The organism is Burkholderia sp. WAC0059 (assembly GCF_002870125.1).
Classification (GTDB): Bacteria; Pseudomonadota; Gammaproteobacteria; order Burkholderiales; family Burkholderiaceae; genus Paraburkholderia.
Genome location: NZ_PNEO01000002.1, coordinates 1 through 57,237, shown reverse-complemented (window position 1 = coordinate 57,237; position 57,237 = coordinate 1). Strand labels below are relative to the sequence as shown.

The 57,237-nt window shown below is 67.6% G+C and carries 49 protein-coding genes (1 of these 49 only partly in view); 25 read left to right on the top strand and 24 right to left on the bottom strand.

The features are described 5' to 3' along the window. A protein-coding gene (locus tag CY652_RS02250; RefSeq protein ID WP_102129069.1) for an adenosylcobalamin-dependent ribonucleoside-diphosphate reductase crosses the window boundary here: on the top strand, positions 1 to 1,126 show its 3' end. The gene continues 1,430 nt to the left of window position 1, outside the view; only the last 1,126 of its 2,556 coding nucleotides appear in the window; the start codon falls outside the window, past its left edge; its stop codon occupies positions 1,124 to 1,126. Positions 1,127 to 1,255: 129 nt separating this feature from the next. Here CY652_RS02250 and CY652_RS02245 read toward each other — a convergent pair whose 3' ends face one another. Both CY652_RS02245 and CY652_RS02240 read right to left on the bottom strand, forming a co-directional pair. Next, entirely contained in the window at positions 1,256 to 1,537 is a 282-nt protein-coding gene (locus tag CY652_RS02245; protein ID WP_102129068.1) for a helix-turn-helix domain-containing protein, read from the bottom strand. Next, on the bottom strand, positions 1,534 to 1,887 hold the full coding sequence (locus CY652_RS02240) for a type II toxin-antitoxin system RelE/ParE family toxin (protein WP_219723701.1): 354 nt from the start codon (positions 1,885 to 1,887) through the stop codon (positions 1,534 to 1,536). Before CY652_RS02240 ends, CY652_RS02245 begins: the two co-directional genes overlap by 4 nt. Positions 1,888 to 2,391: 504 nt before the next feature. Here CY652_RS02240 and CY652_RS02235 point away from each other — a divergent pair. Further along, a complete protein-coding gene (locus CY652_RS02235) occupies positions 2,392 to 3,252 on the top strand; it encodes a hypothetical protein (RefSeq protein ID WP_102129066.1) in 861 nt (286 codons plus the stop codon). A gap of 447 nt (positions 3,253 to 3,699) precedes the next feature. Continuing rightward, entirely contained in the window at positions 3,700 to 4,485 is a 786-nt protein-coding gene (locus tag CY652_RS02230) for an aldolase (protein WP_102129065.1), read from the top strand. A gap of 53 nt (positions 4,486 to 4,538) precedes the next feature. Here the strand turns inward: CY652_RS02230 and scpA are convergent, their stop codons facing one another. From scpA to CY652_RS02185, 9 genes are all read right to left on the bottom strand, one after another. Further along, positions 4,539 to 6,677 (bottom strand): methylmalonyl-CoA mutase, encoded by a 2,139-nt coding sequence (gene scpA, locus CY652_RS02225; RefSeq protein WP_102129330.1) that lies wholly within the window; start codon positions 6,675 to 6,677, stop codon positions 4,539 to 4,541. 50 nt (positions 6,678 to 6,727) lie between these two features. Then, positions 6,728 to 7,594: a Pnap_2097 family protein gene (locus tag CY652_RS02220; RefSeq protein ID WP_102129329.1), complete on the bottom strand. Its 867-nt coding sequence runs from the start codon at positions 7,592 to 7,594 to the stop codon at positions 6,728 to 6,730. Beyond that, positions 7,587 to 8,885: an MSMEG_0569 family flavin-dependent oxidoreductase gene (locus CY652_RS02215; protein WP_102129064.1), complete on the bottom strand. Its 1,299-nt coding sequence runs from the start codon at positions 8,883 to 8,885 to the stop codon at positions 7,587 to 7,589. Before CY652_RS02215 ends, CY652_RS02220 begins: the two co-directional genes overlap by 8 nt. A gap of 62 nt (positions 8,886 to 8,947) precedes the next feature. After that, positions 8,948 to 9,232 carry an MSMEG_0570 family nitrogen starvation response protein gene (locus tag CY652_RS02210; RefSeq protein WP_102129063.1) on the bottom strand — a complete coding sequence of 95 codons (285 nt, stop codon included), beginning with the start codon at positions 9,230 to 9,232 and terminating at the stop codon, positions 8,948 to 8,950. A 50-nt stretch (positions 9,233 to 9,282) separates the two neighbouring features. Continuing rightward, a complete protein-coding gene (locus tag CY652_RS02205; RefSeq protein ID WP_102129062.1) occupies positions 9,283 to 10,269 on the bottom strand; it encodes a sll0787 family AIR synthase-like protein in 987 nt (328 codons plus the stop codon). Beyond that, positions 10,266 to 10,838 carry an MSMEG_0567/Sll0786 family nitrogen starvation N-acetyltransferase gene (locus CY652_RS02200; protein WP_102129328.1) on the bottom strand — a complete coding sequence of 191 codons (573 nt, stop codon included), beginning with the start codon at positions 10,836 to 10,838 and terminating at the stop codon, positions 10,266 to 10,268. The genes CY652_RS02205 and CY652_RS02200 overlap by 4 nt, the downstream gene beginning before the upstream one ends. Before the next feature lie 2 nt (positions 10,839 to 10,840). Further along, positions 10,841 to 11,911: an MSMEG_0568 family radical SAM protein gene (locus CY652_RS02195; RefSeq protein ID WP_102129327.1), complete on the bottom strand. Its 1,071-nt coding sequence runs from the start codon at positions 11,909 to 11,911 to the stop codon at positions 10,841 to 10,843. After that, the gene (locus tag CY652_RS02190; protein ID WP_102129061.1) at positions 11,904 to 12,938 is read right to left on the bottom strand and encodes a Nit6803 family nitrilase; all 1,035 of its coding nucleotides are present in this window, start codon (positions 12,936 to 12,938) and stop codon (positions 11,904 to 11,906) included. The genes CY652_RS02195 and CY652_RS02190 overlap by 8 nt, the downstream gene beginning before the upstream one ends. A 22-nt stretch (positions 12,939 to 12,960) precedes the next feature. After that, complete coding sequence (locus tag CY652_RS02185) at positions 12,961 to 13,443, bottom strand: MSMEG_0572/Sll0783 family nitrogen starvation response protein (protein WP_102129326.1); 483 nt, start codon at positions 13,441 to 13,443, stop codon at positions 12,961 to 12,963. Between the two features lie 391 nt (positions 13,444 to 13,834). On the opposite strand from CY652_RS02185, the gene CY652_RS02180 reads away from it, so the two are divergent. Beyond that, on the top strand, positions 13,835 to 15,223 hold the full coding sequence (locus CY652_RS02180; protein ID WP_102129325.1) for an aminotransferase-like domain-containing protein: 1,389 nt from the start codon (positions 13,835 to 13,837) through the stop codon (positions 15,221 to 15,223). A 20-nt stretch (positions 15,224 to 15,243) separates the two neighbouring features. Here CY652_RS02180 and CY652_RS02175 read toward each other — a convergent pair whose 3' ends face one another. Both CY652_RS02175 and CY652_RS02170 read right to left on the bottom strand, forming a co-directional pair. After that, positions 15,244 to 15,741, bottom strand: coding sequence for an OsmC family protein (locus tag CY652_RS02175; protein ID WP_102129060.1), 498 nt, complete (start codon positions 15,739 to 15,741; stop codon positions 15,244 to 15,246). An 82-nt stretch (positions 15,742 to 15,823) separates the two neighbouring features. Next, positions 15,824 to 16,768: a 2-hydroxyacid dehydrogenase gene (locus CY652_RS02170; protein ID WP_102129059.1), complete on the bottom strand. Its 945-nt coding sequence runs from the start codon at positions 16,766 to 16,768 to the stop codon at positions 15,824 to 15,826. Positions 16,769 to 17,472: 704 nt separating this feature from the next. On the opposite strand from CY652_RS02170, the gene CY652_RS02165 reads away from it, so the two are divergent. Beyond that, the gene (locus CY652_RS02165) at positions 17,473 to 18,327 is read left to right on the top strand and encodes a helix-turn-helix domain-containing protein (RefSeq protein ID WP_102129058.1); all 855 of its coding nucleotides are present in this window, start codon (positions 17,473 to 17,475) and stop codon (positions 18,325 to 18,327) included. 7 nt (positions 18,328 to 18,334) lie between these two features. Here CY652_RS02165 and CY652_RS02160 read toward each other — a convergent pair whose 3' ends face one another. After that, positions 18,335 to 20,164 (bottom strand): ATP-binding response regulator, encoded by a 1,830-nt coding sequence (locus CY652_RS02160; protein WP_258002159.1) that lies wholly within the window; start codon positions 20,162 to 20,164, stop codon positions 18,335 to 18,337. A 265-nt stretch (positions 20,165 to 20,429) separates the two neighbouring features. On the opposite strand from CY652_RS02160, the gene CY652_RS02155 reads away from it, so the two are divergent. Continuing rightward, positions 20,430 to 21,377, top strand: a complete 948-nt coding sequence (locus tag CY652_RS02155) for a phosphoribosyltransferase (protein ID WP_102129324.1) — start codon at positions 20,430 to 20,432, stop codon at positions 21,375 to 21,377. A gap of 23 nt (positions 21,378 to 21,400) precedes the next feature. Here the strand turns inward: CY652_RS02155 and CY652_RS02150 are convergent, their stop codons facing one another. Continuing rightward, positions 21,401 to 23,080 (bottom strand): ATP-binding domain-containing protein, encoded by a 1,680-nt coding sequence (locus tag CY652_RS02150; protein ID WP_102129056.1) that lies wholly within the window; start codon positions 23,078 to 23,080, stop codon positions 21,401 to 21,403. Positions 23,081 to 23,233: 153 nt separating this feature from the next. Between CY652_RS02150 and CY652_RS02145 the strand changes: the two genes are divergently transcribed. The 4 genes from CY652_RS02145 (at position 23,234) to CY652_RS02130 (ending at position 26,894) form a co-directional block, all read left to right on the top strand. Then, on the top strand, positions 23,234 to 23,860 hold the full coding sequence (locus CY652_RS02145; RefSeq protein ID WP_102129055.1) for a glutathione S-transferase family protein: 627 nt from the start codon (positions 23,234 to 23,236) through the stop codon (positions 23,858 to 23,860). A gap of 43 nt (positions 23,861 to 23,903) precedes the next feature. Beyond that, a complete protein-coding gene (locus CY652_RS02140) occupies positions 23,904 to 24,530 on the top strand; it encodes a glutathione S-transferase family protein (protein WP_102129054.1) in 627 nt (208 codons plus the stop codon). Between the two features lie 110 nt (positions 24,531 to 24,640). Next, on the top strand, positions 24,641 to 26,227 hold the full coding sequence (locus tag CY652_RS02135; RefSeq protein ID WP_102129053.1) for a tetratricopeptide repeat protein: 1,587 nt from the start codon (positions 24,641 to 24,643) through the stop codon (positions 26,225 to 26,227). Between the two features lie 76 nt (positions 26,228 to 26,303). Next, entirely contained in the window at positions 26,304 to 26,894 is a 591-nt protein-coding gene (locus CY652_RS02130; RefSeq protein ID WP_102129052.1) for a Fur family transcriptional regulator, read from the top strand. Positions 26,895 to 26,946: 52 nt separating this feature from the next. Here CY652_RS02130 and CY652_RS02125 read toward each other — a convergent pair whose 3' ends face one another. Beyond that, the gene (locus tag CY652_RS02125) at positions 26,947 to 27,357 is read right to left on the bottom strand and encodes a response regulator (protein ID WP_258002158.1); all 411 of its coding nucleotides are present in this window, start codon (positions 27,355 to 27,357) and stop codon (positions 26,947 to 26,949) included. A 520-nt stretch (positions 27,358 to 27,877) separates the two neighbouring features. On the opposite strand from CY652_RS02125, the gene ddpX reads away from it, so the two are divergent. The 12 genes from ddpX (at position 27,878) to CY652_RS02070 (ending at position 41,621) form a co-directional block, all read left to right on the top strand. After that, a complete protein-coding gene (gene ddpX, locus CY652_RS02120) occupies positions 27,878 to 28,444 on the top strand; it encodes a D-alanyl-D-alanine dipeptidase (protein ID WP_102129050.1) in 567 nt (188 codons plus the stop codon). Positions 28,445 to 28,535: 91 nt separating this feature from the next. After that, positions 28,536 to 29,081 carry a GNAT family N-acetyltransferase gene (locus CY652_RS02115; RefSeq protein WP_102129049.1) on the top strand — a complete coding sequence of 182 codons (546 nt, stop codon included), beginning with the start codon at positions 28,536 to 28,538 and terminating at the stop codon, positions 29,079 to 29,081. A gap of 177 nt (positions 29,082 to 29,258) precedes the next feature. Then, positions 29,259 to 30,257, top strand: coding sequence for an aliphatic sulfonate ABC transporter substrate-binding protein (locus tag CY652_RS02110; protein ID WP_102129048.1), 999 nt, complete (start codon positions 29,259 to 29,261; stop codon positions 30,255 to 30,257). 426 nt (positions 30,258 to 30,683) lie between these two features. Beyond that, on the top strand, positions 30,684 to 32,093 hold the full coding sequence (locus tag CY652_RS02105) for a cytochrome ubiquinol oxidase subunit I (protein ID WP_102129047.1): 1,410 nt from the start codon (positions 30,684 to 30,686) through the stop codon (positions 32,091 to 32,093). Positions 32,094 to 32,130: 37 nt separating this feature from the next. Next, a complete protein-coding gene (gene cydB / locus CY652_RS02100) occupies positions 32,131 to 33,135 on the top strand; it encodes a cytochrome d ubiquinol oxidase subunit II (RefSeq protein ID WP_102129046.1) in 1,005 nt (334 codons plus the stop codon). A 16-nt stretch (positions 33,136 to 33,151) separates the two neighbouring features. Next, positions 33,152 to 33,280, top strand: coding sequence for a hypothetical protein (locus CY652_RS24725; protein ID WP_258002182.1), 129 nt, complete (start codon positions 33,152 to 33,154; stop codon positions 33,278 to 33,280). A 444-nt stretch (positions 33,281 to 33,724) separates the two neighbouring features. Further along, a complete protein-coding gene (locus tag CY652_RS02095; RefSeq protein WP_102129045.1) occupies positions 33,725 to 35,245 on the top strand; it encodes a carbohydrate porin in 1,521 nt (506 codons plus the stop codon). Positions 35,246 to 35,346: 101 nt separating this feature from the next. Continuing rightward, on the top strand, positions 35,347 to 36,498 hold the full coding sequence (locus CY652_RS02090) for a hypothetical protein (protein ID WP_102129044.1): 1,152 nt from the start codon (positions 35,347 to 35,349) through the stop codon (positions 36,496 to 36,498). Between the two features lie 2 nt (positions 36,499 to 36,500). Next, positions 36,501 to 37,796, top strand: coding sequence for an iron uptake transporter deferrochelatase/peroxidase subunit (gene efeB, locus CY652_RS02085; protein ID WP_102129043.1), 1,296 nt, complete (start codon positions 36,501 to 36,503; stop codon positions 37,794 to 37,796). A 57-nt stretch (positions 37,797 to 37,853) separates the two neighbouring features. Continuing rightward, a complete protein-coding gene (locus CY652_RS02080; protein WP_102129042.1) occupies positions 37,854 to 38,873 on the top strand; it encodes an iron ABC transporter substrate-binding protein in 1,020 nt (339 codons plus the stop codon). After that, entirely contained in the window at positions 38,874 to 40,508 is a 1,635-nt protein-coding gene (locus CY652_RS02075; RefSeq protein WP_102129041.1) for an ABC transporter permease, read from the top strand. A gap of 36 nt (positions 40,509 to 40,544) precedes the next feature. After that, positions 40,545 to 41,621, top strand: a complete 1,077-nt coding sequence (locus tag CY652_RS02070; RefSeq protein WP_102129040.1) for an ABC transporter ATP-binding protein — start codon at positions 40,545 to 40,547, stop codon at positions 41,619 to 41,621. Between the two features lie 179 nt (positions 41,622 to 41,800). On the opposite strand, the gene CY652_RS02065 is transcribed toward CY652_RS02070, so the two are convergent. After that, positions 41,801 to 42,394, bottom strand: coding sequence for an alpha-ketoglutarate-dependent dioxygenase AlkB family protein (locus CY652_RS02065; RefSeq protein WP_102129039.1), 594 nt, complete (start codon positions 42,392 to 42,394; stop codon positions 41,801 to 41,803). A 269-nt stretch (positions 42,395 to 42,663) separates the two neighbouring features. Between CY652_RS02065 and CY652_RS02060 the strand changes: the two genes are divergently transcribed. After that, positions 42,664 to 43,821, top strand: a complete 1,158-nt coding sequence (locus CY652_RS02060; RefSeq protein WP_102129038.1) for a metallophosphoesterase — start codon at positions 42,664 to 42,666, stop codon at positions 43,819 to 43,821. A gap of 227 nt (positions 43,822 to 44,048) precedes the next feature. Then, on the top strand, positions 44,049 to 45,113 hold the full coding sequence (locus tag CY652_RS02055) for an AI-2E family transporter (RefSeq protein ID WP_102129037.1): 1,065 nt from the start codon (positions 44,049 to 44,051) through the stop codon (positions 45,111 to 45,113). Between the two features lie 45 nt (positions 45,114 to 45,158). On the opposite strand, the gene CY652_RS02050 is transcribed toward CY652_RS02055, so the two are convergent. From CY652_RS02050 to CY652_RS02025, 6 genes are all read right to left on the bottom strand, one after another. Beyond that, entirely contained in the window at positions 45,159 to 46,607 is a 1,449-nt protein-coding gene (locus CY652_RS02050; protein ID WP_102129036.1) for a heavy metal sensor histidine kinase, read from the bottom strand. Then, entirely contained in the window at positions 46,604 to 47,290 is a 687-nt protein-coding gene (locus CY652_RS02045) for a heavy metal response regulator transcription factor (RefSeq protein WP_102129323.1), read from the bottom strand. Before CY652_RS02045 ends, CY652_RS02050 begins: the two co-directional genes overlap by 4 nt. Positions 47,291 to 47,432: 142 nt before the next feature. Further along, positions 47,433 to 48,926, bottom strand: coding sequence for an efflux transporter outer membrane subunit (locus CY652_RS02040; protein WP_102129322.1), 1,494 nt, complete (start codon positions 48,924 to 48,926; stop codon positions 47,433 to 47,435). Positions 48,927 to 48,949: 23 nt separating this feature from the next. Beyond that, positions 48,950 to 50,197, bottom strand: a complete 1,248-nt coding sequence (locus tag CY652_RS02035; protein ID WP_102129035.1) for an efflux RND transporter periplasmic adaptor subunit — start codon at positions 50,195 to 50,197, stop codon at positions 48,950 to 48,952. A gap of 35 nt (positions 50,198 to 50,232) precedes the next feature. After that, positions 50,233 to 53,391, bottom strand: a complete 3,159-nt coding sequence (locus CY652_RS02030) for an efflux RND transporter permease subunit (protein ID WP_102129034.1) — start codon at positions 53,389 to 53,391, stop codon at positions 50,233 to 50,235. A 251-nt stretch (positions 53,392 to 53,642) separates the two neighbouring features. After that, positions 53,643 to 54,644: a LysR family transcriptional regulator gene (locus CY652_RS02025; RefSeq protein WP_102129321.1), complete on the bottom strand. Its 1,002-nt coding sequence runs from the start codon at positions 54,642 to 54,644 to the stop codon at positions 53,643 to 53,645. 361 nt (positions 54,645 to 55,005) lie between these two features. Here CY652_RS02025 and CY652_RS02020 point away from each other — a divergent pair, with 361 nt between their 5' ends. After that, the gene (locus CY652_RS02020) at positions 55,006 to 55,257 is read left to right on the top strand and encodes a GlsB/YeaQ/YmgE family stress response membrane protein (RefSeq protein ID WP_102129033.1); all 252 of its coding nucleotides are present in this window, start codon (positions 55,006 to 55,008) and stop codon (positions 55,255 to 55,257) included. 107 nt (positions 55,258 to 55,364) lie between these two features. On the opposite strand, the gene CY652_RS02015 is transcribed toward CY652_RS02020, so the two are convergent. Next, positions 55,365 to 56,873 (bottom strand): acetyl-CoA hydrolase/transferase family protein, encoded by a 1,509-nt coding sequence (locus CY652_RS02015; protein ID WP_102129032.1) that lies wholly within the window; start codon positions 56,871 to 56,873, stop codon positions 55,365 to 55,367. Between the last annotated feature and the right edge of the window lie 364 nt (positions 56,874 to 57,237).

Below are 57,237 nucleotides of genomic sequence, written 5' to 3'. Positions count from 1 at the left end.
TTCGAACGGCATCGAGCCCGCGTTCTCGTGGACCTACCAGCGCACGAAGATCATGGCCGACGGCAGCCGTCAGCGCTTCGCCGTCGAGGACCACGCCTGGCGGCTGTATCGCGAAATGGGCGGCGACGTGAATGCGCTGCCCGACTACTTCGTGAGCGCGCTCGACATGACCGCACAGGATCACGTCGCGATGATGGCGGCGGTGCAACCGTACATCGACACGTCGATCTCGAAGACCGTCAACGTGCCGGCCGACTATCCGTTCGAAGCGTTCGAAGACCTCTATCTCGACGCATGGCGGCGCGGGCTCAAGGGCCTCGCGACCTATCGCCCGAACGAGACACTCGGCGCGGTGCTGCAGATCGCGGCCGAGGACGCGCTCGCCGAAGGCGGTCTCGATCCGCTGCGCGTCGCGATCGACCACCGGCCAAAGGGCGAGTTGCCCGCGATCATCGAAAAGGTCGAGTATCTGACGCAAATGGGCAAGAAATCGCTTTATGTCGCGGTGTCGTTCATGGAGGTGTCAGGACACGTCGGCGGCGAGCCCGTCACGATCGAGCGGCCCATCGAGTTCTTCATCCCGGTCGGTCAGCGCGACGAATCGCAGCAATGGATCACGGCGACCATGCGCTCGCTTTCGCTCGCCGCGCGCGGCGGCTTCGTCGCCCGCAATCTTCAGGATTTGCGCAAGGTGTCGTGGGACCGGGGCCAGGTGCGACTCGGCGTCACGCAGCGTCTCGACGGGCACCAAGCCCCGCTCTGGCACGATTCGGAAGTCGCGGCCATCGCCTACGCGATCCAGCAAATCCTGCACCGGCGCGGCTTTCTGGATGCCGAAGGCAACCAGGTGCCTTCACGGTTGCTGTCCCGGCGGCGAGGCGAGCAGACGGGCGGCCTTGCGCCCGTTAGCGCGGACGAGGTGGGCACGACGTCGGGTGCTCATACCCGAACGCCCGCGGCCGAAGATTCTCCCGGCATTCCGTCTGTCGCCGACGACGACACAACGCCCTCTGGGCTACGTACGATACTCGGCCGCAAATGCGGTTCGTGCGGCGCCAACGCCGTCATACGCAGGGACGGCTGCGACTTTTGCACCGCGTGCGGAGAAATCGGCTCGTGCGGTTGACGACGGAGGAGCATTCGCGAGAAAGCGGCCGGATCGAGCGTCGCCGTATCGGCCGGCGCTCGGGCAAAACGCCGGTCGTGAAGCCGGCGCCGCCATGACGCACCGGGGTTCACGGGGTTCAGACCACATTCAGGCCGCAGCCAGAACGCGCATTTCCACGTGCATGCCAGCGGCTGCCGCCATCGTCACCAGCGTGTCCAGACCGAACAGATTGATCTTGCCGCGCATGAGGTCGGAAATGCGCGGCTGCGTGACGCCGAAAAGCTTCGCGGCCTCGGATTGACTCATTTCGGCCTGCGTAATGTGACGCCTGAGCGCCATCATCAACTCCGCGCGAAGCTTCATGTTCTCGGCTTCGACCGACGTTTCTTCGATGGCGTCCCATACGCTGGCGTACCGTTCCTTGCTCATTGCCCCAACTCCTTTACCAATTCGCGATAGCGTGCCCCGGCCAGGTCGACGTCCGTCCCGCTCGTCTTCCCCGTCTTCTTCTGGAAGCAGTGAAGGACGTACACGGCGTCGGCGAACTTTGCCACGTAGATGACCCGAAACGCCCCGCTCGCCTCGCGAATGCGAATTTCGCGCACGCCCGGGCCCACGGTGCCCATCGGCTTCCAGTCGTCAGGCTCATGGCCGTGCTGCACCTGATCGAGCTGATAACCCGCCTCACGCCGCGCGGCCTCAGGAAAAGCCTTGAGCGCCTCGAGCGAGTTACCGCGAAATTCGAGCGGCCTAGGATCACCCACCGGCTCATTATACAAAATTTTATATGAAAAACAAGTCATTCCTCGTGCCATCCCGCGAGCGGCGCCCGCCTCGTTCTGGAGTCGAAACTTTATGGACTTTTGACCGCCCGGGGCACTCGGCCATCCGGAATACCGATCGGCATCGCCATTCATGCCGTACGGCAATTCGCAGATCGATCACCGGCTTCGCATTCGCATGCGCCGCGCGCCGCCGGTCGTCGGAGAATCGGGACACATCCACACTCACTGATTGTCCGGCGACCCGGCATGCCACGCATCGACCGCCCCGAGCCCTCTACGCCGGCAGACAACGCCCCGGCGCACGGCCATGCCGACGACTCCGCGAATCCGCCTGCGTCGGCACCGCGCGCTTCGCCTTCCGTCCAGCCCTCCCACCCGGTTTTCGAAAGAATCAGCCAGCCGCGCCGTAGCGGTAACGAAACGCCCCGGTACACGAAGCCGGCCACCCCGCCACCCGAAAGCACGGGGTCCAGGCCCGCCACCCGGGGCGTCGCGGGCATGCCGGTCGGCATCACGAGCGCACAGCTCTGCGAAAAACTGTGGGGAGTGGTCGAGTCGCTCCAGCGATCAGGCAAGCGCGGCGCGGAACCCATGGGAGTCGCGCCTCCCCGCGACAAATCGCTGTCGGCGCTCAGGCGAGCCGTCGAATCGCTGCCCGCGGATCAGGCGGCCATCCTTGCTCAAGTCCTGCGGAAGGTCGAGGAATTCGATGCGACCGAGAAAAGCGCGCAGTTGCCGCGGACGCTCGCGCCGCCCGGGCCTGACGGGCAAGCCGTCGAAGCCGATGGCGCAATCATGCAGGCGCCCGGAATCAAGGGCCCCGAAGCCGTTTTGATACGCCAGGCCATGGCGTCCCCGGACGACGACTCGTCTGCCTTCGCTTTCGCCTTGCAGCACGGTCAAACGAACGCGATACAGGCGTTCGGCAAGGTGCTGACGTCCATGGAGCAATCGGGGCATCTCACGAACGACCAGGCCGTTTCGCTGCTCAAGGCTCAAACCCCGAGCGGCCCCGGACTTGCCCTTGCCGTGCTCGCAGGCAAGGCCGGCAGCGTGCGCGAGTGGGGGGCCATCGCGAAGAGGCTGCACTTCGAAGGCGAGCGGGCAACCTCCTTTCTCGGAGCCGTCGATGCGCAATCCGGCCGGTCCATGCTCTCGCTTGCCGTGGCGCGTGGTCACGCCGATACCGTACTCGCATGCGGCGAGGTCATGAAACTGCTGGACGTCGACAACGGTTCGGCGAAAAACCTCCTGCGACGCGCGCGCGAAGAAGCGGAATCGAAACCTGACGACGAGGTACAAAGGATGCTCGACAAAGTCGCCCGTCTCTTCGTCGACCTGCCGTCGGAGATGCGCTAAACCCGGATCGCCTCGGCCGGGACTCGACGAGGGCGCGTCCCGGCGCATCGAGCGCGCCGCCCGGGGTCGCGAGCGCAGGCTCGGTGAGCGACAGCGCCGGCAGACCACGAGCACCGCCGCGGTCGGCCACACGGTCATGCGGCCGTCTCGAGCCGGCAGGCACGCCGATCGCGTCATCACGGCGCAACAGGCCGGCCCGCGCGACAATTGTTCGACTATGCTCATGCGCAGTTCGGGGTTTCGCGCCACGACGTCGCGCACCTCTGCGCGAGTCCGCATCTGGACCACGCGGCGGCGCGCGACGACGGCTTTCGCTGCGTCCGGATCGATCGCGGAACGGGGCGTGCGCCGCTACCCGACTTACGCTCCGATGCGACGCTGCCGACGCTCGCCCCATGCCAGCGCGGTTCGCCTCGCCCAGCCAGTCACTCCCGAGGAACGAAGATCATGGCTCACACGCTTCCGGCCGACCGCCCCGCGCCGGCACGACACGTCCGGCTCGATTCCGACGCCGTCATGCAGGCCCGCGCCGAACTCGCGGCCTGCTTTCAGCTCGCCGCCCGGCACTGCTTCGAGGAAGGGGTCTGCAATCACTTCTCCGCGACCGTGCCCGGACACGACGACCTCTTTCTCGTGAACCCGTACGGCTACGCGTTTTCGGAGATCACCGCGTCGCGGCTGCTGATCTGCGACTTCGACGGCAACGTGGTGGAAGGCGAGGGTCAGCCCGAGGCGACGGCGTTCTACATTCACGCGCGGCTGCACCGGCAGGTGCCGCGCGTGAAGGCGGCCTTCCACACCCACATGCCGAACGCGACGGCGCTCTGCCTGATCGAGGGGCCGCCGCTGCTGTGGCTCGGTCAGACGGCCCTGAAGTTCTACGGTCGCACCGCGGTGGACGCACATTACAACGGCCTCGCGCTCGACGATTCGGAAGGCAGCCGCATTGCCGACGCGCTCGGCAATGCCGACATCCTGTTCCTCAAGCATCACGGCGTCATGGTGGCGGGCGCGAGTATCGCCGAGGCGTGGGACGACCTTTATTACCTCGAGCGCGTAGCCGAGGTGCAGCTCAAGGCGATGGCCAGCAACCGGCCGCTCGCGCCCGTGCCGCACGACGTCGCGCAACGCACCTACGAGCAGATGCGCGCCGGCGACAAGGAGAGCGCCCGTGCCCATCTCGACAGCGGCATGCGGCAGCTACACGCGCTCGGCGTCGCGTTCGACCGATGACGCCTGACCGATAACGCCCGACGGAACGGTCGCCGCTTTACCGCTCAATCAGATCAGGTCGCCAGCCCGGCCGCCGGCATGGCGCGTGCCGCGATCCGCGTCTCCAGCGCGTCGGAAAGACGAACCGCGATCGTCTCGACCGGCGTACCCGGCCCGAACACGTCGAGCACGCCGTCGCGCTTCAACGCACGGGCATGGGCCGCGGGCACGATGCCGCCCACCACGACGGCGGGCGCGTCGTCGCGATCGTCCAGCAGACGCAGCACCTCGCCGGCCAGATCGAGATGCGCTCCGGCCATCGACGAGATGCCGATCACGTCGGCACCCAGACGATGCGCTGCCTCGACCGCCTCGGCCGGCGCGCTGAAGAGCGGCCCGAGCTCGACCTCGAAACCGGCATCGGCCAGCGCCGCCGCGATGGTCCTGGCGCCCCGGTCGTGGCCGTCCTGCCCGAGCTTCGCGATCAGCACGCGCGGCGCGCGCCCCAGCCGGGCGCAAAGCCCGGCCACGCGTTCGCGCGCGTGCCGCCAAGCCTCGCTGCCCTCGCGCTCGCGCCCGTAGACGCCCTCGCGAAACCGCGTCGCCCGCCGCGCGGCGGCCTCGTCGCGCGGCCACACGGCTTCGAGCGCGCGCGTGCATTCGCCGAGCGTCGCCCGGACGCGCACGCATTCGATCGTCAGCGCAAGCAGATTGCCCTCGCCGCTCGCCGCCGCCGCGGTCAGCGCGGCGAGTGCCGCCTCGACCTTCGCGCCGTCGCGCCGCGCCTTCAGTTCGGCCAGCCGCCGCAGTTGCCGGGCGCGCACGTGCCGGCCGTCGATCTCGCGGCACGCCACGGGCTCGTCGCCGTCCGCCGCGCCGCGAAAACAGTTCATGCCGACGATCGCCTGCCGGCCGTCGTCGATACGCGCCCCGGCGGCAAGCGCCGCCTCATGAATCCACTCGTGCACGGCACCCGAGTTCAGTACCGCCAGCACGCCGCCCAGCGCCTCGATGCGTTCGAGCCGTTCGCGCACGCGCGCGGCCAGATCCGCCGTCAACGACTCCATCATGTACGAGCCCGCCCATGGGTCGATCGTGTCGCACAAACCGGTTTCGTGCTGGAGGATCAGTTGCGTGTCGCGCGCGAGCCGTGCCGCGTCGGCGCCGGGCAACGCAATCGCCTCGTCCCAGGCGTTCGTGTGCAGCGACTGCGTGCCGCCGAACACGGCGGCCATCGCCTCCACGGTCGTGCGAACGATGTTGTTCCGCGGCTGCTGCGCGGCCAGCGTCAGGCCCGAAGTCTGGCAGTGCATGCGCAGCGCGGTCGCCTTCGGCGTCGTCGCGCCGAGCTCGCGCGCGATCCCGGCCCAGAGCAGACGCGCCGCGCGCAACTTGGCGACCTCGACGTAGAAATCGCGGCCGACGCCGAAGAAAAACGACAGCCGCGCGCAGCACGCATCGGCACTCATCCCGCGCGCCAGCAATTCGCGCACGTAGGCGCGCGCGTTCGCAAGCGTCAGCGCGAGTTCGAGCACCGCGTCGGCGCCGGCCTCCTGCAAGTGATAGCCCGACACCGACATCGCGTTAAAGCGCGGAACGCGCGCGGCCAGATATTCGACCACGTCGCCCGCGATCCGCAGCGACGGCTGCGGCGCGAAGATCCACGTGTTGCGGACCATGTACTCCTTGAGAATGTCGTTCTGGATCGTGCCGCCCAGCGCGCCGGCCGGCACGCCGCTTTCCTCCGCCGCGACGATGAAGGCAGCCAGCACGGGCAGCACGGCGCCGCTCATCGTCATCGACACCGACACGCGATCGAGCGCGATGCCCTCGCAAAGCCGCGCCATGTCCTCGACGCTGTCGATGGCGACGCCGGCCATGCCGACGTCGGCCAGCGCGCGCGGATGGTCGGAGTCGTAGCCGCGGTGCGTCGGCAGATCGAACGCGACGGACAACCCTTGCGCGCCGGCCGCGAGCGCTTCGCGAAACGCCAGATTCGAATCGGCCGCGTCGGCATAACCCGCGTATTGCCGGATCGTCCATGGCCGCTGCGTGTACATCGACGGATAGGGCCCGCGCACGAACGGCGCTTCGCCGGGCAGGCCGTCGAGCTGCGCCGAACCGGCGAGGCCCGCGAGATCGGCGGCCGTGTAGAGCGGCTTGAGGGGCACGGCGCGCTCGAGCGGACGGCGGGCTGGCCCCGCGTCGTCCATTGCGCCAGTCCTGCCCGCAGGCCCCGCGCTCGCGCCGTCGCGTTCGTCGCTCATCGCGGTCTCCATTGCTTGAGCGTCACCACGTCGGCGATCTTTTCACCGTCGCTGCCGCGGCGCACTTCGCACCAGTGCGCGAGCCCCTCGCGGTCCGCGCGCTGGGCGACGGGCCTCACCGCGAGCGTGTCGCCGACGTTCAGATTGCCGTGAAAGAACAGGTCGCGCCGCACGACCGAAGGCGGCGCGTCGAAGCGGTGCCGCTGCCATTCGGCCCGATCGACGAAGGCCTGGAAGCTCGCGAAGTAGAGAAACTCCGCGCCGTTGAAATCGTTGTTCGGACAAGGCAGAAAATTCACGGCGGCACCGCTCACCCGGTCGGGACGGGCGATATCCAGTTCGTCGCTCCACTGTCCCGCGCGAAACTGCTTGCCGAGCCGCGCGAGTTCGGCGGCGGCGGGCGCGATCGTCGGCATGGCCGGCCCCGGCACCTCGAGCGCCGCGAAACGCGCGCGCACGACCGACTGATTGTTGCCGGCCTCGCGCCGGCGCACGAACGCGGACGACATCGCCACGTTCGCCCGCACCTCGCCGCGGCAATGCAGGCGATGCGTGCTGAAATGCCGGGCCGGACCGCTGCGGGACAACGCGGTCTCGATCTCGAACGCGTCGTGCTCGCGCAGCGCGTCGAGCTTCGCATCGCTCACCCGCACCGCGGTGAATGCCGCGTAGGCGCGGCAGCCATCGTCGTCGACGAACTCCGGCACGGCCCGCCCCGTGGCCGCGGCAAGCGCCTCCCAATGGCGGTGTCCGCACTCCCTGAGCAGCCAGTTTTCCGAAAGCCCCGTACGCGCCAGATGCGGCATGCCGGCCCGATAGCAATGCTGCGCGCGATGCAGCACGGCAGGCGTCGTCTCAGGCATGTTCGGCCGCATGCGCCGGGACGCCCGGACGTTGCGCGTCGCGGATCGCCTGCACGATCCAGGCGGCGTCGCGCGCGACGCCCGAAAAGCGCCCCGAACCCCACGTATGCAGCCACGGCAGGCCGACGAAATAAAGCCCCGCCACCGGCGTGATGCCGCGCGCGTGCGCAGGATAACCCCGGCCGTTGAACACGGGCGCATCGAGCCAGCTAAAGTCCGGCGTGAAGCCGATACACCAGATCACCGAGCCGATGCCGCTTCCGGCAAGATCCAGCGTCGTGCGCTCGGCGGACGGCCGCCACACCGGCGTGTAGACGCTGGCCGGCGGCGCATCCAGGCCGTTCTTCGAAATGTAGCCGTCGATGCCGGCGTTGATGCGGTTGTAGGTATCGTCGGCCGAATCCAGATTCGCGCCGAGGTTGGGCGCGAAACGCAGTTGCCCGTCGCGCACGTCCTCGAGCCGGCCGTAGAGCGCCATGCCTTCGAGCGCGAAGCGCCGCAGGTCGATGTCGCGACCGCCGTCGCGGCCCGTCACGTAGTGGTTCGTGTTGTCGCGCACGCCTTCGCGCAAAGGATGCTGCTCGACCGGCATCTCGTAGTAACGCATGTCCGCGAGCCAGTCCACGACGTCGCGGCCGCGATAGAAGCGCGCGCAGCGCGGCGCCTCGCCGACCGCGAGGAACACCTTGCGTCCCGTCAGATGCAGGTCCTCGGCAATCTGCGCGCCCGACTGCCCCGAGCCGACGACGAGCACGGCGCCCTCGGGCAAGGCGTCGGGCCGGCGATAGTCGGACGATTGCAATTGCACGATCGACGGCGGCAGCCGCTCGGCCATGCGCGGCACGATCGGCGTGTGATAGCCGCCCGCCGCGACGACGACCTGGTCGGCCGTGAACTCGCCGTTCGTCGTCGAGACCGCGTACGCGCCGTCCTCGCCGCGCTTCACGCGCGTGACCGTCGTGTGCTCGAGCACCGGCGCGTCGACCATGGCGACGAAACCGTCGAGATAGTCGACGATCTCGTCCTTCTTCATGAAGCCGTGCGGATCGTCGCCGCGATAGGGATAGCCCGGCAACGCGCACTGCCAGTTCGGCGTGACGAGACAAAACGCGTCCCAGCGCTGCGTGCGCCACGTATGGGTAACTGTGTGCTTTTCTAGCACCAGATGATCGACGCCCGCCTCCTTCAGGTAATAGCTGACCGACAGGCCGGCCTGTCCGCCGCCGACCACGATCACGCTGTAGTGCGGCCTGCTTTCGGGTTGGGCGGGTTCAAACGACTTTTCCGACATGATTCGTCCTTCGAAATGAATTTTCGCCAGGCGCCGGCATCGTCCCGGACGCCGGACGCGGATCAGCGAAAACCGATCACCGTGACCGCCGCTTCGGGCACGTCCCCGAAGCGGCCGGCGCGGTCCTCGATCTGCGCGAGCTGGTCCATGGCGGCCGAGCAGGCATAGCCGTACTTCGCCCGCACGCGTTCGGACGCGAGCCCCAGCGCCTCGCGCGAGCGGGCGACGAAATCGGCGAGCGCGTAGGCCTCGCCCGGCGTGAAGAAACCGGTGACGACGCTCGACGGCGAATAGCAGTCGGCTTCCTCGCCGTCGGGCCAGCGGACCCGGAAATGCGTGACAGGCATGACGCTCCCCTATCGACCTGCAGTTGTATCGGACATGAACGGAGCGCGCTTCATCGTGACGCCCCAGGTGACGCGCCGATGAAGGCCTCGCGGGAAAAATCCCAGAGCAGCGCGCGCTCGTCGCCGCGCTGCACGACGACCTCGCGCGACGCATCGACGACGCCGATCGTCTCGCAGGCGATCTCGCGCGCCTCGAACAGCGCCTTCACCCGGTCGACGCACGACTCGCGCACCGAGAGCAGATAGCCGAAGCTCGGAAACGCGCTGAGCCAGCGCGCCAATGCGACGCCCGGCGGCGACGGAACGCGCTCGAGATCGATCCGCGCGCCCGCGTTCGAGCATTCGAGCAGCATCAGCGCCGTGCCGAGCGTGCCGGCCATGCTGATGTCCTTGGCCGCGTCGCAGAGCCCGCTTTCGGCGACGAGCGGCAACAGCCCGATATCGCCGCGCAGACGCTCGGGGCTCGCGCCGACGGAGGCGTTCCAGAACGGGTAGGGCTCCTCGAACGCGCCGCGCAGATCGACGGCCATCATCAGGCGGTCGCCGGGCCGCGCGTCGAAACTCGACAGCAGACGGCGCGCGCGGCCGACGATCGCGACCGCGAGTTGCGCGCCGTCGCTGCGCGTGTTCGTATGCCCGCCGACGATGGGCACGCCGTAGGCCGACGAAGCGGCCGCCATGCCGGCGAGCACCTCGGTCGCGCCGGCGATGCCGTCGCTCCACAGCGCGTCGACGACCGCGACGGGCCGCCCGCCCATCGCGCAGATGTCGCTCACGTTGACCATCACGCTGCTGTAGCCCGCGAACCACGGCATCGCCCGGACGAAATCGCCGACCATCCCCTCGATCGCGAACAGCAGATAGCCGTCGCCGTCGGGAATCGCCGCGCAGTCGTCGCCGAGGGCGACGGCCTGGCCCATGTCGCGCGCGCCGTTGGGCAGGCCGCGAGCGAGCGACTCGACCACGCCGGCGATGTCGTTCTTGTGGCGAAATCCGCGGCTCTCGCGCAGGTCGGCCACGAGTTCGGCGAGCGTCATCGCTCGCTCCTCGCCTGCGTGACGAAGCCGCTCTGCGGCGTCGTGCAGGGCGGATAGTGGGCGAGCTGCGCCTGCATCCGATGGTGCGGCCGGCCGCACAGCAGCTCCTCGGCCAGCACGTCCCAGTGCAGGCGGCGAAAGAGCGGCACGTTCTGGCTCTGCACGTGCGCGAAGAACTGCTTGCAGCCGAGCGCGTGCGCGCTGCCGACCGCGAGCCGGATCAGCGTCGCGCCGATGCGGCCGTGCCGGCGCCAGGCCGCGTGCACGGCAAGGCGCGAGCCCCACCAGACGCCCGGCGCCTCCTCGTGAATCCGCACCGTGCCCACGACCTGGTCCGGCATGCCGGCCACGCAGCTCAGCGCGACGAGCTGCTGCGCGCGCGCGTCGACGTCGTCGCGATCGTCGCCGACGAAAATGCCCTGCTCGATGCAAAATACGGCCCGGCGCAGACGGAAGGCCTCCCCGGCCTCCCAGGGCAGCGTGGTCCATTTGACGCGATACTCGGTCGGCGTGTAGTCGAGCGGCAGCGCGTCGTGTTCGGTCAGCTCGCAAAAGGTCGGGCAGAACATCGTCATACCTCGTAGGACGCGAGCGACGAGCAGGCCCCGCACTTGCCGCAGCCGGCCTTGATGTCGGCCGAGCGCAGGCCGGCCGCCGAAAGCATCGCGCCGAGCGGCTGCAGCACCGACTTCATGAACTCGGGCGCGGGTGCCGGATGGTCTTCGAGCGGCGTACCGCTGATCGGCACGAACGGCACGACGAACGGATAGACGCCGAGCGCGATCAACTCGCGCGAGGTGGCAAGAATCGCGTCGGCCGTATCGCCGAGGCCCGCGAGGATGTAGGTGCTGACCTGGCCGCGCCCGAACACGGCGACGGCCGCCTCGAACGCCGCCATGTAGCGCGAGACCGGGACCGTGGCCTTGCCGGGCATGATCTGTTCGCGCAGCGCCGGCGTGACGACTTCCAGGTGCATGCCGAGCGTGTCGATGCCGCTCGCCTTCATCCGCGCGAACCAGCGGTCGTCGTCGGGCGGCTCGCACTGCGCCTGAATGGGCAGATCGACCGCTGCGCGGATGGCGAACGCGCTGTCGCAAAGGATCTGCGCGCCGCGATCGGGCGTCGCCGGCGTGCCCGTCGTCAGCACCATGTGCTTCACGCCGTCGAGCAGCACCGCCGCGCGCGCGACTTCGGCCAGTTGCTCGGGCGTCTTGCGCGCGATCGTGCGGCCCGCCGCGAGCGACTGGCCGATCGCGCAGAACTTGCAAGCCTTGCGGCGACTCTCGTAGCGGATGCAGGTTTGCAGCACCGTCGTCGCGAGCACGTCGGCGCTGTGCAGCGTCGCGATGTGCGAATACGGCACGCCGTCGAGCGTCTGCATCGCGTAGAAGCGCGGTGCCTTCGGAAAACGGATGTTCGCGACCGGAATCGAGCCGCGCATGAGCGCGCTCGTGCCGTTCGCGTCGGGCGCCGACGCCGTGAACGGCGAGTGCCAGGCCGTGTTCGTGTGCACCGGCACCATGATCGTGACGCCGTCCACCGTCACCGCCTTGTGGTCGGACGGCCCCGCGCCGCCGCGCCGGCTCGCGGCGCCCGCGCCGGGGTCGGCGAGACGCAGGCCCGCCGACTGCAGTTCAGTCATCAACTGCCGGCTCGCGGCCGGCATCGTGTCGCTGGAGTTCATCGCGCGCTCCCCCGTTCGAGGTGAATTGAAAGCCCGATGCGGCGGCAAACTCGCCCATCGGCGCGACCGTCGCTGCCGGCCGGTCGTTGATCGCAAGACTGAGCAGCTCGGGCCGCGCGTAATGGCCGACCGAGTCCATCATCCGCTTGCGCTTGGTGATGAGCGCCATGTCGAGGTCGGCGATCACGATGCCCTCGCCCTCGCGCAGCGGCTCGGCCAGATGCTGTCCCTCGGGCGAGACGATCGCCGTGTTGCAGCCGCCGTGCAGCGCCTTCTGCAGCTTCGGGTCGTCCGTCACCGAGGCGATCTGCGCCTCGGTGAGCCAGCCCGTCGCGTTGACGACGAAGCAGCCCGACTCGAGCGCGTGATGACGGATCGTCACCTCGATCTGGTCGGCGAAGATCGGGCCGACGAGCGAGCCCGGAAACTGGCTGCAGTGAATCTCTTCGTGCTGCGTCATCAGCGCGTAGCGCGCGAGCGGGTTGTAGTGTTCCCAGCAGGCGAGCGCGCCGATGCGGCCCGCCGCCGTCTGCGCGACCTTGAGACCCGCCGCGTCGCCCTGCCCCCAGATCATCCGCTCGTGGAACGTCGGCGTGATCTTGCGGCGCTTCAGCAGCAGTTGGCCGTCGGCGTCGAAGACGAGCTGCGTGTTGTAGAGGCTGCCGTGATCGCGCTCGTTCACGCCGAGCACGACGACCATGCGGTGCAGGCGCGCACGCTCGGCCACGGCCTGCGTGACCGGGCCGGGCACCACCACGGCGCGCTCGTAGAGCCGCATGTGATCGCTGCCCGAGAGCACCGGCGGCCGCACGAACGAGAAGTACGGGTAGTACGGCACGAACGTTTCGGGAAACACGATCAGTTGCACGCCTTCGCGCGCGGCGCCGTCGATAGCCTCGCAGACCTTCTCGAGCGTGCCGTCGGCACGCTCTAAGTCCGGCGCGATCTGCACGGCGGCGGCGCGGACGATTCGTTTGTCGGACATGGTGGTGTACCTGCCTGATGCCTCAGACCGTCCAGGTGTGGATGACGAGCGCGTTCGCCTTGCGATGCAGCAGTTGCAGATCGAGCACGTCGAGCGGACTGATCGGGCGGATGCCCTCGATCAGCGAGGCCTCGCCGTGGCCGTAAAGCGCCTGCAGCGCGAAGCGGCAAGCGTAGACCTTGCCGCCCTCCTCCATGAACTTCGTGAGCTGCTTGTTGAAGTTCAGATGGCCGGGAAACGCCTCGTCGCCGAGCGTCGGGAACCCGCGCTGCAAGCCGAGCGTCACGCCGGGCCCATAAAGCAGCACCGAGGTTTCGAAACCCTTGCGCTGTAGCCGCGTGGCCTGCAACAGATTGACGAAGCCGATCGACCCTTCGAACGCGACGGTGTGGAACGTGACCAGCGCCTTCTCGCCGGGTTCGGCCTTCACGTCCTCGAACACTTTCTCCTCGTAATCGACGAGGTAGTCTCCCTTCTTGTGCAACGGTCTGTCGACGACAGGCATGGCGCTCTCCATTCGGTTATTCGGGTTGATGCGCGGCGGATATCGGGACGACGTCCGGCCGGCGTCCGATATAACGCAACGGATATGCCAATTGCCGTTCTGGAAAATGCAATCATCGTTCGATCATTCAGACGATCAGAGAAAAAGAGCACCGAAATTTTTTTATTCCGGGCTTATCGGGCATGCCGTAAAGCCTTGATACGCCGGCGCTCGCGCACCATTCCAGTCCGGCCCCAAGGACGTTTTTGCGCATCGTTGGTGCAGCTCACGCCGAAGCCGTGCATTGAAGCGATCAATGCAATCATTAAAACGATATTACGCAATCTTTATTATTTCACGCCTGAAACGCGTGCTATCGTTTATTCGACTTTTAATGCGACCGGCCGACGCCATGAATACGCTCTTTCATCACTGGATCAAAAGGCTTTCGGAAAGCCGCAAGCCGGCTTACCTGACCATTCCGGACCTGATCGAGGAAGACCTCGCGAGCGGCCGGCTGCGGCCGCGCGATCGCCTGCCCGGTCTGCGCGATCTGGCGAGTCTGCTCGCCCTGAACTACACGACCGTCGCGCGCGCCTACGCCGAAGCGAGAAAACGCGGCCTGCTCGACGCGCGCGCCGGCAGCGGCACGTTCGTGCGCGGCAAGACGCCGACGCTGCCGCTCGCGGGCGGCAGCGGCATCGAGATGTCGATGAACATGCCGCCCGAGCCCGCCGAATTCGCGGCGCGCATGCGCGAGTCGGCCTCCCGCCTGCTCGCCGATGCCGATCCCTACCAGTTGCTGCGCTATCAGGACTTCGGCGGCACGCCCGAGGACCGGGCCGCGGGCCGGTCCTGGCTGCGGCAGCGCTTCGCGGGCTGCGAGGACGATACGGTGCTCGTCTGCCCCGGCATCCACAGCGCGCTCGTCGCGCTCGTCTCGCAACTGGCGCGCGCCGGTGCCGCCATCTGCCTCGACACGCTCGCCTACCCCGGCATCAAGGCCATCGCGGCGCAGCTCGGCGTGCGGCTCCAGGCCCTGCCGCGCGACGACGAAGGCCCGCTGCCCCACGCATTCGAGGCGCTCTGCAAGACCGAGAAACCCGCCGCGTTCTATTGCAATCCGACGATCCAGAATCCGTCGACGCTCACGCTGCCCGGACGCCGGCGCGAGGCGCTGGCCGACGTGGCGCTACGCTACAGCGTGCCGATCATCGAGGACGACGCCTACGGCATGCTGCCGCGCGAAACGCCGCCGACGCTCGCCTCGCTCGCGCCGGAGCTGACCTACTACGTCACGGGTCTGTCCAAGAGTTTCGGGGCGGGATTGCGCATCGCGTATCTGCGCGCACCGACGGCCCGCGAAGCGCGCCGCGTCGCGGGCGGCCTCAGGGCGACCACGGTGATGGCGAGCCCGTTCACGGTGCTGCTGGCCACGCAGTGGATCAACGACGGCACCGCGCACGACATGCTCGACGCGATCCGCGCGGAAGCCAGCGCGCGCCAGGCCATTGCCGCGCAGATGCTAGCGGCCTTTCGCTACGATGCGCACCCGGACGGCTTCCACCTGTGGCTGCCCGTACCGGACGACGGCTGGAGCGCGCCCGAGCTCGCCCTGCAACTGCGCAACCAGGGCATCGCCGCCGTGGCCGGCGCCGCGTTCTCGACCGACGGCAGCCCGCCCAACGCGATCCGCATCTGCCTCGGCGGGCCGCAGGACCGCTCAGACTGCCGCGAAACGCTGCGGGCCGTGGCCGAGACGCTCGAGCATCCGCATCATCTGCACGTGCCGGTCATGTGAACGATTGCACCGGCGGCGCGTCACTCACCTGCCAGATGGCCTGTCTCGTGGGTCCAATTCCCTTCGACGTCGATGACGGTCTTCACCGAATTGGCGAGAAAACAGGCCGCGTGGGCGCGATGGTGCAGATCGTCGAACGCCGCGTCGTCGGGCATTTTCGGGCCCGAGAAACGCACCTGCGGCCGCAGCGCCACGCGCGCAACCACTTCGTTGCCGTCCCCGTTCTTCGCCATCGTGCCGGCCGCCTCGTCGCGATAGGACTCGACGACGTAGCCGTCCTCTGCGGCGATCGACAGGAACCAGAGCATGTGGCAACTCGACAGCGCCGCCACGTAGGCCTCCTCGGGATCGACGCCGGCCGGGTCGGACAACGGCACCCGCACCACGTGCGGCGAACTCGACGCGCCGACCACGGCGCCGCCGTCGAAGCGCCAGCGGTGCGCGCGGCTGTAGCGGTTGTCGGTGAAGCGGCTCTTGCCGTCGTTGAGCCATTCGACGAGGGCGGTATGGGTGTTCATCGGATCGCGGTCGCGTCGCAGGAAGGGGAATCGGCGCGGGAGCGGGTGAGCCCGCCCCGCGCGACGACATCGAAAGCCGCGATCAGATCGGCGTCAACAGCGTCTCGCCGGCGAAATGCCGGCTCGCGTTCTCGATGAAATTGCGCACCGTCGCCGAGACCGACTCCGGCGACGTGCCGGCCGTATGCGGCGTCAGCACGACGTTCTCGAGCGGCAGCAGCGCCTGCGGCGGCTGCGGCTCGCTCTCGTAGACGTCGAGCCCCGCGCCGCCGAGCCGGCCCTCGGCAAGCGCGGCCGCCAGCGCCGCCGTATCGACCACGCTGCCGCGCGACACGTTGACGAGAAAGCCCTGCGGACCGAGCGCATCGATCACCTCGCGGTTGATCAGATGACGCGTTCCGGCGCCGCCCGGCGTCGAGACTACGAGAAAATCGCTCCACGCGGCGAGCGCGGGCACGGAGTCGAAGTAGCGGCTCTCCACCCCTTCGCGCGGCTTGCGGTTGTGATAGCCGATCTCCATGCCGAAGCCGGCCGCGCGCCGCGCCACCTTCTGGCCGATGCCGCCGAAGCCGACGACGCCGAGCCTGCGCCCCGACACGATGGGCCGCATCGGCAGCGCGTCGCGCCAGACGCCCTTGCGGCAGGCCGCATCGAACTGCGGCACGGCCCGCACGGCGGCGAGCAGCAGCGCGAACGCATGATCGGCCACGCAGTCGTCGTTCATGCCCGCGCCGTTGGAAAGCGCGATGCCGCGCGAACGCGCGTGCTCGACATCGATGTTCTCGTAGCCGACGCCGAGCGCGCTGACGAGTTCGACGTTCGGCAGCCGGTCGAGATCGGCGGCCGAAATGCCGATCGTGCCGTTGGTCAGCACGACGCGCACCGACTCGCCGCGCGAGGCGATCGTCTGCTCGCGCTGCGCGGCGTCGGGCGCATAGCAGAGCTCGAAATGGGAGCCCAGCAACGTGCGGTTTTCATCGTTGAAAGGAATGAGGACCAGCAGGACGGGTTTGGCGGCGGCATTCATGGGACCAGCGTGCTCCATGAGACGGTGAACGGAAAACGTCCGCCCGACTGGCCGGACGACAGGAAAACGTCGGCAACGGGACGAACGTCAGGCGCGACTCTGCCCTTGCCCGTTACGGGAAATCAGGCGTGAAATCTATCACCAAACGCCCTGCGCTGCCGGGTCGGCAGGGCGGCGTCATCGCCGTGACGCCACGAAGCCGCATCGCGCGAGGTCGGACGTCCTCGCGCGGTAGCGCTGCCATTCGAGGAGAAACAGGACGTCGTTCGCGCGGATCTGCGCGAGCGCTTCGTGGAGCGACCGCGTGCGTGTGTCGCGCGGGAGGGTTACATCGGAGCACGGCGCAAGCGGAACGGAATCGGCGACTCATACGCGGCTCTTTATCTCTTCGCGTGCCGATGGTTCTACGTGATGGAATCGTCTCGGGGCCGGATCGGAGCGGCCGGTCGTGCCGGAGTAGAACCGATTCCATCCGGACCCGTGCGAAACGGCGCGCCGCATCGATCTATCGTCTAGGACTCCCGATTCATCGAATTCTTCAAAGTCAATTCACACAAATTTTTCGGACGATGCGTTTAGAATAGCGGGCGTTCTGTACGCAACCTCCATCGCGCTCGCCTGCCTCGGGCGTTCGCACAATAGCCGGCGCTGTCGATAAACACCACAACGCGCGCCGCCTCCTGTCGACGACTTTTCCTCGCTGTATGGCAAATGCTGCACACTCTACGGATTCGGTCACGGTAGCGGAACGCGTGCGCGAACTGATGAGCCGCCATGGCATCGGCAAGCGCCAGCAGACCACCGAGCTGTGCCGGATTCTCGACCTGAGCTTCTCACAGGGGCACCGCAAGCTGCGCGGCAACAGCCCGTGGACGCTCGCGCAAATCAAGAAGGTCGCCGAGGCGTTCGGCGAACCCGCGGCCCAATTATTCGGCGCGCAGTTGCTGGACCCCGGCATGGTCGGCGCGGCGGCGCAGGAAGCGATTTTTTCGGTAAGCGCCGTCGAGCTCGCCTGCACGGCGTGGATCGGTGCGCCGCTCGAACCGGGCAGCCGGCCCGACTTCGTCGCCTACGAAAAGCAGGGGCAATGGCGCGTGGTGCGCCACGACGGCGCGCTCTACCAGAACGCCCACGAAGTCCACAAGATCGAGATCTATCCGCGCCGCGCGGAGGCCGACAAGCCGCTCATCGCGGTCGTCGACGACGACCGCGCGTCCGCGGACAACCTGCGCGACTATCTCGAGCGCAGCGGCTACGCGGCCGAGGCGATCTACGGCCTGACCGCGTTCGACGAGGCGCTGCGCGCCCAGGTGTTCGACGGCGTCGTGATCGACTGGCTGTTCGGCAACCAGACCGCCGCCGAAGCAATCCGCGCGGTGCGTGCCTCGGAGAACCCCGACGCGCCCATCTTCGTGCTGACGGGCGAGCTGCTCACCGGCAAGGCGAGCGAATCGGAAATCGGCCAGGTCGTGCATCGCTACAACGTGGCCTGCTACGAAAAGCCGGCGCGCATGGCGATCCTCATCGCCGACCTGTCGAAACGCCTCAATCGCGGCTGAGCGAACGTCAGACCTCGAGCGGCACCGCCAGCGCGCGCAGCACCGCGGCGCGCAACTCCTCGTAGTGAACGGGCTTGGTCAGATAGTCGAAGAACGGGCTCGGGCGCTCCGGACAGGAACCGGCCTCGGGCCCGTCGGCGCTGACCGCGATCACGCGCGGCGCGTGCGCCGCCCGCCCGGGCTCCGCGAGCCCCTTCATGAACGCGTAGCCGTCGCGCCCCGGCATGTGCAGATCGAGCAGGACGACGCCGCAGCGCTGCGCGTCGAGCAGCGCGAGCGCCGTGTCGGCGTCGCCGGCCGCGAACGCGCTGCACCCCATGTGCTCCGCCATCTCGCGCAGCGATTCGCGCACGAGCGGATTGTCGTCGACGACGAGCACCGGCGGCAGCATGCCGGCAGCACCCGCGTAGCGCGCCTGCTCGGCGAACGCGGGCGCCGCGACCAGCGTGACGGGAATCGTCACCGTGAACGTCGTGCCTTCGCCGACGCGGCTGTCGGTGGCGATCGTGCCGCCGAACAGCTCGACGAGCCCCTGCACGATCGCGAGCCCCATCCCCGCGCCTTCGTAGCGGCGCGAACGGGAGGTGTCGAGCTGCGTGAACTCCTTAAAGATGAGCGGAATCTGCGCCGGCGCGACGCCGGGCCCGGTATCACCGACGATGATCGAAAGCGTATCGGCCGCCACCGCGAATTCGAGGCGCACCTTGCCGCGCTCGGTGTAGCGGATCGCGTTGGTGACGAGATTGCCGGCGATCTGGCGAATGCGGTGCGGATCGGATTCCACAGGCCCGGCCCAGCCGCGCGCCGCGCTCTCGAAGGCGAGGCCGCGCGCATAGGCGGCCGCCTCGTGCTGGTCGACGATCGATTGCAGGAGCACGCGGGGCTCGAAGCGCTCGCTGCGCAATTCGAGCTTGCCGGCGCCGAGCCGCGCGTAATCGGTCAGATCCTTCATCTGCGCCTCGAGCTGGCGCGCCGCCGTTTCGAGCCGCCGGATCACCTTGTGATCGCCTTCCGAATGCGGAGAAAAACCGAGCAGCTCGATCGACGACACGATCGCGTGCAGCGGCGTGCGCAGCTCGTGGCTGATCATGCCGAGAAACGCGTCCTTCGCGGCGCTCGCCTCGCGCGCGGCGCGACTCGCCTGATGCTCGGCCGCGAGCAGCGCGTGCTGCTGCCGGATGAGGCGCGTGCGGCGGTAGCCGTTGAAGACGAGCAGCACCGCGGCAGCGGCCGAGAGCAGGAGCAGCACGAAACCGGACGCGCACAGCGCGCGACGCTTGGCCATGAAGTCGCGCCGCATCTCCTCGTGCGCAATCACGTCGGCCAGACGGCGGCTCAGCGCGAGATCGTTGACGTCGGGCCAGTGCTCGCCCAGCGCGCGCACCATGCCGGCGGCTAGCGAGGGATCGCGCGCGAGCGCGTCGAGCTGCGGGCCGAGCGGCCCGATCACGGCATCGAGCCGGCGCAGGTCGTCGCGCTGGCGCTGCTGTAGCGTCGGAAACGGCGCGAGTCTGCCGGTCGACGCCGACACGAGCTGCAGCTTGCGCTGCAGTACGCCGTAGCGCAGCCGCACCGTGCCGAGATCGCGGTCGAATCCGTCGCCGTAGGTCAGGAGCCGGCTCTCGAAGCGCGCGTAGGCGATCTGCAACTGCGCGGCATCCCAGTACAGACCGTCGTCGCCGCTCGTCAGCCGCTGGATCACGCCGGGATTGATCAGGTTCGAATAGAGCAGATAGCCGATCGCCACGACCGGCGGCCCCAGCGCGACGAGCCAGAGCAGCGCATGGACGATGCGGCGCAGCGAACCCGGCCGGGCAGCCTGCGCATTACCGGACACGGAACCCCCGCAGCGCGCGGCGCACGCACCCGCGCGACCGATCCTGCCGCGATGCCTCCCGGCCGCTTCGATACCGCATCTTCGTCCTCCCGCGCCCCAATTCGCCGTTCGTCCCGCCTGTCCGGCGCCGCCGCACTGCATGCCCGTGCGACCCCGTGCATAATATCGCCAAACCCGGAACCCCTAACCTGCCGCTGCCGCCGACGAGACACCGCCGCCCGACTGCCCCGCAGCGCGGCCTCCGGCGGCGATGCCGCGCCCGCCGATGAACAAGCCGATCGTCCCTCTCACCTACGAACAGCTCGACCAGTGGATCGAATCGCTGCAGCCGGCGCTGCGCGCCGAGCGCTTCGCGGCCGTGGTCGGCATCCTGCGCGGCGGCGCGCCGCTCGCGCTGATGGTGTCCCATACGACGGGCGCCCCCGTCGCGTTCCTGCGCTACGATCGCGCGACCCGCGAGGTCCGCTGGGATTCGGCGCTGCCGATGCCCGAGCCCGGCTCGACCGTGCTGCTCTGCGAGGACATCGCCGGCCGCGGCGTCACGCTCGTCGACTGCATCGCGTTCCTGAGCGAGCACGGCCTCGCGGTGCGCACGCTCACGGGCGCCTACGACGACCTGAGCCGCCTGCAGCCCGACTACTCGATCGACGCGAGCGGCTATTTCGCGCTCTTCCCGTGGGAACGCCAGGCCTACACGGACCGCTATCGCGCCGACTGGTCGCGCAACGACGCGCCCGAAGGCGCGCTGATGGCCGACGATCACGAATACGCCGTCTACGCGATCGACCTCGACGGCGTCCTCCTGCCCGACATACCGCTCTCGCGCTACGACGAAGACCTCGACGCCGCGCTCGACGAGCGCGACGCGCTGCTGCCGTTCGAGCGGATACCGGGCGTCGACCTGCAACGCGCCCGCGCGATCATCACGGGGCGCCCCGAAACGGATCGCGCGCGCACGCAGCGCTGGCTCGAGCGCTTCGGCTTCGGCGAACTCGAACTCATCATGCGCGTGCCCGGCGAATACGACGACACGCCCGCCGGCGCGGCCGCGCACAAGGCCGGCGCCGCGCTGCGCTGCGGCGTCACGCATTTCATCGAGAGCGATCCGGTGCAGGCCATCTTCATCGCGCAGCAGGCGCCGCTCCTGCGCGTCATCTGGTGGAACGCGCATACACGCACGGGCACGCTGATCGGCGCCTCGGCCTGGAGCTGAGCGCCGCGCCGCCCCGGATTCCCCTATTCCTGCCCGGGCCGGCGCAGATGCCGCGCCGCGCGCTGCGACGCCACGAGAATCAGCTTCATCGTCGCCCGCGTCGCGCCGACGAAGAGCTTGCGTATCGAGCGTTCGTCGAGCGCGTCGAAGTCGATCTCGCTCAGGATCACGCAGGGCGCGGCCTGCCCCTTGAAGCGGTAGACCGAGTCGAGCAGCACGTCGCCGTCGCGATACTGCGGATTGCCGAACAGATCGTACTGTCCCGTGAAAGCGCGCAGCCGGTGCGGGCCGAGCTGGGCCAGCGTCGTGAACGCCGAGCCTTCGCGGCCGCGAAACGAGAGTACGACGATGTCCTGCTTGCGAAAGCCGAGCGAAAGCGCCTGGGTAATCGCGCGCTTGGTCGCGCCGACGACGCCCGACCCGGACGCCGTGCCGGGGTCCGGCTCGCCGTCGTCGTAGACGGAAAGCGCCACCTCCGAGCCGTCGAACGGGCTGCCCGCCGCCAACTGCGCGAGCGCCGGCACGACCGGGCCCGCCACTTCGCGCAGGTACTCGAGAATGTCGCGCGGACTGCGATAGTTCGTCGTTTCCTTCAGCACCGTCCAGCCCGGCAGCTTCACGCTCTCGCGCATGTACAGGTTCTGCAGCGGGTCTTCGAGCCACCACCAGGCCGCGCCCGGCGCGAGCAGCCGCGCGAGCGCGTCGACCCAGGCCTGCTGGAAGTCCTGGCCTTCGTCGACGACCAGCACGTCGAACTGCCAGCGCGCGCCGATGGGCGTCTGCGCGAAGCGCTTTTCGAGCTGGCCGAACACGTCCGGACCGTCGAAATCGGGCACGTGACCGCCGTCGCGTGCCACCCAGTCGCATAGCTGATGGTAGTTCGCGACCTTCGCGCCGGGCGGCGCGACCCGCGCGATGTGGTCGGCGAGCGGACGGTTGAACGAGACGTAAAGCGTGCGCCTGCCGCGCGCCACGGCGTCCTTCATGACCTGCACGGCAAGCTGCGTCTTGCCCGAGCCGGCCGTCGCGCTCACGCGCAGCCGGAACGGCTCGAATTCGAGCCGCCGCGCCCAGGTGGCGAGTCCGCCCGAAAGACGCGTGACGAGCGTGCCGGCCGCGCCGACGAGCGCGCTCGTGTCGGGCGTGAGCGCGAGTTCGTCGGCGAGGAACGCATGGAGCTTCGTCGCGCACGGCAGTTTCGCCTCGTCGGCCGGCAGCACGCCGAGCACGACCGACGCCAGTTGCGCACGCCGCGTCGCGTCGACGATGCGCGCCGGATTCACGCCCGCGATCGCCGCGTCCTTGACGACGTGATCGGGGCAATACAGCAGCTCCTCCAGAAAATACGTGCCCGCGCCGAACGCCGCCGTGAAGCGCCGGTGCAGCCCCTCGACGGTGCGCGCGAGCGCGATGGCGACGTTGCGCTCGGTCTGCAGGTAGACCTTCACGAGCCCTTTCGGCGTTTCGCGCAGAAAGCCCGTCTTCTGCTCGACGATCATCACGCGGCCGGCCGGGCTCACGATCACGAAGTCCGCCTCGCCGAACACCGAAAAGCCTTCGTGCAGACGCGTCCAGTGCACGCCGTGATAGACGGTGTAGCCGTCGGGCAGGCCTCGCTCCAGGAGCGCGAGCGTTTCGCGCTCGCGCGCGGCGGCGCCGGTTGCCGCCAGATGCTGCCAGTCGTCGGGAACAATGCGTGCCATGCTGTGCCTCGTCGTTCGGGTAGCGGCTATTCTACGAGAAGCCGGCGCGTCGGCCGGTGCCTCCGAGCCGGAAAGAAAAGACGCCCGACATCGTGTATCGTTGGCGGCTCACACCCATTTCCGACCTGCAGGGAGAGTACGCCCGTGCGCCCGATGATCACGATCTGGGGACGCGCCAATTCGGTGAACGTCCAGAAAATCCTGTGGTGCTGCGACGAGCTCGTGCTGCCGTTCGAGCGCGTCGACGCTGGCATGCAGTTCGGGCGCAACGAGGACCCGGACTATCTGGCCATGAATCCGACCGGCCTCGTTCCGACGCTCGTCGACGGCGACTTCGTGCTGTGGGAATCGAACGCGATTCTGCGCTATCTGGCGATGCAGTATGGCCCGTCGAGCCTGCTCTATCCGAGCGCGCCGAAAGTGCGCGCGAGCATCGAGCGCTGGCTCGACTGGTCGCTCTCGAAGCTCGCGCCGACCGAGCGGCCGCTCTTCGTCGCGCTCGTGCGCACGCCCGAGGCCCGGCGCGACGCGGCGGCGATCGCGGCCGACCTCGAGCGCGTCGGCCGGGAATGGGCGCTCGTCGACCGGCATCTGACGGGCCGCTTCTTCCTCGAAAACGAGCGCTTCTCGCTCGCCGACATCGTGATCGGCGCGTTCGCGCGGCGCTGGTTCGGGCTCGAGGGCATCGAGCGTCCGGCGCTGCCGAACCTCGAACGCTGGTACGCGCGCCTCGCCACGCGCGAAGGTTTCCGCAAATACGTAGGCCTGCCGCTCACCTGAAACGCCTCACTTCCTTTTCCCTTTCGACCCACACACAACAGACATGACGATCCAGCTTCACGCCTGGGGCACGCCGAACGGCCGCAAGATCAGCGTCGCGCTCGAAGAAATGGCCCTGCCTTACGAAGTGGTGCCGGTCAACATCGGCAAGGGCGACCAGTTCCGGCCCGAGTTCCTGCGCATCAGCCCGAACAACAAGATTCCCGCGATCGTCGATCCGGACGGCCCCGACGGCCGACCGATCAGCGTGTTCGAGTCGGGCGCGATCCTGCTTTATCTGGGCGAGAAGACCGGCCGCTTCCTGCCGCGCGACCTGCGCCAGCGCGTGCCCGTGCTCGAATGGCTGATGTGGCAGATGGGCGGCTTCGGCCCGATGCCCGGCCAGGTCCACCATTTCGCCGCGCTGGAATCCGAAGAGGATCGCCGCTACGGGCTCAAGCGCTACTCGGACGAAACCCGGCGTCTTTACGGCGTGCTCGACCGCCGGCTCGCCGAAACGCCGTTCGTCGCGGGCGAACTGTCGGTCGCCGACTTCGCGATCCTCGGCTGGGCGTGGCGGCACGAGCGGCACAAGGTGAATCTCGCGGACTACCCGCACGTCAGGCGCTGGTACGAGACGCTGCTCGCGCGGCCCGCCGTGCGGCGCGGCCTCGACGTCAAGCTCGACTGACACGCGCAGCCGGCCGGGCGGCACTTGCGACGGAGCACGCACGACGGCGCGCGCCCGGCGTCGCGGCGGGTCAGGCGCGCGCGTCCCGCCGCCCGCTATACTCTCGCGCCATGACCCAGGATCTCGCACCGGCGCTTGCCGCCGCACAGCAGCATTTCGCCGCCGGCCGGCTCGACGAGGCCGCCGCGCAACTCGATGCGATTCTCGCGGCGCATCCCGAACACGGCGAGGCGCTCGAAGGCCTCGGCTACATCGCCGCGAAACGCGGCGACCACGCCCTCGCCGCCGACTACGTGACGCGCGCGCTCGGCGTCATGCGGGCCTCGCCCGAGCAATATCACTGGGCCGCCCAGGTCTGCCTGCTCGCGGAGCGCTACGACGAAGCCGCGCGATATTTCCGGCACTGCCTGCAACACGCGCCCGATCACGCGCAGTCGCTGCACGGCCTCGCGATGACGCTGATGGCCAGGGGCGAATACGCCGAGGCGCTGGTCGCGCTGGAACGGCTCTGCGCGCGCTACCCGCTGCTCGCCGAGGCGCATTACAACCGCGGCAACGCGCTCGGCACGCTCGGCCGCTACGACGACGAAATGGCGGCCTACCGGCGCGCGCTCGAACTGAAGCCCGACTTCGCGCCCGCCCAGATCAACCTCGGCGTCGCGCTGCGCGATCTGCACCGCTTCGACGAAGCGCTACAGCAATTCCGGCGCGTGCTGGCGCGCGACCCCAACGACGCGGGGGCCCGCACCAACCGCGCGCAAACCAATCTGCTGCTCGGCGAGTTCGAACACGGCTGGCGCGAATACGAGTGGCGCTGGCACGACGGCGCCGTCGCGCACGGCTTCGACCCGGCGACGCAATGGGACGGCAGGAAACCCGTCGCCGGGCGCACGGTGTTCGTGCATCACGAACAGGGGCTCGGCGACACGCTACAGTTCGTCCGCTACGTCGATCTGCTGGCCGAGGCCGGCGCGCGCGTCGTGCTGCGCGTCCAGGATGCGCTGCTGCCGCTGCTGCGCGACTACCCCGGCGCGGCGCAAGTGATCGGCGAGCAGGAAAGCGTGCCTGCGTTCGACCTGCACAGCCCGCTGCTCAGCCTGCCGTTCGCGTTCGGCACGCGCGCGACGAACATCCCCGCGCGCATCCCCTACCTGCGCGCGGACCCGGCGAAAGCCGGGCAATGGCGCGATCTGCTGCCGCCCGACGACGAAAGCGGCGATGCCGGACGCAAGCCGCGAATCGGCGTCGCCTGGTCTGGCAGCCGCCTCAACCGGAACGGCCGCAACCGCGCGATGACGCTCGCGCAGCTCGCGCCGCTGTTCGACGCCGACGCGCATTTCGTCTCGCTGCAAAAGGAGGTTCGCGAGGAGGACCGCGCGCTGCTGGCCGACCTCGACGCGCGCGCGACGCTGCGCGACGCCTCGGCGCGGCTCGTCACGTTCGCCGACACGGCGGCGCTCGTCGACCAGCTCGACCTCGTCGTCAGCGTCGATACGTCGGTCGCGCATCTGGCCGGCGCGCTCGGCAAGCCGGTCTGGGTCGCGCTGCCGTACACGCCCGACTGGCGCTGGCAGATGAATCGCGAAGACAGCCCCTGGTATCCGCAGATGCGGCTCTTTCGCCAGCCCCGTCGCGACGACTGGCCGGCCGTCGTCGAGGCGCTGCGGCAGGCGCCCGGACCATGGCGCGCATCCTGAACGTCGACTGCCGACCGCCGGCGGGGCCGGCGCGAAGCCCGCGCGGCAACGAGGCGTGTCCCCGTATAATGGCCGCATGAAGACAGCCAAACCGTCCCGAGCCGCCCCGTCCGCCCCCGCCGGGAACGGGCATGGGCACGAGCACGCCCGGGAGCGCGCGGCCACGCCCGAAGCCGCGCTCGCCATGGCCGAGGCCTACTGCCGCGAACGCGGCGAAAGGCTGACGCCGATCCGCCGCAAGGTGCTGGAACTTTTGCTCGCCTCGGGCCGCGCCACCAAGGCCTATTCGCTGCTCGACGAGATGCGCCAGATCCATCCCGGTTCGGCGCCGCCCACCGTCTACCGGGCGCTCGACTTTCTGCTTTCGGCCGGCCTCGTGCACCGGATCGAGTCGATCAACGCGTTCGCGGTCTGCCACGATCTCACGCAATGCCAGCACGGCATCCTCGTGGTGTGCCAGCAATGCGGCAACGTCACCGAACTGCACGAACCGGGATTGCGTCAGGCGCTCGTCGCGCAGATCGAAGCTTCGGGCTACCGGCTCTCGGGCGACGGTATCGAACTGAAGGGACTGTGCGCGCAATGCCAGGCGGCCGGCGCACAGGACGGAAACGCGGCGCCGGCACCGACGCGCGCCGCAAAAGCGGCCGCGCATTCTTCGCACTGATGGGCTGACTCCGCCACTGGCCCGTATGGCCGCGCGCGGAATCCGCGTCGCTTCAGGAAGCGTGGCGCGCGTCGATCGCGCCGCGCAACAGCGTGATCAACGCATCCGGCTGCGCCGGTTTCGTCATGAAGTGCTGAAAACCCTCGCCGATGCTGCGCAGGCGCCAGCTTTCGTCGGTGTGTCCCGTCAGCGCGATCGCCACGGCCGGCGCGTGATCGCCTCGGATCTCGTGATCGCGCAGCCGCTGGATCAGATAAAAACCGTCCATTTCCGGCAGGTCGAGATCGCATACCACCGCGTCGGGCATCAGGTGCAGCGCGGCTTCGATACCCGACTCCGCATCCGCCGCCGCCACCACGTGCGCCCCTTCCGACTCCAGCAACGAGGCGAGTGAAGCCCGGCTTTGCGGGTCATCCTCCACGAGTACGATCGTTGTCTGGTCCAGCCTCAGTGCTGCGTTCATGTTCTCTTGTGTAACGTCTTTCCGTCTGCTTTTCCGTCCGATTCGGCCCGCGCGGGACCGGACAACCCCACAATAGGGCGCCATCATGCCCCGTGCAAGCCAGGGTCTTGCCTGTCGCTCGGACCCGGCAAATCGCCGCGAGTTGCAGTCCCTCGTGTCGCCCCGCGCCGGAGCGGCCATGCCCTGCTCCGGACCCGCGCCGAAGCCGGTCTGCCCCGCTTTGGGTCAAATCCCGGGGGCGCATCCGGTGCCGGATTCGCCCGGATTCGCGGCACGGCAAGACGCTTGCAAGCTTCGTGCCTTGACCTTTCATGACACGAATGCCCGGGCACGCGCCGCGGGAAGCGATTATCCGCGCCGTCGCGGTCAGCACGATAGGCCCGCCGTGCGACACGCAGATGAATGACCGGAGACGGTCGCTTGCACGAACGGGGGCCGCCTGCGATGATCGCGTCACCGTGGTCGGGATCGGCTGCACCCTGTCGCCGACTCGCCCCAAGCCATCCTCTCCGACCTGCCCATGCCCCCGCACCGACTGCTCGAAATCACTCCGGAAACCCACGACGTCGAACTCGAACTCGCCTACGCGACGCCCGACAACCTCACTGGCCGGCCTATCTACAAAGCCGCGCGCTGCCTGCTGCTCGAACCGGCCGAGGCGCGGCTGCGTCTCGCCGTGAAAATCGCGCGCGGCATCGGCGCAAAACTGAAGGTCTTCGACGCATACCGGCCGCCCGAGGCCCAGCAGGCGCTCTGGCATTTCCTGCCCGACGCCACCTACGTCGCCGATCCCGCCGTCGGCTCGAACCACAGCCGCGGCACGGCGCTCGACGTCACGCTGCTCGACGCCGAAAGCGGCCGCGAGTTCGACATGGGCACCGGCTTCGACGCGATGACCCAGGCCTCGGAGCACTTTCACCCGGGCCTGCCGCAGACCGTGCAGCGCAACCGCCTGCTGCTGCTCGGCGTCATGCACGCGGCCGGCTTCACGCACATCGCGAGCGAATGGTGGCATTACGAACTGCCGGGCTCGCGCGAGCTGCCCGTCATCGCCAATGCGGACAGCGGTCCCGTCCGCCTGATGTAACGCGAGCAGTAACGCCACGCACGCGAAACGCCTGCGCCGCGAAACCGCGACCCCGCACACAGCCCGACAGCAAGGAGCCCGTAGCAACGTCATGAATCCCTCGCCCCTGCACGCCTCGCCGTTGCTGCGCGACGCAACGCCCGCCGACTTCCCCGCGATCGCCGCCCTCTACGCGCACTACGTGCGGCACAGCACGGCCTCGTTCGAGGAAACGCCGCCCGATGCCGACGAACTGCTACGCCGCCATGCCGCCGTACTCGGCCACGGCCTGCCCTGGCTCGTCGCGGAACTCGACGGCAAGCTGGCCGGCTATTGCTACGCGACGCCCTACCGGCCGCGCGCCGCCTACCGGCACACCATCGAAGATTCGGTCTACGTCGATCAGGCCGCGCGCGGGCGCGGGCTCGGCAGCGCGCTGCTGCGGGCGCTGATCGAGCGCTGCGAGGCGGGCCCGTGGCGCCAGATGATCGCCGTGATCGCCGACACGAACGGCGGCTCGCCGGCCTTGCATCGCAACCTCGGCTTCGACCTCGTCGGCACGCTGCGCGCGGTCGGCTTCAAGCATGGCCAGTGGCGCGACACCACGCTGATGCAGCGTCCGCTCGGCACCGGGTCGAGCACGCTGCCCGGCGCCTGAAGCAGGCACGAAGCCAACTCCCGGCGCCGCGCTCGACGACCGGGTCGTCGCCCCCTCCTGCTCATATCGAAATCTCCTTTTCATGGTTGGTCGCGGCACGCGCCCGTGCGACGATCCGTTGTCCCGCGCGGGCCGCCGCGGCCACGCGGATCGACGCATTCGTCCACGGAGCCCTGCATGACATCGACTTCCCGAATTCCGACCCGGCTCCTGCGCCGCCGCGCCGGCGCGGCAGCCGTCGCGCTCGCGCTCGCGTCGGGCATCGCGCACGCGCAACAGCCCGCGCCCGACCATACGGTGCGCATCGGCTATCAGAAAGCCGGCCTGCTCGCCGTCCTGAAGGCTCAGGGCTCGCTCGAGCGCGCACTCGTCCCGCTCGGCTACAGCGTCAAATGGTTCGAGTTCCCGGCCGGCCCGCAACTGCTCGAAGCGCTCAACGCGAACAGCGTCGACTTCGGCTATACCGGCGCGCCGCCGCCCGTATTCGCCCAGGCCGCGGGCATCCGGTTCGTCTACGTCGGCGCGGAACCCGGCGGCCTCCACAACGAGGCGCTGTTCGTCAGGCCCGACTCGCCGATCCGCACGCTCGCCGACCTGCGCGGCAAGCGCGTCGCGCTGCAAAAGGGCTCGAGCTCGAACTACCTGCTGCTCCAGCTCCTCGCGAAGGGCGGCCTGAGCTACGGGGACATTCGCCCCATCTACCTCGCGCCCGCCGACGCGCGGGCCGCTTTCGAGAACGGCGACGTCGACGCGTGGGTCGTCTGGGATCCTTACTATGCGGCCGCGCAGCAGGCGCTGCATGCGCGCACGATCGCCGACTACACGCCGGTCGGAGCGGCCGACAACTTCTACGAGGCGACGCGCGATTTCGCGCAGCAGCAGCCGGCCGTCGTCGGCACGATCCTCGCGCAACTGCGCAAGACCGGCCTCTGGGTCGACGCCCATCCCGCCGAGACGGCGACCCTGCTCGCGCCGCAGGTCGGCCTCGACCGGTCGATCGTGGAGACGTGGGTGCGCCGCGTCCCGTACGGCGAGATTCCCGTCGGCGACGACGTGGTGAGCGCGCAGCAGAAGGTGGCCGACGCGTTTTACGGCGCGCGGCTGATTCCGCAGAAAATCGCCGTGCGCGACGTCGTCTGGCAGGCGCCGGCCAGCGCGAACGCCGCCGCGAAATAGTCGATCGGCATCGTTGCCGAAATCGGCGGGATCGTCCACGCGATCCCGCCGCCAGCCGCTTCTTGCCGCTTCCCGTCGGCGTCCCCTGACGCGGCGACCCGTCTCCCCTCTCCATCCGGCACGCCCCGACGCGACCGGCATCGCCCGATACATCGACAGCCAGCACGCCCGAAATGCGACCGCAGCATAAACTGCGGTGCGTTGCCGCATGACGTCCGATCCCGCTCGCGTCATTGCCTCCCCTGCGCCCCAAATAAATTGATTCAAGTCAATTACTTAACCGGATGGCTCGTTTTGCCGACCTAAGTCATGCGACGAGTTGGCACAGATCAAAATTTTTCCAAATCTCCTACGCTTACGGCATCCGCAATCGTGCTGCGCGCCCGGCGGCCCGCCGGGGCGAAGTCTTCCGGACCCCCACAAGCCATGAATACACCACTCTCTGCCTTCGACCTGGCTCGCCTGCAGTTCGCCTTCACGGTCTCGTTCCACATCATCTTTCCCGCCCTCTCCATCGGCCTCGCCAGTTTCATCGCCGTGCTCGAGGGCTGCTGGCTCAAGACCGGCAAGACCTGGTACAAGGACCTGTGCCTCTTCTGGTCGAAAATCTTCGCTGTCGGCTTCGGCATGGGCGTCGTCTCGGGCGTCGTGATGAGCTACGAGTTCGGCACCAACTGGGCCGGCTTCTCCTCGTTCGCGGGCCCCATCACGGGCCCGCTGCTGATGTATGAAGTGATGACCGCGTTCTTTCTCGAAGCGGGCTTCCTCGGCATCATGCTGTTCGGCTGGAGCCGCGTGAGCCCGAAGGCGCACTTCGGCGCGACGCTGATGGTCGCCATCGGCACGCTGATCTCGACGTTCTGGATTCTCGCCTCCAATAGCTGGATGCAGACGCCCCAGGGCTTCGTGATCCAGAACGGCCACGTCGTACCGACCGACTGGTTCAAGATCATCTTCAACCCGTCGTTCCCGTACCGGCTCGCGCACATGGCGATCGCGGCGTTCATCGTCGCGGCGCTCGTCGTGGCCGCGACCGGCGCCTGGCATCTGCTGCAGGGCCGTCGCGACCCGGCCGTGAAGAAGATGTTCTCGATGGCGCTCGGCCTGCTGCTCGTGCTCGCGCCGGTGCAAGCCGTGGTCGGCGACCAGCACGGCCTGAACACGCGCGAATACCAGCCGGCCAAGATCGCCGCGATCGAAGGGCTCTGGGACACCGAGCAGGGCGGCACCGCGCTGAACCTGTTCGGCATCCCCGACATGAAGGCCGAGACGACGCGTTACGCCATCTCGGTGCCGCACCTCGGGAGCCTGATTCTCACGCATAGCTGGGACGGCCAGATCCGCGGGCTGAAGTCGTTCCCGCCCGCCGACCGGCCGAACTCGACGCTCGTGTTCTGGACCTTCCGCGTGATGGTCGGCCTCGGCCTGCTGATGATCGCGCTCGCGATCGTGGGCTGGGTGATGCGCCGCGGCGGCCGGCTCTATGAAGCGCGCTGGTTCCAGCGCTGGGTGTTCGCGATGGGCCCGACCGGCTTCGTCACGCTGCTCGCCGGCTGGATCACGACCGAGGCGGGACGCCAGCCCTGGGTGGTCTACGGCGTGTTTCGCACCTCGCAGGCCGTCTCGCCGCTCACCGAGCAGCAGGTCGGCGTCTCGCTGATGGCGTTCGTCATCGTCTACTTCCTCGTGTTCGGCACCGGCATCTACTATCTGCTCAAGCTGATGGGCACCGGACCGGCGCTGCCTGGCTCGACGCACGACGACTCGTCGGGAGCCGGCTCCGGACGCAGTTCGCGCCGCCCGCTGTCGGCCGCCGACCAGATGATCGACGCCTGAGCCCCTTCAATTCGCACCAAGCCTTGCGAGGAAAAAAATGGATGTCACCGTAATCTGGGCTGCGATCATTGCGCTCGGCCTGCTCCTGTACGTCGTGCTGGACGGTTTCGATCTGGGCATCGGCATCGTGTTCCCGTTCTTTCCGGACGAGAGCGAACGCGACCTGATGATGAACACGGTCGCGCCCGTCTGGGACGGCAACGAAACCTGGCTCGTGCTCGGCGGCGCTGGCCTTTTCGCCGTGTTCCCCGCCGTCTATTCGATCGTGCTCTCGGGGCTCTATCTGCCGCTCATCTTCATGCTGGCCTGCCTGATCTTCCGCGGCGTGTCGTTCGAGCTCCGCGCGAAGGCCAACCGCACCCGATATCTGTGGGACCTCGCCTTCATCGGCGGTTCGGCCGGCGCGGCGTTCTTCCAGGGCATCGCGCTCGGCACGTACCTGCAGGGCATCCCCGTCGCCGACGGCCGCTTCGCCGGCGACGCGTTCGGCTGGCTCACGCCGTTCAGCCTGCTCTGCGGCCTCGGCCTCGTCTCCACCTACGCGCTGCTCGGCTGCTGCTGGCTCGTCGCGAAGACCGAGGGCGACCTCCAGCGTCGGCTGCACGGCGTCGTCTGGCCGCTCACGCTCGCGCTGCTCGGCTTCGTCGCGGTCGTCAGCATCTGGACGCCGCTGCAGGACCCGAACATCCAGCAGCGCTGGTTCGGCACGGGCATGTTCTGGAAGCTCTCGCCGGTGCCGATTCTCGTCGTGGTCTGCGCGCTGCTGATGCGTCAGGCCGTGCGCGCCGGCCATCACCGGACGCCGTTCCTGCTCGCGCTCGGCCTCGTGCTGCTCGGCTACATCGGCCTGCTCGTGAGCCTGTGGCCCTACGCGATTCCGCAGAGCCTGACGCTCTGGCAGGCCGCGGCGCCGCGCGCGAGCCAGATCTTCACGCTCGTGGGCGCGGCGATCATCCTGCCGATCATCCTCGCGTACACGGCACTCGGTTACTGGGTATTCAGGGGGAAAGTCCGCCATGGCGACGCACACCACTACCACTAACGCAGCCGGTGCACGCATGCCGCGCCGCAAACTGCCCGGCTGGCTCTGGTTCATCCTGCTCTGGTGCGGCGGCGTCGGCGCGGCCGTGACGCTCGGCTTCGTCTTCAAGGTGTTCATGAACCTGACGCTGTTCGCCGTGCATTGAGCGAACGGACGCGACCGGCGACGCCGGTCGCGTTTTCTCCCCGTTTTCTCCTGTCCCTGCGCTTTTCCAGTCCTTCCCAGCCTTTCTCCTGCCCGTTCCGCCGCGCACCGCCCCCCGGTACGACGCAGCAAACACCCGCGCGACTGACGCCGCCCCGCCGTTCTCCCCTTCTCCCCCAAGCCTTGCCCTCCGTGCCGCGTCCCGTTTCCGGGAACGGATCGCACGATTTCGCCTTCCTTCGCGAAGATTACAATTTTTAATCTATATGCGAATCGTTCTCATTTGTGTTGACGGTTACATTCGCGAGAGGTAGGATTTCGCCGTTCGCAGTCGTTCGGCATGGCGCCCGTTCCCGCCATCCGGACACCGGGCTGCGGAACGGGGACTTGCATGCAGGGGCGCCACGCATGGGGCACGCGCCGCCATAATCTAATAAGGATCTCGATGAAGCTCTCCCGGTCATCCGGACTCGCGCCGACCGGCGCGCACCCGGTTCATGCAGCTCGCCGCGCGCAGCGGCGCGGGCCGTCGCTGCGCACAATCGCGGCATACACGGCATTTGCCTGTGCCGCCCTCGCTTGCGGCGGCGTCTCGGCGGCCGAGGCCGACACCAATCCCGACGCCGCCCCCGAAGCGCCCGAGGCCGACCTGAATATCCAGGCGCAGCCCACCAATTTCTGGACCGGCTTCTGGACACGCCAGAACATGCTCGGCGACATGGGCGGCATCCGCCCGTGGCTCGGCAAGTACGGCGTCACCCTCGACGCAACCGAAACCAGCGAATATCTCGCGAACCTGCGCGGCGGCCTCGGCCACGGCGGCGCCTACGACGGCCTCACGACGATCACCCTCGGCGTCGATACGAGCAAGGCGCTCGGCATCCCCGGCGGCCAGTTCAACGTGAGCGCGCTGCAGATTCACGGCACCGACCTCAGCTCGGCGAACCTCGGCACGCTGAACACGGCGAGCGGCATCGAAGCCCAGCCGACCACGCGCCTGTGGGAGCTCTGGTACCAGCAGTCGCTTTTCCACAACAACATGGACGTGAAGGTCGGCCAGCAGAGCATCGACCAGGAGTTCATGGTCAGCCAGTACGCCGCCACGTTCATCAACACGATGTTCGGCTGGCCGGCGCTGCCGTCCTACGACATGCCCTCGGGCGGTCCCGCCTATCCGCTCTCGGCGCTCGGCGTGCGCGTGCGCGGCCGCATCACGCCGTCGTTGACGGGCCTCGCCGGCGTGTTCGACGGCGACCCGCTCGGCAACAACCCGAACAACCTGAGCGGCACCAACTTCAACCTGGGCAGCAGCACGCTCTTCATCGGCGAGCTGCAGTATTCGATCAACCAGCCCTCCGAGGGCGACCTCGTGAGCAGCAGCAACAACGGGCTGCCCGGCACCTACAAGCTCGGCATGTGGTACAACAACGGCCGCTTCGCCGACCAGCGCTACGACAACACGGGCCTTTCGCTCAACAATCCGAACACGACCGGCGACCCGCTCCAGCACCACGGCGATTACAGCGTCTACGCGGTCGCCGACCAGATGGTGTGGCGCCCCGACCCGGACGGCCCGCGCAGCCTCGGCGTGTTCGCGCGCGTGATGGGCGCGCCCGGCGACCGCAATCTCGTGAGTCTCGCGGCCAACGTCGGCATCGTGCTGAAGGCGCCGTTCGAAGGCCGCGACAACGACAGCGTCGGGCTGGCGGCTACCTACATCAAGGTCGGCAACAACGTGCACGATCTCGACCTCGACTACCTGAACAACTACGGCGGCCCGTACGGCGTGCGCACCAGCGAAACGACGCTCGAGGCGACCTACCAGTTCCAGGTCACGCCGTGGTGGCAATTGCAGGCCGACGCGCAATACACGTTCAACGCAGGAGCCGGACAAAACCCGAACAACCCGTCCGAACCGCTGCGCAACACGCTCGTCGTGGGCCTGCGCACCAACATCACGTTCTGACCGAACCGACTCATGCCTAACACACCCTCGTCCGGCCGGCTTCTTGCAACGCACTGCATCGGCATTGCGAAACCGGTCGCGCGAGGTACGGAGATTGACAGATGAAACACACCACGCGTACGTTCTCGCAACGCACCGCCCACGCCACCCGCTCGGCATTCGCGCTCGCCGCGATGCTCGCCGCCCCGCTCGCCGCCCACGCCGCGCCGCAGGGCATGCTGGAAACCCTGCATCGCGACACGACGCTCATCAACACGGTCCCCGACAACGGCGACCAGAACCCGTACGCGATCGTCGTCGCGCCGGTGTCGTCGGGCGTCATCAAACAGAACGACGTGCTCGTCGACAACTTCAACAACGCGGCCAACCTGCAGGGAACCGGCAGCACGATCGTCGACTATCATCCCGACACGAAGCAGATGACGCTGTTCGCGTCGATCCCGCGCGACCTGAAGGACTGCCCCGGCGGCGTCGGCCTCTCGACCGCGATGACCATGCTCAAGTCGGGCTGGATCATCGTCGGCAGCACGCCGAGCAACGACGGCACGACCGACACCAAGGGCGCCGGCTGCCTCGTCGTGCTCGACAGCAACGGCAAGATCGCGAAAACCCTCTCGAGCCCGAACATCAACGACCCGTGGGGCAACATGGCCGTCGTCGACAACGGCGACCACGCCACGCTCTTCCTGAGCAACGCGGGCTTCGGCGTCGGTTCCGCCAACGGTAACCCGCCGGTGTTCAAGCAGGCCACCGTGCTGCGCCTCGACCTCGACATCCCGGCCGGCCAGCCGCCCGTCGTCAAGAGCGAGACCGTCGTCGCCAGCGGCTTCGGCGCCCAGGCTGACAAGGGCGTGTTTCTCGTCGGGCCGACCGGGCTCGCGCTCTCGCCCGACAACAAGCAGCTCTATATCTCGGACGCGATCGGCAACCGCATCAACGCGATCGACGACCCGCTCACGCGCGACACGAGCGCGGGCGTAGGCCGCCAGCTCACGGCCGACGGCCTGCTGCACCGCCCGCTCGCCATGGTGCTCACGCCGCAGAACCACCTGATCGTGACGAACGCGCTGAACGGCCAGGTCGTCGAAATCGATCCGGCGACGGAGAAACAGCTTTACGCGCGCTGGGTGGACTCCGACCGCGCGCAAACGCCTCCCGGCAACGGCGACCTGTTCGGTATCGCGCTGACGCCGGCAGGCGACGGCTTCTACTACGTGGAAGACGACGTCAACACTCTCGTGCTTGCCAGATAATCATGCCATCCGATCCCCACACTCCTCCAGACCGCCCGGACCGCCGCAGTTTCCTGAAGGCGGGCGGCGCGGCGGTCGCCGCTGGTGCCGGGCTCGGCGCCGGCGGCGCGCAGGCGGCGCTCGAATCGAAGCGCCACGCCGACGATCCGCTCGCCATGGGCGAGCCGTTCTTCGGCCCGCACCAGGCCGGCATCGTCACGCCGCAGCAGTCGTACATCTACGTGGCCGCGTTCGATCTGACCACGACCTCGCGCGACGATGTCGTCAACCTGCTGCGCGCCTGGACCGACACGGCCGCGCGCATGACGCAGGGCCAGCCGGCCGGACCGCTGCAGGGCACGAGCGACGACCAGCCCGCCGCCGATTCGGGTGAAGTGCTCGGCGTCGGTCCGGCCGGGCTCACCGTCACGTTCGGCTTCGGGCCCGGCCTTTTCACGTCGGGCGGCAAGGATCGCTACGGACTGGCGAGCAAGAAACCCGCCGCGCTCGTGGACCTGCCGCGCTTCAACGGCGACCAGCTCGTCGCCGAAAGGTGCGGCGGCGACCTGTTCATCCAGGCCTGCGCCAACGAATCGCCGGTCGCGTTCCACGCGGTGCGGCAACTGGCGCGGATGGGCTACGGCAAAGTGGCCATGCGCTGGGGCCAGGCCGGCTTCATCGCCGGCCGACGCGGCGAGACGCCGCGTAACCTGATGGGGTTCAAGGACGGCACCAACAACCCGCCCACCACCGACCCGAAGCTGATGAACCAGTTCGTCTGGGCCGGCGCGGCCGACGCGCCGTGGATGGAAGGCGGCAGCTATCTCGTGCTGCGGCGCATCCGCATCACGATCGAGCACTGGGACCAGATGGAGCTCGGGTTCCAGGAGCAGGTGTTCGGCCGCAGCAAGTACAGCGGCGCCCCGCTCGGCCAGAAAAAGGAGTTCGACCCGGTCGATCTGTCCGCCCAGGACAAGGACGGCAATCCGGTGATCCCGGACAACTCGCACGTGCGCCTGTCCAACCAGGCGACGAACAACGGCGCACAAATCCTGCGCCGTTCGTACTCCTATAACGATGGCACGAACTTCTACGTCGAACGCTGGCCGCCCTGGCGCCAGGAAACCGAATACGACGCGGGGCTCATCTTCATCGCCTACCAGGGCGACCCCCGCACCGGATTCATCCCGATCAACGAGAGGCTTTCGAAGTTCGACATGATGAACCAGTTCACGACCCACGTCGGCAGCGCGGTCTTCGCGTGCCCGCCCGGCGTGGAGCGCGGCTCGTTCGTCGGCGAGGGCCTCTTTTCTGCCTGATCCGGCGGCAGGCCGCCGGACCGTTTCGCTTTTTTCACCGCAAGGACAACGATAACCATGAAGCTTTCCTCCTTCGGCACGCGGCTGCGCGCGGCCGCGTTCGTGCTGGCCGCCGCCGGCGCATTGCCGCTCTCGGCACATGCCGCCTCGATCACGCTGTACAACGCCCAGCACGAGCAGGTCGCCAACCAGCTCGCGAAGGACTTCACGCAACAAACCGGCATCGACGTGAAGATCCGCACCGACGAAGGCCCGGCGCTCGCCGCGCAACTGATTGCCGAAGGCGCCCATACGCCGGCCGACGTCTATTTCACCGAGAACTCGCCCGAGCTGATGCTGCTCGAGGAGAAGGGCCTGCTCGCGCCCGTGCAACCGTCGACGCTCGCGGCCATCCCGGCTCGCTACAACTCGCCCGACGGTCAATGGGTCGGCGTGACCGCGCGCGAGGACGTGCTCGCCTACAACACGGCAAAGCTCCAGCCCTCGCAATTGCCGACGTCGCTGTTCGACCTCGCGAAGCCCGAATGGAAGGGCAAGGTCGGCATCGCGCCGAGCGACGCCGACTTCCTGCCGCTCGTGAGCGCCGTGATCGCGGCGAAGGGTGAAGCACAAACGCTCGCCTGGCTCAAGGGCCTGAAGGACAACTCGCAGGTCTTCGACGACGACGAAGGCGTGGTGGCCGCCGTGAACCGCGGCGCCGTGCTCACGGGCATCATCAACAACTATTACTGGGCGCGCCTGCATCAGGAGATCGGCGACAAGGAAACGCGCAGCGCTGTCTGGCACTTCGCCGACGGCGACCTCGGCGCGCTCGTGAACGTGTCGGGCGCGGCCGTGCTGAAGTCGGCCCACAACCCGGACGGCGCCCAGCGCTTCCTCGCCTATCTCGTCAGCGAGCGTGCCCAGGAGCTGATGGCGAAGGATCACATCAGCTTCGAATATCCGCTGCGTCCGGGCGTGGCCGCCGACCCCATCAACAAGCCGTTCGACCAGCTCCGTCCGCCGGCGCTCACGGTCGAACAGCTCGGCGACGACAGCGCGGCGGGCCGCCTGTTGCGTGAGGCCGGGCTGCTGTAAATGAGCAAAACGGCATCGACGGCTGTTCCATCCGCGGCTACCGCCGTGCCGCAAGACGACGCGCCGCGGCGAGCGGCGAGGCGGCGCGTGCCGCGCGCGCTCCTCGCCGCCGCCGTGCTCGGTCCGGCGCTCGTGCTGCTGCCGCTCGTGCTGACGTTCTGGCGCGCCTCGAGCTTCGGCGTGGCCGGTACGGCAGAGCTGCTGTTCCGGCCGCTCGTCGGCGAGTTGCTCGTCAACACGCTGACCATCACGATTTCGGCAACGCTGGCATCCGCCGTGCTCGGCACCGCGCTCGCCTGGTTCGTCGAGCGCACCGACCTGCCGGGCCGGCGCGCCTGGGCGCTGCTCGGCGCCGCGCCGCTCGCCATGCCCGCGTTCGTCACGAGCTTTGCGTGGGTCTCGCTGAGCCTCGACCTGCAGGATTTTCTCGGCGCGTTCGTCGTCATCACGACCGCGTATTTCCCGCTCGTCTATCTACCCGTGGCCGCCGCGCTGCGCGGCATGGACCCGGCGCTCGAAGAATGCGCGCGCGCGCTCGGTTGCGGGCGCTGGGGCACGTTCTTCCGGGTCGTGCTGCCGCAACTGCGTCCGGCCCTGCTCGGCTCGATGCTGCTCGTCGCGCTCGGCGTACTCTCCGAGTTCGGCGCGTTCACGCTGCTGCGCTTTCGCACGTTCACGACCGAGATTTATGCCGAATACCGTACGAGCTTCGACAACGGCGGCGCTTCGCTGCTCGCCTGCGTGCTGATCGTGCTGTGCCTCGTCTGTCTCGCCCTCGAATTCCGCGTGCGCGGCCACGCACGCTACGAACGCGTCGATCGCGGCGCGCGCCGTGCGCCGCTGCGCCACGCGCTCGGCCGCTGGCGCTGGCCCGTGCTGGCCGGCTTCGCCGCGCTGAACGTCGGAACGCTCGGCGTGCCGCTCGCGATGATCGGCTACTGGCTGACCCAGCCCGGCGCGGCCGCGATCACGCCGGCCGACGTTTCGCCCGAGCTGCTCGTCTCGACCACGCTCGCCTCGATCAAGTTCGGACTCCTCGCCGCCATTCTCACGACGCTGCTCGCGCTACCGCTCGCCTACGTGCTGGTCCGCTATCCGGGCCGGTTCTCGACGCTTCTCGAGCGCGTCACGTTCATCGCCCAGGGCGTGCCGGGCCTCGTGATCGGCCTCGCCATCGTCTCGCTGGCCGTGCGGGTGCTGGAGCCGCTCTATCAGACCACGACGCTCCTGATCGTCGTCTACGCGATCCTGTTCCTGCCGCTCGCGCTCGTCAGCGTGCGCGCGGCGCTGCTGCAAGCCCAGACCCGGCTGGAAGAAACGGCGCGCTCGCTCGGCCTCGGCTGGTTCCCGACGCTACGCCGCGTGATCCTGCCGCTCGCCGCGCCAGGGCTCGGCGCGGCGGCATCGCTGGTATTCATCTCCGTCGTCACCGAGCTGAACGCGACGCTGCTGCTCTCCCCCATCGACACGCACACGCTCGCCACCCAGGTCTGGACCGACACCACGACGCTGGCGTTCGCCGCCGCCGCCCCATACGCCGCGCTGCTGACGGCCCTCTCGCTCGCCGCCTCGGGCCTGCTGTTCGCGTTCGCGGGCAAGTCCGCGCTGGCGGGCCGCGCCCCGGATGCGTCCTGACCTCGGCAACCCACTGCGCTTTTCTCCGGTCCCCTCATGAGTGAACTTCGCATTTCCGGCCTCTACAAGGCGTTCGACGGCCATCCGGTCCTGCACGGCATCGACCTCGCCGTGAAGCCCGGCACGCTGCTCGCGCTGCTAGGGCCCTCCGGCAGCGGCAAGACCACGCTGCTGCGCGTGTTGTGCGGCTTCGAGCGCGCGGACGCGGGCAGCGTCGAGGTCGACGGCCGCCGCGTGGCCGGCGACGGCCTGCATCTGCCGTCCGAGCAGCGCCGCATCGGCTACGTGCCGCAGGAGGGCGCGCTGTTTCCGCATCTCTCCGTCGCCGACAACATCGCGTTCGGCCTGCCGCTCGCGCAACGTCGCGCGCGCCATCGCGTAGCCGAACTGCTCGAACTCGTCGGTCTACCCGCGTCCTACGGCGAACGGGCGCCCCAGCAGCTCTCGGGCGGCCAGCAGCAGCGCGTCGCGCTGGCCCGCGCGCTGGCTCCGTCGCCGAGCCTCGTGATGCTCGACGAGCCGTTCTCGTCGCTCGATGCGGCCCTGCGCCTCGAAACGCGCGAAGCCGTGGCCCATGCGCTGTCCGCCGCGGGCGCGACGGCGGTGCTCGTAACGCACGACCAGGCCGAAGCGCTCTCGCTCGGCCACGAAGTGGCCGTGCTCTGGCGCGGCCGTCTGCTGCAGACGGCGACGCCGCAGGCGCTCTACCAGCGTCCTGTATCGCGCGAGCTGGCGTCGTTCATCGGCGAGGCCGTCGTGCTGCCGGGCACGATCGTCGGCATGCAGGCGCATTGCGCGCTCGGCGCGTTACCGCTCGTGGACCCGACCTCGGCCGCGATGCAAGGCGACGTCGACGTGATGATCCGCCCCGAGCAGATCGAGTTGCTGACGCCTGGTGATTCGCGCTTCGCGGCACAAGCCGGCGCGGCCCAGCCGCTCGAGGCGCTCGTGCAGGACGTGACGTTCCACGGTCAGGATGCCGCGGTCATGCTGCAACTGGCTTCGGCACCCGACCTCACGGTGCGCGCCCGCGTTCCCGGTTATCGGACGCCGCGTGCGGGCGAACGCGTGCGTCTCGTCGTCGGGGGAGAAGTCAGCGTCTACGCCCGTTAAACGGAACACATCTTCCGTTAATTACATAAAAACGCCGCTCAAGATACGCCGCCCTCCGTTCCCGTCATACGACGCGATCTGCGCTATATCTGAATTTTGTTTATGCGCATAAATTTTTAATTTCCTAAAATACCGAAGACCTTCCAAACAGGGCAAAAAAATCCAGCAATGCGAGCCAATTAACGTCGCGCACCCTCGATGACCCGAAACGTCAGATTCACGCGCTCGCCCCGGACGGCAGGCTCCTTCGGCACGCGATGCCGCCATTGCGCCTGCGTTTGCCCGCGCATCACCAGTAAGCTGCCGCTGCCCAGCAGAAACGAACGCGTCACGCCCGTCGCGTTGTGGCGCAGGTCGAAGCGGCGAGCGGCGCCGAGACTCACCGACGCGATGACCGGCTCGGGCCCCAGTTCCGGCTCGTCGTCGGTATGCCAGCCCATGCTGTCGGTCCCGTTGCGATAGCGGTTCAGCAGCACGCTGTTGAACCGCACGCCGCCGACATCGGACACGGCGTCGCGCAGCGCGGCCACGGCCGGCGACCAGGGCGCGGGCACGTTGCGGATGCCCGAGTAGACATAGACCGCATCGGGCTCGCCCTGCCACGCCGTGAGACGCGGCAGCGGAATCCGGCCCGCGGGCGTGTTGATCTCGTCCTGCCGCCAGTCCACTTCCGCGAGAATCCGCGCGAGCGCCTGTGCGGCCGCCCCGGAATCGAGCCAGGCAGGCTCCCACAGCAGATCGGGTTCGGGCGTGTCGTCGAAGAGATCGAACATGGACGTGGCAGGCGAACGGAAACGGAGTGCGGTTCGAGCATAGCCGGCCAGCGCCGGCGATTCAATGCGCGCCTCGAAGCGGGCAGCCGCCGCGGCAGAAATGGCCCGGGACGTACGCCTTCGCGCGCCCCGACAACCGAGCCGCCCCGCACCCGCGAGGCTTCAGCGCACAAAGTCCGCTGCCGGTAGAATGCAGCGCAGGCCTCGTACCCGGCGATCGCTCGCATGCCGCGCCACGCGGCGCCCCGCTCCCTATCCCATCGTCCGTCATGCCCCGCCTCTCGTTTCTGGTTCGTTTCATCAGCATCGGCGTCCTGCTGCACCTCTATGTCGGCTTCCGGCTGATCCCCGATCTGCCCGTCGCCGTGGCCGGCAAATGGCTCGCGGGGCTCTGGCTCGTGCTGTCGTGTCTGCTGATTCCGCCAGGCATGCTCGCGCGCAGGATCGAACGCCAGCCGCTCGGCGACCAGCTCGCCTGGACCGGCCTCATCGCCATGGGATTCTTCTCGTCGCTGCTCATGCTGACGGTCGCGCGCGACATCGTGCTCGCCTCGCTGATGACCGTCGACGCGATCTGGCCGCACACGCTCGACCTCGCGCTCTGGCGCACCGGCAGCGCCGCTGCCGTGCCCGCGCTCGCGTTCCTCACGACTGCGGTCGGCTTCGTCAACGCACGCCGGCGCGCCCGCGTCGTCACCGTGGACGTGCCGCTGAGCAACCTGCCGGCGGGACTCGACGGCTTCACCATCGTCCAGATCAGCGACATTCACGTGGGGCCGACCATCAAGCGCGGCTATGTGGATGCGATCGTGCGCGCGGTCAACCAGCTCGAACCGGACCTCGTGGCCGTCACCGGCGACGTGGTGGACGGCAGCGTCGCGCGGCTCGCCGACCATACGCTACCGCTCGGCGGCCTGCGGGCGCGACACGGCGCCTGGCTCGTGACAGGCAATCACGAGTATTACTCGGGCGCGCACGCGTGGATCGAGGAATTCCGGCGCATCGGCCTCGGCGTGCTCGTGAACGAACACGTCGTCGTCGAGCACGAAGGCGCGAAGCTCGTGCTCGCCGGCGTGACCGACTATTCGGCCGAGCAGTTCGACCCGGCCCATCGCAGCGACCCCGCCGCCGCGCTGGCCGGCGCGCCCGTCGACGTACCGACGCGCATCCTGCTCGCGCACCAGCCCCGCTCGGCACCCGCCGCCGCCGCCGCGGGCTTCACGCTGCAGCTCTCGGGACACACGCACGGCGGACAGTTCTTTCCGTGGAACCTCGTCGTGCGCTTCCAGCAGCCGTTCACGGCAGGGCTCGCGCAGCTCGGCAAGCTCTGGGTCTATACGAGCCGCGGCACCGGCTACTGGGGGCCGCCCAAGCGTCTCGGCGCGCCGTCGGAAATCACGCAGCTACGGCTCGTCAGGGCGCCTTAGCGCCGCTTTCCCGCCGGCCCCGCAAGGGAGGCCCTGCCTGCCGCATGCGCAAAGCATGCGAAGACGTGGTCCCCGCGCACGAAGTATTTGCGAGCCTGGGGCGCCCCGTGAGCACCCGAAACCGGGGCCGCGCCGTCATGCCGTTATCATGGAAGCCGCGCGCCGCCCCGAGCACGAACCGCGCCGTCGGTCCGGGCGTCCCCGGACGGCCTCTCACGCCCTCGCCCATGGACGGCAACAAGAATCTTCATCAGGCCTCGTTCTACCTGCTGCTTCTCGCGGTTTCCGTCGCGCTCTGCTTCGTCATTGCGCCGTTCTTCAGCACCGTCCTCTGGGGCGCGATCCTGGCGCTGCTCTTCCAGCCCGTGCACCGCTGGCTGCTCGTGCGCCTCAGGCACCGCCGCAACCTCGCCGCGCTCGTCACGCTGCTGCTGTGCGTCGTGATCGTCATCGTGCCGCTCATGCTCGTGGCCGGCACGCTCGTCCAGCAGGTCGCCGCGGCCTATGCGCAGATCCGCTCAGGCGAACTCGACATGGGCGGCTACTTCAGCCGGATCGTGCATGCGCTACCCGATTCGCTGCAGAACGTGCTGGCCCGCTACGACCTGATGAACCTGTCCGGCCTGCAGCAGCGACTGAGCGCCGGCGCGGCGCAGATCAGCCAGTTCCTCGCGACCCAGGCGCTCAATCTCGGCCAGAACACGATCCAGTTCGTCGTCAGCTTCGGCGTCATGCTCTACCTGTTCTTCTTTCTCGTGCGCGACGGCCGCGAGATTTCGCGGCTCGTGCGCGACGCGATCCCGCTCGACGAAGCGCACAAGCTCCATCTGACCCGCAAGTTCACAACGGTCATCCGGGCCACCGTCAAGGGCAACGTCGTGGTCGCGCTGGTGCAGGGCGCGCTCGGCGGCGGCGCGCTCTGGGTACTCGGCATTCAGGGCGCGCTGCTCTGGGGCGTCGCGATGGCATTCCTGTCGCTGCTGCCGGCCGTCGGCACGGCCCTCGTCTGGGGGCCGGTCGCCCTCTACTTCATCGCGACCGGCGCGCTCGCGAAAGGCATCGGCCTGCTCGCGTTCGGCGCGCTCGTGATCGGCTCGATCGACAACGTGCTGCGCCCGCTCCTCGTCGGCAAGGACACACGGCTGCCCGACTGGGTCGTGCTGATCTCGACGCTCGGCGGCATGTCGCTCATGGGCCTGAACGGCTTCGTGATCGGCCCGCTGGTCGCGGCCCTCTTCATCAGTTGCTGGGACCTGCTGCGGCGCGATCAGCGCGACGGCGAGGACGAATGAAACGCCTGGCCGGTCCGCCCCGGAACGCGGGCGGCTAGAGGGAATTTACGACGAGACGTGAACCGGCAGCGCAGTGCGGCCCGGACGCGGCGAGCCGACCGGCGCCATGCGCTGCGAACCGTCGCCATCGCCGCTGTCGACGGCCACCGAGAACCCGAACGTATTGACGCCGCCGGTGCTGCGCACAAAAACCGTGCCGCCGTGCATCTCCGCCACGGCCTTGACGATCGACAACCCGAGCCCGTGATTCTCGTGACTGTTCGAGCGCGCCTCCTGGAGCCGGTAGAAGCGATCGAAAATATGTTCGCACGCCACTGGATCGATCGGCTCGCCCGCGTTCGACACCGCGATCTCGACGAGCCCGCGCTGCGGCACGATCTCCACGCGCAGCATCGTGCCCGGCCGCGAATGCTGGATGGCGTTGACGAGCAGATTGCTCATCGCCCGGCCGAACAGCGACGTGTTGACCGACGCGCCGGCCTCGCCCTGCACCGTCACGCTGAGCTGCGCTTCTTCGAGCGGCATGTCGAGGAATTCGAGCATGCGCAGCACCTCGGCGCGCAGCGACACCTCGGTCAGATCGGTTGCCTGTTCGCCGCGGTCGCTGCGCGAGAGGAACAGCATGTCGTTGACGATCACGCGCAACCGTTCGAACTCCTCCAGATTCGATTGCAGCGTCTGCCGCAACTGCAGCACCGAACGGTCGCGCGTCAGCGCCACCTGGGTCTGGCCGATCAGGATGCTGACCGGCGTGCGCAACTCGTGCGCGACGTCGGCATTGAACGACTCGAGCCGTTCGTAGGCCCGGTCGAGCCGTTCGAGCGCGCCGTTGAACGAAGTGGCCAGCTCGTGCAGCTCTTCGGGCAGGGCATCGGCGTGCAGGCGCTGGCGCCGGTTCGACGGACTGAGCTGGGACGCCTCGCGCGAAAGCCGCGTCAGCGGCTCGAGCCCGAAGCGCGTCACGGCGCGGCTCAGCAGCGCGACGGCCACCGTGGACGCGGCGATCAGCACGCCGAGCGCGATGCCGAAGCTGCGCAGCATCTGTTCCGTGCGCTCGCAGTCGCTGCTCACGACAAGCCGCACGCTGGGGCGATCGCCGTTCGCGGGCACGACGTAGGCGGTCGTGATGACGTCGTAACCGTTGCCGGGCGGATGCACGAGCAAGTAGTCCCGGCCGAGCTTGCCGATCACTTCCCCCGTGATCGGCTTGCCGAAGCGAAAGCGCGGGTCGGGACCGTCGACGAAGTAGTGCATCCGGCTATCGGCCGGCGAGAGGTCCGCGAGCTTTTCCTCGACGGAGCCCCATTTCTCGACGTTCGGCGCGTGATAGACGATGAGGCTCGCGATGCGCGCGCGCGTGCTGAGCGCCTCGCGCAGCTCGTCGAACAATTGCCGCTTGATGAGAACGAAAAGCCCGACGCCCGTCAGCGTGAACACGACGAGCGACACCGCCGCGAACATCGCGCATAGCCGCAGCGAAATGGAATGCTTCACGCCGCGCTCCCGTCCTCGCGCACCTCGAGCACGTAGCCCATACCGCGAATCGTATGCAGCAGCTTCGCCGCGTGCGGACCGTCGAGCTTGGCGCGCAGCCGCTTGATCGCCGTTTCGACGACGTTCGCGTTGCTCTCGAAGTTCACGTCCCAGACGAGCTCCGTAATCAGCGTCTTCGAAAGAATCTCGCCGCGTCGGCGCGCGAGCACGGACAGCAACTGGAATTCCTTGGCGGTGAGGTCGAGACGCACGCCGTCGCGCACGGCACGGCGACCGATCAGGTCTACCTGGAGATCGCCGACCAAGATCAGCGTCGATTCCTGGGCCCGCGCGCGACGCGTCAGCGCGCGCAGCCGCTCGACGAGTTCGAGAAACGAGAACGGCTTGGTCAGATAGTCGTCGGCCCCGTCGCGCAGGCCGTGCACGCGATCGTCCACGCGGTCGCGCGCGGTCAGCATGATGACCGGCGTGTCCTTGCGCGCGCGCACAGCACGCAGCACGCCGAAGCCGTCGAGCTTCGGCAGCATGACGTCCAGCACGATCACGTCGAAGTCGTATTCGGTCGCCATCCAGGCGCCCTCCTCGCCGTCCATCGCGACGTCGACGATCCAGCCCTGCTCCGTCAGGCCGCTGTGCAGATAGTCCACGACCTTGCGCTCGTCTTCGATTACCAATACCTTCATGCCCCGCTCCTTGTCCTTGCGCTCGTGCGCCGGCGCCCGTGCCATCGCGGCCCTTTGTGCGTGCGATTCATCGTCAGTACATCCAGGTCCGGCCCGTCCATTCCGCACGCCGGGCGGGATCGCCCGCGGACGGCGGGCCGGCTCAACCGCTGCCGCCGGCGGTAGCCGTCTGCGGCACGGCGCCTTTCACTTTTCCTTCATCTCGCGGAGCGGCGAGCGCGGCGGCCTGATCCGCCGCGCTCCAGCCTCCTCCCAGCGCCTTCGCCAGATATACCACGGTGGCTGCCTGCTGTCCGCTGATCTGTACGGCCTGACGCTCGCTGGTCAGCAACTGCTGCTCGGCGCTGATGACGTCGAGAAAGGCCACGAGTCCGCCCTGGTAGCGCGCGTTCGCGAGATCGAACAGCCGCTGCGCGTCGTCGACGGCCTGGCTAGCGTCAGCCGAAGCGTGATCGAGCACCGAGAGCCCCGTCACCGCATTTTGCACCTCCTGGAACGCAGTCAGCACGGTTTGCCGGTAATTCGCCCCGGCGGACTGATAGGCCGCCTTCGCGTAGGCGACGCCGGCGGCGCGCCGTCCGCCGTCGAACAGCACTTCGCTCGCCGAAGAGCCGAGCGACCAGACGAGACTCGGCACTGAGAACAGCGTGCCGAAACGCGTCGACTCCCAGCCGATGTCCGGCGACAGCGTCACGTCGGGAAAGTACGCGGCGCGCGCCACGCCGATCTGGGCATTGGCCGCCGCCATGGCCCGCTCGGCCGAGGCGACGTCGGGGCGCCGCTCGAGCAGCTCGCTCGGCACGCCGGGCGGCAGCGCCGGAACCGGCAGCGGGCCGACCTTCGGCGCCAGCGCGAACTCGGGCGCGCTGCGGCCTAGCAGCACCGCGACGGCATGCTCGTACTGCGCGCGCTGATTCGCGAGCAGTTGGACCTGCGTGCGCGTCGCATCGAGCTGCGCCTTTTGCTGCATGACGTTCAGGCCCGACACCGCGCCGAGCTCGTGCTGCGCGTCGACGAAATCGAGCGCCTTCTGCTGCAGGCCTACCGAGCGGTCAACGACATCGATTTCGTCGTCCAGCTCGCGCAACGCGAAATAGTCGGTGGCGAGTTCGGCGCTCAGCACGAGGCGCGCGTTCGCGAGATCGTCGCCGGCCTGCTGCTCCGAGGCCTTCGCCGACTCGACCCTCCGCCGGATGCGCCCGAACAGGTCGAGTTCGTAGCTGACGGTCGGACCGATCGCCAGGTCGGACTGCACCGTCGACATGTTCGGCGTCGTATAGCTGAGCAGCGGCCGGTTCGCGGACACGCGCGCGCGAGCGGCCTGGGCATCGAGCGTCACTTGCGGCGACTGTTGCGATGAGACGGAGGCAAGCGTCGCGCGCGCCTCGTCGTAATGCGCCACAGCCATGCGCAGCGTCTCGTTGCGGGCGAGCGCCTCGGCCTCGAGATCGTCGAGTTCCGCGATGCCGAACACGGTCCACCACTGCGGATTGAGCGCCGCGTGCGACGGCTGGGCCGTTTTCCAGAACGAATCGGACGGCTCGATACGCCATGCGGCGGGACTTTGCGTCTGCGGCGGCTTGTAGTCGGGCCCGACCGTGCAGGCCGACAGGCACACGACCGTGCCCGCCATCATCGCTTTGACGCCGCGCGGCGCGTTCACGCCGGATTCCCCTTCTGCGCGCCCGCCGCGACGTGATTGCCGCCCGCAGCCGGCACGACCACCACGGGGTCGCCGTCCGAAATCGAATCACCCGGGTTGAGGACGACGCGATCGGAAGACGAAATGCCCTGGTCGATCTCGAGCGACTGCCCGAGGTCGCGCACGATCTGCACGGATTTCAGATGGACCCGCCCGTCGTTGCCGACCACGGCGACCTGCGGCCCCTGGGCACGGAACAGCAGCGTGTTGCCGGGCACCGTCAGCGTGCCGGCGGAATCGGTCTGCAACGCGGCCTGCACGTAAGCGCCGGGCATCAGCCTGTCGTCGTGATTGGGCAGGATGATCTCGATCTGCAGCGACCGGGTCGGCACGTCGATCGCCTGCGAGGTCCGCGTTACGGTGCCGTCGAACGCCGTGCCGGGCAACTCGGCCTGGGTCACGCTGACGTGCTGGCCGACCGCTACCTGCTGGGCGTAGGCCTGGGGTACCTGAACGTACAGGCGCAACGGATCGGCCTGCGCGAGCACGAAGAGCGCCCGGCCCGTGCCGCCGTTGCCGGCATTGACGAGATCGCCGACGTCGACGTTGCGCTGCGTGATGACGCCGGCGATCGGCGCGACGATGCGCTGGAACGATTTCAGCTCGGTCAGCCGGCGCACGTTCGCGGCGGCGGCGGCCAGGTTGGCGACGTCCTGGTTGTAGGCGCCCGTGCGATCGTCGAGTTCCTGCTGCGAAACGGCATCGCGCCTGATCAATTGCTGTGCGCGATTGAACGACGTCTTCGCGAGCGCGAGCGACGCGGCCGCCTGCTGTTGCTGAGCCTGCGCCTGCTGAAGCGACTGGTCTATTTCCGGCGTGTCGAGCAGGGCCAGCAACTGGCCCTGCTGCACGTGCGCGCCGATATCCACGTACCAATGCTGCACGTAGCCGTCGGCGCGCGCGTAGATCGGCGACTCGACGTAGCCGCGCAATGTGCCCGGCAGCACGAGCCGGCCGTTGACGCCCGTCGGATGAGGATGCACGACGTTCACGTACTGCTGCGCGTTCTGTCTCGTCACGTCGGCGAGACGATGGTCGTTGACGAGGTCGGAGAGGATCGTGCGCGCCGCGCCGATGGCGAGCAGCAGCGCGACCACGAGCACGGCGATGCGTGCGCGCCGTCCGGTCCGCTTGCGCGGCGGCGGCTGTTCAGGCCCGCGCTCGCGCCCGGCGACGTCGAGAGAAGAATGGTGTGGATCGTTCATGTCTTCAACCAGAAAGTCCGGACGGGATTCCGGGTTCAATGCCCGCCCGCTTCGCGTCGCGCGAGCCGGGTGTGCACGCTGGCGAACATCAGCGGCACGAACAGCAACGTCGACACGGTCGCAAAAAGCAGGCCGCCGATGACGGCGCGGCCGAGCGGCGCGTTCTGCTCCGCGCCCTCGCCCAGCCCGAGCGCCATCGGGATCATGCCGATCATCATCGCGAACGCCGTCATCAGCACCGGCCGCACGCGGGTCGCGCCGGCCTCGAGCGCCGCCTTCACCGGCGACGCGCCCGCGGCAAGCTGCTGCCGCGCGAATGCCACGACGAGAATGCTGTTCGCGGTCGCGACCCCGACGGTCATGATGGCGCCGGTCAGCGCGGGCACGCTCAAATGCGTGCCCGTGATGAACAGCATCCACATAATGCCGGCGAGCGCCGCCGGCAACGCGCTGATGATGATGAGCGGATCGGCCCACGACTGGAAATTCACGACGATGAGCAGGTAGACCAGCACGATCGCCATCGCGATCCCGACGCCGAGGCCGATGAACGACGAGCGCATGGTGCCGATCTGGCCGCGCATCGTGATGGTCGTGCCGCGCGGCGCACGGGCTTCTTCGCGCGCGACGATGCGATCGATGCCCGAACCGACCGAGCCCAGATCACTGCCCTCGACGCTCACGAGCACGTCGACGACGGGACGAATGTTGTAGTGCGTGACGATGGCCGGACCGTCGTGCGGCTGCAGCCGGGCCAGATTGCCGACGAGCTGGATCGCCCCGTCCTCGTGCGCCGACACCGGCGTGTTCATCACGGCGTTGACCGTATCGACGTCGTACTGCGGCGTCTGCACGGCCAGCGGATACTCGACGCCGTTCTGCGGACTCACCCAGAACGCCGGCGAGGTTTGTGTGCTGCCCGACAGCGAGATCAGCACGTCCTGCGTGACCTGCTGCGCGCTCAGATTCAACTGTTGCATGCGCGTGCGATCCATCGCCACCCTGAGAGCGGGCTCGTCGTTGCGCTGCTCGATGTGGGCGTCGACGGCGCCCGGCAACTGGCGGACCCGGGCAAGCACGCCGCGCGCCAGCGTCATGTCCTGAGCGAGATTGGTGCCGACCACCTGCACGTCGATGGCGGCCGGCTGTCCGAAGTTCAGGATCTGCGTGATGATGTCCGCCGGCTGGAAGAAGAACTCGATGCCAGGAAAGCGTTGCGGTAGTACCTGCCGCATCCGGTCGACGTACCGCTGCGAAGGCGCGTGATCGGGATCGAGCGCAATCTGGATTTCGCCGTCGAGCGTGCCGATCGTCCCCGCATTGCTATAGGAGAGGTTGATGCCGCTGTACGGCAACCCCAGGTTGTCGACGATCGTTTCGAGCTGATCCGGCGGAATGATCTGACGAATCTGCTGCTCCACCTCGTCGGCAAGCCTTGCCGTTTCCTCGATCCGGTAGCCAGTCGGTGCGCGCATGTGTAAACGGATATCGCCGGCGTCGACGGACGGAAAGAAATCCCGACCCAGTACGAAGACAAGCCCAAGCGATAGCAAACAAAAGCCGAGAAACGCGCTGATAAAAAGCCGCCGGTTCTCGAGCAGCGAACCGAGCAGCGAAACATAGACGGTGCGCAGGCGTTCGAACGCACGATTGAAGCGCTGATGCACGCGTGCGAACGCCGACTTGGGCTTGCCGTCCTCAGTCGTGCGGGGACCGGCATGCGAAAGCAGCAGCATCGCAAGGGTCGGCACCAGCGTACGCGACAGGATGTAGGAGGCGATCATCGCGAACACGACGGCCTCGGCAAGCGGGACGAACAGATAACGCGCCACCCCCGTCAGAAAGAACATCGGCACGAACACGACGCAGATGCACATCGTCGACACGAGCGCCGGCACCGCGATTTCGCCGGCCCCCTCCAGGATGCCGTCGTGCAGGGCCGCGCCCAGATGCAGGTGCCGCTCGATGTTCTCGATCGTCACGGTCGCATCGTCGACGAGAATGCCGACCGCGAGCGCGAGACCGCCGAGTGTCATGATGTTGATCGTCTCGCCGAGCGCGTCGAGCGCGATCAGCGACGACAGGATCGACAACGGAATCGAGACCGCGATGATGAGCGTGCTGCGCCAGTTGCCGAGGAACAGCAGGATCATCATCGCCGTCAACGCGGCGGCGATTACGGCCTCGCGCACGACGCCCTGCACGGCGGCACGCACGAAGATCGACTGGTCGAAGAGCGGCGTGATGTTCAGCTCGGGCGGCAGCGTATCGCGCACCCTCGGCAACAGCGCCTTCAACGTGCCGACCACCTCGAGCGTCGACGCGTCGCCGCTCTTCAGGACCGACATGAGTACGCCGCGCTGGCCGTCCTGGCGCACGATGTTGGTCTGCGGCGAGTAGCCGTCGCGCACGTGCGCCACCTCGCCGAGATAGGTCGTCGCGCCGCTGATGGTCTGCACCGGAATGTGGTTCAGCTCATCGATCGTCTCCGGCGATGCGTTGGTGTCGATCCGGTATTCGGTCTGGCCGAGCTTGGCCGTACCGGTCGGCAAAATCAGGTTCTGCGCGTTGACCGCGTCGACGATGTCGGTCGGCGTCAGTCCCTTCGCGATCAGTGCGGGCACGTCGAGATCGACCGAGATCACGCGGGTCTTGCCGCCGTAGGGGTACGGCACTTGCGCGCCGGGAATCGTGACGAGTTGCGGGCGCAGGAAGTTCATCGCGACGTCGGCCAGCGCCTGCTCGCTCATCGTCTTGCTCGAAAGCCCGAGCTGAATGACGGGGATGCTCGACGCCGAGTAGCTGATGACGAGCGGCGGTGTCGCGCCCGGCGGCATCTGGCGCAGTTGAGCCTGTTCGGACGCGACCGTCTGTGCGATGGCCGTCTGCAAACTCGCACCCGGCTGCAGGAACAGCTTGATGATGGCGATGCCCGGCAGCGACTGCGACTCGATGTGCTCGATGTTGCTCACCGTCGTCGTGAGGCCGCGCTCGTTGACCGACGTGATGCGGTCTGCCGTGTCCCTCGCGGAAAGCCCTGTATAGGTCCAGATGATGCTGATGACGGGGATGTTGATGGACGGCAGCACGTCGGTCGCCATCGACACGAGTACGAATGGCGTGGCGAGCAGGATCATGATGGCCATCACGATGAACGTGTACGGCCGCTTCAGCGCGAGATCGACAATCCACATGGGGCTGCTTCAGGAAAGGCTTCGGACGGGAAAAACCGGGATTAATCGAATACAGGGTCCCGCATCATAAAAAACGGCCATGACACGCTGCTGGCGTCAATATGGCGTTATTGACAGGATAGCTAAACGAATTTTCTGTCGACGCACACCTGCCATGACTGACCGGACACGGCATTTGTATTAAGCGCTTTAAGACTGGTCCTGCGATTCGGGATTCGGAAGAATGCCGATCCGGGCAAGAACAGCCCGCACTAGTTGACGAGCCGTAATCGTTCCGGCTCGCGCGCGGCACGGGCAGATGCGGCCTTTCCGTCGAATCCGGCGACGGATGCCAGCGTGGCTTCGTGCTCCGCGAGCAGCAACGGCACACGCTCGCGCAGAAAATCGACGAACGTCCGGATTTTTGCATCCAGATAGCGGCGCGAGGCGTAAAGCGCGTAGACGTTGAGTTTCTGCAGCCGATGATCGGGCAGCACGCGCACGAGCGTACCGTCCATCAGGCCCGGCAACGCGACCGGCAACGGCAGCGGGCCAATGCCCATGCCCTCGCGAATCGCGAGGGCCAGCGTGTCGGGATTGTTGACCTGAAACGACGCGACGCCGGCATGCCGGAAAATCTCGACGCGCGTTCCCATCTCCGCGATCCATTGACCGGCCGGCAGCCCCGTGTCAGTCAGATGAAGGCAAGTGTGGTGGCCGAGTTCGTCGAACGTGGCCGGCGTGCCCTGCCTGCCGAGATAATCGGGAGAGGCACACAGGATCGCCGGGATGCTGCCGAGGTGCTGCGAGATCAGCGCGGAATCCTGCAGCTCGGCGGCCACCACCACGGCTACGTCGTAGCCCTCTTCGATGATGTCCGGCATCTGCTGGGAGACGGTCAGGTCGACGGACACCTCGGGCAGATGCCGCTGATAACGGGCAATCAGCGGCATCACGTAGTGCTGCCCGAAACTCGCGCCGCCGTAGACACGCAGCCGGCCGGCGGGATTCGCCTGGGCAGCCGCGGCCTCCGCCTCGGCCTGCTCCAGATCGACGAGAATCTGCCGACAGCTTTGCAGATAACGCTCGCCGGCCTCCGTCAGCGACATGCGCCTCGTGGTCCGGTTCAAAAGCCGTGCCCGCAGACGCGACTCCAGATCAGTGATGGCGCGGGACACTTGTGCGGTAGTCAATGCCTCATGCGCCGCCGCGCGAGTAAAACTGCCCGACTCCACCACCCGGACAAAGATGCGCATATTTCGCAGCGTATCCATTTCGTGCTCCTCCATGCATCCAGGTACCGTGCAACTCAGGCGCAAGTCTGGAGCAGAGGCCGTGGCTGCATGCTGACCCGTACATGACGAGTCGGACAGCTACATGCGCCCGTTAACATTGCGTAATGAAGTCCCGCGCCCGCAGGCCGTAAGCGATACGAATTACTCGAGGCAGACCGTTCAATGTGGAGCGCATTTTCTGTTGACTTTCGTTTTGGTTTTCAGATACCTTGATACGGCCTGATTACGTGAATCATGTTTTTTTACGTCGCGGGCGGGACGAATGAACAGCGCTCCCGTCCATCGTCAATCAGGCTGCATTTCAACGTGAACGCTTTCGTGCCTGAATGGGAGTATCTACATGGAACATGGCATTATTGCCTGGCTCATTATCGGCGCCGTCGCGGGCTGGCTTGCGGGCGTGCTCGTCAAGGGCGGCGGCTTCGGATTGATCGTCGATATCATCGTCGGCATCGTCGGCGCCTTCATCGGCGGCTGGCTCGCGCATTTAGTCGGCATCTCGATCGGCGGAAGCTGGATCGGCTCGATCATCGTCGCGGTTATCGGCGCGGTTATTCTGCTTTTCATTATTCGCCTGTTCCGGCGAGCATAGCGTTTCATCAATAAAAAGGGGAGTGCCGTTAACGGCACTCCCTTTTTATTGATGCGCCCGTAATTGCGGGCTCGAAAATCCCCTCTAGTCGTTTACCTGGGCATCGTTCATGCGCATCGCCCGGGCAGCATGGTGCCCGTTTCGTTCAGACGCAGATGCATGGCGAACGCGTCTTGCAGCAGGTGCGGCGTCTGCCCTCCTCTCCTCAACGCCTCGCGATAATAATCGCGCAGCAGATCCCGATACAGCGGGTGCGAGCAATGCTCAACGATCCGGACGGCACGCTCGCGCGGCGCGAGCCCGCGAAGGTCTGCCAACCCCTGCTCGGTGACGATCACGTCGACGTCATGCTCGTTGTGGTCGACGTGCGGCACCATCGGCACGATGCTCGAAATCCGGCCCTCCTTCGCCACCGATTTGGTCGCGAAAATCGCGCAAGCCGCATTGCGCGCGAAATCGCCGGAACCGCCGATTCCGTTCATCATATGTGTGCCGCCGACATGGGTCGAATTGACGTTGCCGTAGATATCACACTCAAGCGCCGTATTCAGTGCGATCAGCCCCAACCGGCGAATCGCTTCGGGATGGTTGCTGACCTCCTGCGGACGCAGCACCAGACGATCGCGATAACGGTCCAACTCGGACAGCACCTGCTCCTGGCGATGCGCCGAAAGCGTCATCGAGGCGCAGGAGGCGAATGTCGCCTTGCCGGAGTCGAGCAAATCGAACGTGGAATCCTGCAACACCTCGGAGTAGATCGTCAGCGCCTCGAACGGCGAGGCCACGAAACCCGAGAGCACGGCGTTCGCAATCGTGCCGATCCCGACCTGCATAGGCGGCAATTGCGCCGGCATCCGGCCATGCGAGACTTCGTGACGGAAGAACTCGATCAGATGCCCTGCAATGAGGGCGGTCTCCTCATCGGCAGGCGATACCGTCGACGGGCTGTCCGGTTGATCCGTAATGACGATCGCGGCAATTTTCTCAGGAGGAATATCGATGAAGGTCGTGCCGACCCGATCCTGTGGCTTAGTGATCGGCAGCGGATCTCGGTGCGGCCTGCGTCCCGGAATCCAGATGTCGTGAAGCCCTTCGAGAGCGAGCGGCTGTGCCAGGTTGATTTCGACGACGACCTTGTCGGCCAGAATGGCGAAGCTCGCTGAATTGCCGACCGACGTGGTCGGCACGATACCGCCGGTTTCGGTAATCGCAACGGCTTCGATGATCGCAAGATCGAGCTTGCCCAGCAAGTTTGCCCGCAGCATCTCGACCGTCTCGGACAGATGCTGGTCGATGAACATCACCTCGCCGTTGTTAATTGCGCGGCGTAGCGTCGTATCGGCCTGAAACGGCAAACGCCGCTCGAGCATCCCGGCTTCGGTCAACAGACGGTCGGTGTCATGCCCGAGCGACGCGCCCGTCATCAACGTGATATGCAGCGACTCCCTTTCTTCGCTCACGCGCCGGGCCAACTCGATCGGTACCGCCTTCGTATCGCCCGCGCGGGTGAAGCCACTCGTCCCGACACGCATGCCATCGCGCACGAGTAGCGCGGCCTGTCTGGCCGATGTTATTTTTTCGTGTAATGCCGCACAACGAATCCGGTTTTCGTACATTCCGCCTCCCCCAATTGCCTTTCCGGTATCCACATTTGAATAGCAATGCGAAATACTCAATGGCAACGGCAATATTCAAATCGCCTATTTTATTTTGGGAATTACGAATGCCGCGCAATGGAGATGCGAGATATATGACCGGAATCCAGGCTCACGAAAAAAATTCCAGCATTAAGCGCCGTGCCCGCTAATTATCGGGGCTGGGGTATCTGGTTTTTTGGATACCCGGAGACACGAAACCCCGCCGGTCTTATGAGGGCCGGCGGGGTCTGGTGAGGAGGGGGGAGCCTGACGATTACCTACTTTCACACGGGGATCCGCACTATCATCGGCGTGGAGTCGTTTCACGGTCCTGTTCGGGATG

Coding starts and splice junctions, on each gene's coding strand:
- CY652_RS02200 (WP_102129328.1), bottom strand. CDS start 10,838: ATGTTCTGCCCGACCTTTTGCGAGCTGACCGAACACGACGCGCTGCCG.
- CY652_RS02070 (WP_102129040.1), top strand. CDS start 40,545: ATGAGTGAACTTCGCATTTCCGGCCTCTACAAGGCGTTCGACGGCCAT.
- CY652_RS02065 (WP_102129039.1), bottom strand. CDS start 42,394: ATGTTCGATCTCTTCGACGACACGCCCGAACCCGATCTGCTGTGGGAG.
- CY652_RS02040 (WP_102129322.1), bottom strand. CDS start 48,926: ATGATGGCGGGCACGGTCGTGTGCCTGTCGGCCTGCACGGTCGGGCCC.
- CY652_RS02015 (WP_102129032.1), bottom strand. CDS start 56,873: ATGTACGAAAACCGGATTCGTTGTGCGGCATTACACGAAAAAATAACA.
- CY652_RS02025 (WP_102129321.1), bottom strand. CDS start 54,644: ATGGATACGCTGCGAAATATGCGCATCTTTGTCCGGGTGGTGGAGTCG.
- scpA (WP_102129330.1), bottom strand. CDS start 6,677: ATGGACGACGCGGGGCCAGCCCGCCGTCCGCTCGAGCGCGCCGTGCCC.
- CY652_RS02150 (WP_102129056.1), bottom strand. CDS start 23,080: ATGGCACGCATTGTTCCCGACGACTGGCAGCATCTGGCGGCAACCGGC.
- CY652_RS02165 (WP_102129058.1), top strand. CDS start 17,473: ATGGCAAATGCTGCACACTCTACGGATTCGGTCACGGTAGCGGAACGC.
- efeB (WP_102129043.1), top strand. CDS start 36,501: ATGCCATCCGATCCCCACACTCCTCCAGACCGCCCGGACCGCCGCAGT.
- CY652_RS02145 (WP_102129055.1), top strand. CDS start 23,234: ATGATCACGATCTGGGGACGCGCCAATTCGGTGAACGTCCAGAAAATC.
- CY652_RS02125 (WP_258002158.1), bottom strand. CDS start 27,357: ATGAACGCAGCACTGAGGCTGGACCAGACAACGATCGTACTCGTGGAG.
- ddpX (WP_102129050.1), top strand. CDS start 27,878: ATGCCCCCGCACCGACTGCTCGAAATCACTCCGGAAACCCACGACGTC.
- CY652_RS02020 (WP_102129033.1), top strand. CDS start 55,006: ATGGAACATGGCATTATTGCCTGGCTCATTATCGGCGCCGTCGCGGGC.
- CY652_RS02075 (WP_102129041.1), top strand. CDS start 38,874: ATGAGCAAAACGGCATCGACGGCTGTTCCATCCGCGGCTACCGCCGTG.
- CY652_RS02245 (WP_102129068.1), bottom strand. CDS start 1,537: ATGAGCAAGGAACGGTACGCCAGCGTATGGGACGCCATCGAAGAAACG.
- CY652_RS02170 (WP_102129059.1), bottom strand. CDS start 16,768: ATGAATGCCGCCGCCAAACCCGTCCTGCTGGTCCTCATTCCTTTCAAC.
- CY652_RS02080 (WP_102129042.1), top strand. CDS start 37,854: ATGAAGCTTTCCTCCTTCGGCACGCGGCTGCGCGCGGCCGCGTTCGTG.
- CY652_RS02130 (WP_102129052.1), top strand. CDS start 26,304: ATGAAGACAGCCAAACCGTCCCGAGCCGCCCCGTCCGCCCCCGCCGGG.
- CY652_RS02210 (WP_102129063.1), bottom strand. CDS start 9,232: ATGCCTGTCACGCATTTCCGGGTCCGCTGGCCCGACGGCGAGGAAGCC.
- CY652_RS02030 (WP_102129034.1), bottom strand. CDS start 53,391: ATGTGGATTGTCGATCTCGCGCTGAAGCGGCCGTACACGTTCATCGTG.
- CY652_RS02060 (WP_102129038.1), top strand. CDS start 42,664: ATGCCCCGCCTCTCGTTTCTGGTTCGTTTCATCAGCATCGGCGTCCTG.
- CY652_RS02185 (WP_102129326.1), bottom strand. CDS start 13,443: ATGCCTGTCGTCGACAGACCGTTGCACAAGAAGGGAGACTACCTCGTC.
- CY652_RS02175 (WP_102129060.1), bottom strand. CDS start 15,741: ATGAACACCCATACCGCCCTCGTCGAATGGCTCAACGACGGCAAGAGC.
- CY652_RS02235 (WP_102129066.1), top strand. CDS start 2,392: ATGCCGGTCGGCATCACGAGCGCACAGCTCTGCGAAAAACTGTGGGGA.
- cydB (WP_102129046.1), top strand. CDS start 32,131: ATGGATGTCACCGTAATCTGGGCTGCGATCATTGCGCTCGGCCTGCTC.
- CY652_RS02135 (WP_102129053.1), top strand. CDS start 24,641: ATGACCCAGGATCTCGCACCGGCGCTTGCCGCCGCACAGCAGCATTTC.
- CY652_RS02220 (WP_102129329.1), bottom strand. CDS start 7,594: ATGCCTGAGACGACGCCTGCCGTGCTGCATCGCGCGCAGCATTGCTAT.
- CY652_RS02230 (WP_102129065.1), top strand. CDS start 3,700: ATGGCTCACACGCTTCCGGCCGACCGCCCCGCGCCGGCACGACACGTC.
- CY652_RS02155 (WP_102129324.1), top strand. CDS start 20,430: ATGAACAAGCCGATCGTCCCTCTCACCTACGAACAGCTCGACCAGTGG.
- CY652_RS02045 (WP_102129323.1), bottom strand. CDS start 47,290: ATGAAGGTATTGGTAATCGAAGACGAGCGCAAGGTCGTGGACTATCTG.
- CY652_RS02140 (WP_102129054.1), top strand. CDS start 23,904: ATGACGATCCAGCTTCACGCCTGGGGCACGCCGAACGGCCGCAAGATC.
- CY652_RS02205 (WP_102129062.1), bottom strand. CDS start 10,269: ATGACGCTCGCCGAACTCGTGGCCGACCTGCGCGAGAGCCGCGGATTT.
- CY652_RS02105 (WP_102129047.1), top strand. CDS start 30,684: ATGAATACACCACTCTCTGCCTTCGACCTGGCTCGCCTGCAGTTCGCC.
- CY652_RS24725 (WP_258002182.1), top strand. CDS start 33,152: ATGCCGCGCCGCAAACTGCCCGGCTGGCTCTGGTTCATCCTGCTCTGG.
- CY652_RS02195 (WP_102129327.1), bottom strand. CDS start 11,911: ATGACTGAACTGCAGTCGGCGGGCCTGCGTCTCGCCGACCCCGGCGCG.
- CY652_RS02095 (WP_102129045.1), top strand. CDS start 33,725: ATGAAGCTCTCCCGGTCATCCGGACTCGCGCCGACCGGCGCGCACCCG.
- CY652_RS02215 (WP_102129064.1), bottom strand. CDS start 8,885: ATGTCGGAAAAGTCGTTTGAACCCGCCCAACCCGAAAGCAGGCCGCAC.
- CY652_RS02055 (WP_102129037.1), top strand. CDS start 44,049: ATGGACGGCAACAAGAATCTTCATCAGGCCTCGTTCTACCTGCTGCTT.
- CY652_RS02190 (WP_102129061.1), bottom strand. CDS start 12,938: ATGTCCGACAAACGAATCGTCCGCGCCGCCGCCGTGCAGATCGCGCCG.
- CY652_RS02115 (WP_102129049.1), top strand. CDS start 28,536: ATGAATCCCTCGCCCCTGCACGCCTCGCCGTTGCTGCGCGACGCAACG.
- CY652_RS02035 (WP_102129035.1), bottom strand. CDS start 50,197: ATGAACGATCCACACCATTCTTCTCTCGACGTCGCCGGGCGCGAGCGC.
- CY652_RS02090 (WP_102129044.1), top strand. CDS start 35,347: ATGAAACACACCACGCGTACGTTCTCGCAACGCACCGCCCACGCCACC.
- CY652_RS02180 (WP_102129325.1), top strand. CDS start 13,835: ATGAATACGCTCTTTCATCACTGGATCAAAAGGCTTTCGGAAAGCCGC.
- CY652_RS02110 (WP_102129048.1), top strand. CDS start 29,259: ATGACATCGACTTCCCGAATTCCGACCCGGCTCCTGCGCCGCCGCGCC.